Annotated in this window: 52 protein-coding genes and 1 tRNA gene (2 of these 53 only partly in view); 37 read left to right on the plus strand and 16 right to left on the minus strand. The window is 61.4% G+C overall.

Going from position 1 to position 55986, the window contains the following annotated elements; translation table 11 throughout:
* The 4 genes in view from pgaA to pgaD are tightly spaced (at most 12 nt apart) and all read left to right on the plus strand, a layout consistent with a single transcriptional unit that may run on beyond the window.
* Nucleotides 1-982, plus strand: partial view of a poly-beta-1,6 N-acetyl-D-glucosamine export porin PgaA gene (pgaA, locus tag IHQ43_RS00965; RefSeq protein ID WP_192563062.1) — the end only. Its footprint begins 1499 nt before the window's first position; 982 of the gene's 2481 nt are visible here — the last part of the coding sequence; its start codon lies off the left edge, out of view; it ends in the stop codon at nucleotides 980-982.
* Between the two features lie 12 nt (nucleotides 983-994).
* Nucleotides 995-2992 carry a poly-beta-1,6-N-acetyl-D-glucosamine N-deacetylase PgaB gene (gene pgaB, locus IHQ43_RS00970; protein WP_192563063.1) on the plus strand — a complete coding sequence of 666 codons (1998 nt, stop codon included), beginning with the start codon at nucleotides 995-997 and terminating at the stop codon, nucleotides 2990-2992.
* A 1-nt stretch (nucleotide 2993) separates the two neighbouring features.
* Nucleotides 2994-4349: a poly-beta-1,6-N-acetyl-D-glucosamine synthase gene (gene pgaC, locus IHQ43_RS00975; protein ID WP_192563064.1), complete on the plus strand. Its 1356-nt coding sequence runs from the start codon at nucleotides 2994-2996 to the stop codon at nucleotides 4347-4349.
* Nucleotides 4346-4879 (plus strand): poly-beta-1,6-N-acetyl-D-glucosamine biosynthesis protein PgaD, encoded by a 534-nt coding sequence (pgaD, locus tag IHQ43_RS00980; RefSeq protein ID WP_192563065.1) that lies wholly within the window; start codon nucleotides 4346-4348, stop codon nucleotides 4877-4879. The genes pgaC and pgaD overlap by 4 nt, the downstream gene beginning before the upstream one ends.
* Here pgaD and IHQ43_RS00985 read toward each other — a convergent pair.
* On the minus strand, nucleotides 4872-6401 hold the full coding sequence (locus IHQ43_RS00985) for an FAD-dependent oxidoreductase (RefSeq protein ID WP_192563066.1): 1530 nt from the start codon (nucleotides 6399-6401) through the stop codon (nucleotides 4872-4874). The genes pgaD and IHQ43_RS00985 overlap by 8 nt on opposite strands.
* Before the next feature lie 139 nt (nucleotides 6402-6540).
* On the opposite strand from IHQ43_RS00985, the gene IHQ43_RS00990 reads away from it, so the two are divergent.
* The 5 genes from IHQ43_RS00990 to IHQ43_RS01010 all read left to right on the plus strand — a co-directional run bounded on the left by IHQ43_RS00990 (nucleotide 6541) and on the right by IHQ43_RS01010 (nucleotide 10380).
* Nucleotides 6541-7101, plus strand: coding sequence for a YbhB/YbcL family Raf kinase inhibitor-like protein (locus tag IHQ43_RS00990; protein WP_192563067.1), 561 nt, complete (start codon nucleotides 6541-6543; stop codon nucleotides 7099-7101).
* Nucleotides 7102-7188: 87 nt separating this feature from the next.
* Nucleotides 7189-8880 carry a vWA domain-containing protein gene (locus IHQ43_RS00995; RefSeq protein ID WP_192563068.1) on the plus strand — a complete coding sequence of 564 codons (1692 nt, stop codon included), beginning with the start codon at nucleotides 7189-7191 and terminating at the stop codon, nucleotides 8878-8880.
* Nucleotides 8881-8909: 29 nt separating this feature from the next.
* On the plus strand, nucleotides 8910-9491 hold the full coding sequence (locus IHQ43_RS01000; RefSeq protein ID WP_244142275.1) for an RNA polymerase sigma factor: 582 nt from the start codon (nucleotides 8910-8912) through the stop codon (nucleotides 9489-9491).
* A complete protein-coding gene (locus IHQ43_RS01005; RefSeq protein ID WP_192563070.1) occupies nucleotides 9488-10090 on the plus strand; it encodes a hypothetical protein in 603 nt (200 codons plus the stop codon). The genes IHQ43_RS01000 and IHQ43_RS01005 overlap by 4 nt, the downstream gene beginning before the upstream one ends.
* A gap of 20 nt (nucleotides 10091-10110) precedes the next feature.
* Nucleotides 10111-10380 (plus strand): hypothetical protein, encoded by a 270-nt coding sequence (locus IHQ43_RS01010; RefSeq protein WP_244142237.1) that lies wholly within the window; start codon nucleotides 10111-10113, stop codon nucleotides 10378-10380.
* A gap of 67 nt (nucleotides 10381-10447) precedes the next feature.
* On the opposite strand, the gene IHQ43_RS01015 is transcribed toward IHQ43_RS01010, so the two are convergent.
* Nucleotides 10448-10524, minus strand: a tRNA-Arg gene (locus IHQ43_RS01015).
* A gap of 443 nt (nucleotides 10525-10967) precedes the next feature.
* On the opposite strand from IHQ43_RS01015, the gene gabD reads away from it, so the two are divergent.
* The 3 genes from gabD (at nucleotide 10968) to IHQ43_RS01030 (ending at nucleotide 15227) form a co-directional block, all read left to right on the plus strand.
* Nucleotides 10968-12410, plus strand: a complete 1443-nt coding sequence (gene gabD / locus IHQ43_RS01020; protein WP_127796572.1) for an NADP-dependent succinate-semialdehyde dehydrogenase — start codon at nucleotides 10968-10970, stop codon at nucleotides 12408-12410.
* A gap of 186 nt (nucleotides 12411-12596) precedes the next feature.
* The gene (gene gabT / locus IHQ43_RS01025; RefSeq protein ID WP_007957613.1) at nucleotides 12597-13874 is read left to right on the plus strand and encodes a 4-aminobutyrate--2-oxoglutarate transaminase; all 1278 of its coding nucleotides are present in this window, start codon (nucleotides 12597-12599) and stop codon (nucleotides 13872-13874) included.
* A gap of 141 nt (nucleotides 13875-14015) precedes the next feature.
* Nucleotides 14016-15227 carry a response regulator gene (locus IHQ43_RS01030; protein WP_192563071.1) on the plus strand — a complete coding sequence of 404 codons (1212 nt, stop codon included), beginning with the start codon at nucleotides 14016-14018 and terminating at the stop codon, nucleotides 15225-15227.
* Between the two features lie 138 nt (nucleotides 15228-15365).
* On the opposite strand, the gene IHQ43_RS01035 is transcribed toward IHQ43_RS01030, so the two are convergent.
* Nucleotides 15366-16355: a GGDEF domain-containing protein gene (locus IHQ43_RS01035; protein ID WP_192563072.1), complete on the minus strand. Its 990-nt coding sequence runs from the start codon at nucleotides 16353-16355 to the stop codon at nucleotides 15366-15368.
* 145 nt (nucleotides 16356-16500) lie between these two features.
* Nucleotides 16501-17685, minus strand: a complete 1185-nt coding sequence (desA, locus tag IHQ43_RS01040; RefSeq protein WP_192563073.1) for a delta-9 fatty acid desaturase DesA — start codon at nucleotides 17683-17685, stop codon at nucleotides 16501-16503.
* 146 nt (nucleotides 17686-17831) lie between these two features.
* Between desA and dibA the strand changes: the two genes are divergently transcribed.
* The 6 genes from dibA (at nucleotide 17832) to IHQ43_RS01070 (ending at nucleotide 24147) form a co-directional block, all read left to right on the plus strand.
* Nucleotides 17832-19751 carry a phosphodiesterase DibA gene (gene dibA, locus IHQ43_RS01045; protein ID WP_192563074.1) on the plus strand — a complete coding sequence of 640 codons (1920 nt, stop codon included), beginning with the start codon at nucleotides 17832-17834 and terminating at the stop codon, nucleotides 19749-19751.
* Between the two features lie 190 nt (nucleotides 19752-19941).
* A complete protein-coding gene (gene oscA, locus IHQ43_RS01050; protein WP_039772974.1) occupies nucleotides 19942-20124 on the plus strand; it encodes a sulfur starvation response protein OscA in 183 nt (60 codons plus the stop codon).
* 139 nt (nucleotides 20125-20263) lie between these two features.
* Nucleotides 20264-21277: a sulfate ABC transporter substrate-binding protein gene (locus IHQ43_RS01055; RefSeq protein WP_179693054.1), complete on the plus strand. Its 1014-nt coding sequence runs from the start codon at nucleotides 20264-20266 to the stop codon at nucleotides 21275-21277.
* Nucleotides 21278-21449: 172 nt separating this feature from the next.
* Nucleotides 21450-22268 (plus strand): sulfate ABC transporter permease subunit CysT, encoded by an 819-nt coding sequence (cysT, locus tag IHQ43_RS01060; protein WP_085712655.1) that lies wholly within the window; start codon nucleotides 21450-21452, stop codon nucleotides 22266-22268.
* Between the two features lie 13 nt (nucleotides 22269-22281).
* Nucleotides 22282-23154 carry a sulfate ABC transporter permease subunit CysW gene (cysW, locus tag IHQ43_RS01065; protein ID WP_007952817.1) on the plus strand — a complete coding sequence of 291 codons (873 nt, stop codon included), beginning with the start codon at nucleotides 22282-22284 and terminating at the stop codon, nucleotides 23152-23154.
* A 3-nt stretch (nucleotides 23155-23157) separates the two neighbouring features.
* Nucleotides 23158-24147: a sulfate/molybdate ABC transporter ATP-binding protein gene (locus IHQ43_RS01070; RefSeq protein ID WP_064382696.1), complete on the plus strand. Its 990-nt coding sequence runs from the start codon at nucleotides 23158-23160 to the stop codon at nucleotides 24145-24147.
* Nucleotides 24148-24270: 123 nt separating this feature from the next.
* On the opposite strand, the gene IHQ43_RS01075 is transcribed toward IHQ43_RS01070, so the two are convergent.
* Complete coding sequence (locus IHQ43_RS01075; RefSeq protein ID WP_192563075.1) at nucleotides 24271-24795, minus strand: Mpo1 family 2-hydroxy fatty acid dioxygenase; 525 nt, start codon at nucleotides 24793-24795, stop codon at nucleotides 24271-24273.
* A gap of 85 nt (nucleotides 24796-24880) precedes the next feature.
* Here IHQ43_RS01075 and IHQ43_RS01080 point away from each other — a divergent pair, with 85 nt between their 5' ends.
* Nucleotides 24881-25564, plus strand: a complete 684-nt coding sequence (locus IHQ43_RS01080; protein WP_192563076.1) for a Crp/Fnr family transcriptional regulator — start codon at nucleotides 24881-24883, stop codon at nucleotides 25562-25564.
* A gap of 123 nt (nucleotides 25565-25687) precedes the next feature.
* Here IHQ43_RS01080 and uraH read toward each other — a convergent pair whose 3' ends face one another.
* A complete protein-coding gene (uraH, locus tag IHQ43_RS01085; RefSeq protein WP_192563077.1) occupies nucleotides 25688-26098 on the minus strand; it encodes a hydroxyisourate hydrolase in 411 nt (136 codons plus the stop codon).
* Between the two features lie 16 nt (nucleotides 26099-26114).
* Nucleotides 26115-26597, minus strand: coding sequence for a GlcG/HbpS family heme-binding protein (locus IHQ43_RS01090; protein ID WP_192563078.1), 483 nt, complete (start codon nucleotides 26595-26597; stop codon nucleotides 26115-26117).
* 136 nt (nucleotides 26598-26733) lie between these two features.
* On the opposite strand from IHQ43_RS01090, the gene IHQ43_RS01095 reads away from it, so the two are divergent.
* Both IHQ43_RS01095 and IHQ43_RS01100 read left to right on the plus strand, forming a co-directional pair.
* Nucleotides 26734-27414 carry a heavy metal response regulator transcription factor gene (locus IHQ43_RS01095; RefSeq protein ID WP_007952810.1) on the plus strand — a complete coding sequence of 227 codons (681 nt, stop codon included), beginning with the start codon at nucleotides 26734-26736 and terminating at the stop codon, nucleotides 27412-27414.
* Entirely contained in the window at nucleotides 27404-28789 is a 1386-nt protein-coding gene (locus IHQ43_RS01100; protein ID WP_192563079.1) for a heavy metal sensor histidine kinase, read from the plus strand. The genes IHQ43_RS01095 and IHQ43_RS01100 overlap by 11 nt, the downstream gene beginning before the upstream one ends.
* Before the next feature lie 131 nt (nucleotides 28790-28920).
* Here IHQ43_RS01100 and IHQ43_RS01105 read toward each other — a convergent pair whose 3' ends face one another.
* Nucleotides 28921-29925, minus strand: a complete 1005-nt coding sequence (locus IHQ43_RS01105; RefSeq protein WP_192563080.1) for an AraC family transcriptional regulator — start codon at nucleotides 29923-29925, stop codon at nucleotides 28921-28923.
* 100 nt (nucleotides 29926-30025) lie between these two features.
* Here IHQ43_RS01105 and IHQ43_RS01110 point away from each other — a divergent pair, with 100 nt between their 5' ends.
* A complete protein-coding gene (locus IHQ43_RS01110) occupies nucleotides 30026-31099 on the plus strand; it encodes a fatty acid desaturase (protein WP_192563081.1) in 1074 nt (357 codons plus the stop codon).
* Nucleotides 31100-31229: 130 nt separating this feature from the next.
* Here IHQ43_RS01110 and IHQ43_RS01115 read toward each other — a convergent pair whose 3' ends face one another.
* Genes IHQ43_RS01115 through IHQ43_RS01125 form a run of 3 tightly spaced genes read right to left on the minus strand, consistent with a single transcriptional unit; the run spans nucleotide 31230 to nucleotide 35265 of the window.
* Complete coding sequence (locus IHQ43_RS01115; protein WP_192563082.1) at nucleotides 31230-32840, minus strand: arylsulfatase; 1611 nt, start codon at nucleotides 32838-32840, stop codon at nucleotides 31230-31232.
* A gap of 14 nt (nucleotides 32841-32854) precedes the next feature.
* Complete coding sequence (locus IHQ43_RS01120; protein ID WP_192563083.1) at nucleotides 32855-33670, minus strand: ABC transporter ATP-binding protein; 816 nt, start codon at nucleotides 33668-33670, stop codon at nucleotides 32855-32857.
* Nucleotides 33667-35265, minus strand: coding sequence for an ABC transporter permease (locus tag IHQ43_RS01125; protein ID WP_192563084.1), 1599 nt, complete (start codon nucleotides 35263-35265; stop codon nucleotides 33667-33669). Before IHQ43_RS01125 ends, IHQ43_RS01120 begins: the two co-directional genes overlap by 4 nt.
* Nucleotides 35266-35568: 303 nt before the next feature.
* On the opposite strand from IHQ43_RS01125, the gene IHQ43_RS01130 reads away from it, so the two are divergent.
* Nucleotides 35569-36582, plus strand: coding sequence for an ABC transporter substrate-binding protein (locus IHQ43_RS01130; RefSeq protein ID WP_192563085.1), 1014 nt, complete (start codon nucleotides 35569-35571; stop codon nucleotides 36580-36582).
* Nucleotides 36583-36621: 39 nt separating this feature from the next.
* On the opposite strand, the gene IHQ43_RS01135 is transcribed toward IHQ43_RS01130, so the two are convergent.
* A complete protein-coding gene (locus IHQ43_RS01135) occupies nucleotides 36622-37542 on the minus strand; it encodes a LysR family transcriptional regulator (protein ID WP_041475105.1) in 921 nt (306 codons plus the stop codon).
* Nucleotides 37543-37722: 180 nt separating this feature from the next.
* Here IHQ43_RS01135 and IHQ43_RS01140 point away from each other — a divergent pair, with 180 nt between their 5' ends.
* The gene (locus tag IHQ43_RS01140) at nucleotides 37723-38643 is read left to right on the plus strand and encodes a TauD/TfdA dioxygenase family protein (protein ID WP_192563086.1); all 921 of its coding nucleotides are present in this window, start codon (nucleotides 37723-37725) and stop codon (nucleotides 38641-38643) included.
* Nucleotides 38644-38730: 87 nt separating this feature from the next.
* On the opposite strand, the gene IHQ43_RS01145 is transcribed toward IHQ43_RS01140, so the two are convergent.
* Nucleotides 38731-40341 carry an alkaline phosphatase family protein gene (locus IHQ43_RS01145; RefSeq protein WP_192563087.1) on the minus strand — a complete coding sequence of 537 codons (1611 nt, stop codon included), beginning with the start codon at nucleotides 40339-40341 and terminating at the stop codon, nucleotides 38731-38733.
* A 216-nt stretch (nucleotides 40342-40557) separates the two neighbouring features.
* On the minus strand, nucleotides 40558-41502 hold the full coding sequence (locus IHQ43_RS01150; RefSeq protein ID WP_192563088.1) for a LysR family transcriptional regulator: 945 nt from the start codon (nucleotides 41500-41502) through the stop codon (nucleotides 40558-40560).
* Between the two features lie 165 nt (nucleotides 41503-41667).
* On the opposite strand from IHQ43_RS01150, the gene IHQ43_RS01155 reads away from it, so the two are divergent.
* On the plus strand, nucleotides 41668-44028 hold the full coding sequence (locus tag IHQ43_RS01155) for a TonB-dependent receptor (RefSeq protein ID WP_192563089.1): 2361 nt from the start codon (nucleotides 41668-41670) through the stop codon (nucleotides 44026-44028).
* Between the two features lie 16 nt (nucleotides 44029-44044).
* Here the strand turns inward: IHQ43_RS01155 and IHQ43_RS01160 are convergent, their stop codons facing one another.
* A complete protein-coding gene (locus IHQ43_RS01160) occupies nucleotides 44045-44410 on the minus strand; it encodes a hypothetical protein (RefSeq protein ID WP_192563090.1) in 366 nt (121 codons plus the stop codon).
* A gap of 397 nt (nucleotides 44411-44807) precedes the next feature.
* On the opposite strand from IHQ43_RS01160, the gene IHQ43_RS01165 reads away from it, so the two are divergent.
* From IHQ43_RS01165 to IHQ43_RS01215, 11 genes are all read left to right on the plus strand, one after another.
* A complete protein-coding gene (locus IHQ43_RS01165) occupies nucleotides 44808-45134 on the plus strand; it encodes a hypothetical protein (RefSeq protein ID WP_008081769.1) in 327 nt (108 codons plus the stop codon).
* Nucleotides 45135-45514: 380 nt separating this feature from the next.
* The gene (locus IHQ43_RS01170) at nucleotides 45515-46327 is read left to right on the plus strand and encodes an energy transducer TonB (protein ID WP_192563091.1); all 813 of its coding nucleotides are present in this window, start codon (nucleotides 45515-45517) and stop codon (nucleotides 46325-46327) included.
* Between the two features lie 86 nt (nucleotides 46328-46413).
* On the plus strand, nucleotides 46414-47139 hold the full coding sequence (locus IHQ43_RS01175; protein ID WP_085608585.1) for a MotA/TolQ/ExbB proton channel family protein: 726 nt from the start codon (nucleotides 46414-46416) through the stop codon (nucleotides 47137-47139).
* Nucleotide 47140: 1 nt separating this feature from the next.
* The gene (locus tag IHQ43_RS01180; protein WP_003220570.1) at nucleotides 47141-47542 is read left to right on the plus strand and encodes an ExbD/TolR family protein; all 402 of its coding nucleotides are present in this window, start codon (nucleotides 47141-47143) and stop codon (nucleotides 47540-47542) included.
* Between the two features lie 169 nt (nucleotides 47543-47711).
* On the plus strand, nucleotides 47712-48293 hold the full coding sequence (locus IHQ43_RS01185; protein WP_192563092.1) for an alpha/beta hydrolase: 582 nt from the start codon (nucleotides 47712-47714) through the stop codon (nucleotides 48291-48293).
* A 56-nt stretch (nucleotides 48294-48349) separates the two neighbouring features.
* Nucleotides 48350-49282 (plus strand): sigma 54-interacting transcriptional regulator, encoded by a 933-nt coding sequence (locus IHQ43_RS01190; RefSeq protein WP_192563093.1) that lies wholly within the window; start codon nucleotides 48350-48352, stop codon nucleotides 49280-49282.
* A gap of 164 nt (nucleotides 49283-49446) precedes the next feature.
* A complete protein-coding gene (locus IHQ43_RS01195; protein WP_011331930.1) occupies nucleotides 49447-50244 on the plus strand; it encodes a MetQ/NlpA family ABC transporter substrate-binding protein in 798 nt (265 codons plus the stop codon).
* Between the two features lie 597 nt (nucleotides 50245-50841).
* Nucleotides 50842-51507 carry an amino acid ABC transporter permease gene (locus IHQ43_RS01200; RefSeq protein WP_007918712.1) on the plus strand — a complete coding sequence of 222 codons (666 nt, stop codon included), beginning with the start codon at nucleotides 50842-50844 and terminating at the stop codon, nucleotides 51505-51507.
* On the plus strand, nucleotides 51488-52147 hold the full coding sequence (locus IHQ43_RS01205; protein WP_192563094.1) for an amino acid ABC transporter permease: 660 nt from the start codon (nucleotides 51488-51490) through the stop codon (nucleotides 52145-52147). The genes IHQ43_RS01200 and IHQ43_RS01205 overlap by 20 nt, the downstream gene beginning before the upstream one ends.
* Nucleotides 52144-52941, plus strand: coding sequence for an amino acid ABC transporter ATP-binding protein (locus IHQ43_RS01210; protein WP_192563095.1), 798 nt, complete (start codon nucleotides 52144-52146; stop codon nucleotides 52939-52941). The genes IHQ43_RS01205 and IHQ43_RS01210 overlap by 4 nt, the downstream gene beginning before the upstream one ends.
* Complete coding sequence (locus IHQ43_RS01215) at nucleotides 52938-53816, plus strand: transporter substrate-binding domain-containing protein (protein ID WP_192563096.1); 879 nt, start codon at nucleotides 52938-52940, stop codon at nucleotides 53814-53816. The genes IHQ43_RS01210 and IHQ43_RS01215 overlap by 4 nt, the downstream gene beginning before the upstream one ends.
* Nucleotides 53817-53960: 144 nt before the next feature.
* Here the strand turns inward: IHQ43_RS01215 and IHQ43_RS01220 are convergent, their stop codons facing one another.
* Entirely contained in the window at nucleotides 53961-55121 is a 1161-nt protein-coding gene (locus tag IHQ43_RS01220; protein WP_192563097.1) for an AAA family ATPase, read from the minus strand.
* A 218-nt stretch (nucleotides 55122-55339) separates the two neighbouring features.
* On the opposite strand from IHQ43_RS01220, the gene IHQ43_RS01225 reads away from it, so the two are divergent.
* Nucleotides 55340-55986, plus strand: the 5' portion of a protein-coding gene (locus IHQ43_RS01225) for an efflux RND transporter periplasmic adaptor subunit (protein ID WP_192563098.1). Its footprint extends 457 nt past the window's final position; the window shows 647 of its 1104 coding nt (coding positions 1-647); it begins with the start codon at nucleotides 55340-55342; its stop codon lies beyond the right edge, outside the window.

Consider the following 55986-nt stretch of genomic DNA (forward strand, 5'->3'; position numbering starts at 1 on the left):
GGATGCGCTGACCGACGACGTGGTGGCGCGTTTCCCCGACAACCGTCAGGTCCAGCGTCTGGCCCGTGAGCGCGAAGTGCACGACATGTCCGAGCTGCGCGTCGAAGCCTACGGCGGCAAGGCCAACGGCGGCAACGGTGGCGATGCCGGCGCGGTCACCGGCAGCCGGGATTTCGGCATCCAGACCACCCTCTACAGCCCACCGATCGATGAAGACTGGCGAGTGTTCGCCGGGGCCGGATACGCCACTGGCGACTTCGCCGAAGGCACCGGCCACCACCGCTTCCAGCGCGTCGGTCTGGAGCGTCGCACCCGCGACATGACGCTTGAAGCCGAAGTGTCGAACCATTCCTATGGTTTCGGCGACAAGCAGGGCGCGCGCCTGGCGATTGCCCGCGACATCGACGATCACTGGCAATACGGCGGCAGCCTTGAATACCTGTCGGCCGAGACCCCGCTGCGGGCATTGAACAGCGACATCAAGGCCAACGGCGGCAGCGGTTTCATCCGCTGGCGTGCCAACGAGAGCCGCGAGTGGCGGCTGGCGGTCAGCCCGTCGCACTTCAGCGATGGCAACAACCGTGTGGAAGCCTTGCTGACCGGAAAAGAGGGTGTCTACAGCGCGCCGAACCTGCAAGTCGATGCGGGCCTGGAAGTGGGCACCAGCCACAACTCCAAGTCCGATGACGTGCCGTACTTCAACCCGAAGTCGGACTTCAGCGTCATGCCGTTGCTGAACGTCAATCACGTGCTGTACCACCGCTACGAAACGGTCTGGAGCCAGCAGTTCCAGGCCGGCGCGGGGACCTACAGCCAGCGTGATCACGGCACCGGCGGCATGGCATTGCTCGGTTACGGCCAGCGCTACGCCTGGAACGACGTGTTCGAGGTGGGCGGTTTGTTCAGCGTGATCAACCGGCCCTACGACGGTGACCGGGAAACCGATCTGCGTCTGCTCGTCGACCTCACTTTCCGCTTCTAGAAGAGTTTGAAGATGCCTTTGATTTCGCGTTTCATCCTTCTGCTGGGAGTGCTGCTGGTCAGCGCCTGCGCCCAGCAAGCCCCGGCCTTCGTGCCGCCGTCCGAGCGACCGCTGGCAGCCAATGAAAAGCCCTGGCCAAAAAACCACGTGCTGGGCATTGCCTATCACGACATCGAAGACCGTGACCCCGATCAGGCGGTGGTGGCGGTGCGCACCGAGCGCCTGCTCGAACAGCTCGCCTGGCTGCGGGAGAACAACTACAAACCGGTGACGGTCGACCAGATCATGGCCGCGCGCAAAGGCGGGCCGGAACTGCCGCCCAAGGCAATCCTGCTCAGCTTCGACGACGGTTACGCAAGCTTCTACACCCGTGTGTTGCCGGTGTTGCGCGCCTACAACTGGCATGCGCTGCTGGCGCCGGTCGGCACCTGGATCGATACACCGCTGAACCAACCGGTGGACTTTGCCGGCACGCCGCGTCCGCGCTCGGACTTCCTGACCTGGGCTCAGGTGCGGGAAATCTCCCAATCGGGCCTGGTGGAAATCGCCGCCCACACCGACGCCAGTCACAAAGGCATCCTCGCCAACCCGCAAGGCAACATGCAGCCGGCGGCCGCGACCCGACGCTACGATCCGGTGAGCAAACGCTACGAATCCGAAGCCGATTTCCAGGCGCGGATCCGCGCTGACGTGCAGGCCATTTCGGAAAAAATCCGCAAGAACACCGGTAAAAAACCGCGCATCTGGGTCTGGCCTTACGGGACGGCGGACGGCACGTCGCTGACCGTGGTCAGCGAAGAAGGCTATGAAATGGCCCTGACCCTCGATGACGGACTCGATGCCCTCGACAACCTGATGAGCGGGCCGCGTTTCCTGGTCGCCTCCGACCCTGACGGCGAGCACTTCGCCAACAGCGTGGTCGGTGTGCAATCGGACTTCACCATGCGCGTGGTCCACGTGGATCTGGACAACGTCTACGACCCGGATCCCGCGCAGCAGGAAATCAACCTCGGCAAACTGATCCAGCGCATGGCCGACATGGGCGCCAATACCGTGTTCCTGCAGGCCTTCGCCGATCCGAAGGGCGATGGCCTGGTGCATTCGCTGTACTTCCCAAACCGTCATCTGCCGATGCGCGCCGACCTGTTCGACCGCGTCGCCTGGCAACTGCGTACCCGGGCTCACGTGAAGGTCTTTGCGTGGATGCCGGTGCTGAGTTTCGAACTGGATTCGAAGCTGCCACGGGTGACGCGCTGGGATCCGAAGACCGGCACGACCGCTGTCGACCCGGATCAGTACAAGCGCCTGTCGCCGTTCGATCCCGAGGTGCGGCGGATCATCGGCGAGATCTACGAAGACGTGGCACGCCTGACTTCGGTCGACGGCATTCTCTATCACGACGACGCGGTGCTTTCGGACTTCGAAGACGCCGGCCCTCAGGCGCTGAAGGCCTATGCCGCCAACGGCCTGCCGAGCTCGATTGCCGCTCTGCGTGACGACCCGGCGGCGATGCAGCGCTGGACGCGCTTCAAGAGCCGTTACCTGATCGACTTCACCAACGAACTGACCGCCAAGGTGCGCGCGATTCGTGGCCCGCAAGTGCTCACCGCACGCAACATCTTCGCCGAGCCGGTGCTCAATCCGCACAGCGAAGCGTGGTTCGCGCAGAACCTCGACGACTTCCTCGTGAGCTACGACTGGACGGCGCCGATGGCCATGCCGCTCATGGAAAAACAGACCCAGGCGCAATCCGGCCCGTGGCTCGAAGAGCTGGTGGCGAAGATCAAACAGCGCCCCGGTGCGCTGGATCGCACGGTGTTCGAACTGCAGGCCCGGGACTGGACGAAAAAGGAACAGGCCGACATCGACGGCGCACAACTGGCCGACTGGATGAACCGGCTCAAGCGCCAGGGCGCCACCAGTTTCGGCTACTACCCGGACAACTTCCTCGAGAACCTGCCGGACCTGAAAACCGTTCGGCCCGCACTCTCCAACAAATGGAACCCATGACATGCTGGATAGACTGCTGGCCCTGCTTGTTCTGGCGATCGTCCTCGGTGTCCCGCTAGGGCTGATTTTTCTGGTCACCGGGCAATTCCTGATGGACTTCGTGTTCTTCTACCCGCTGTTCATGTCCGGGTTGTGGATTTCCGGTGGCCTGTATTTCTGGCTGCACTGGGAGCGGCACTGGCCCTGGAAGGACGACACCCTGCCGCCACCGCTGGAAGGCGAACCGCTGATTTCGATCCTGATCCCTTGCTACAACGAGGGCGACAACGCCGCCGACACCATCCATGCCGCGCTGGCCCAGCATTACCCGAACATCGAAGTCATCGCGATCAACGACGGCTCCAAGGACAATACGGCCGAAGTGCTCGACCGGCTGGCCAAGGAAGACCCGCGCCTGCGCGTGCTGCACCTGGCGGAAAACCAGGGCAAGGCCGTGGCCCTGCGCATGGGCGCCATCGCTGCGCGCAGCGAATATCTGGTGTGCATCGACGGTGATGCGCTGCTGGCGCCGAACACCGCCGCTTATCTCGTGGCGCCGATGCTCGACAACGCGCGACTGGGTGCGGTGACCGGCAACCCACGGATCCGCACGCGTTCGACGCTGGTCGGGCGGGTTCAGGTCGGCGAGTTCTCGTCGATCATCGGGCTGATCAAGCGCACCCAGCGGGTGTTCGGGCGGATCTTCACCGTGTCCGGTGTGATCGTCGCGTTCCGTCGCACCGCGCTGAACCGGGTCGGCTACTGGAGCCCGGACATGATCACCGAAGACATCGATATCAGCTGGAAGCTGCAACTGGACCACTGGAGCATCTTCTACGAGCCCCGTGCCCTGTGCTGGATCCTGATGCCGGAAACCCTGCGCGGTCTGTGGAAACAGCGCCTGCGCTGGGCCCAGGGCGGCGCCGAAGTGCTGTTCAAGAACATTCGCGGGATCTGGCAGTACCGTCATCGATATCTGTGGCCGCTGTTGTTCGAATACTGCCTGTCGACCGGTTGGGCGTTTACGTTCCTGCTGTCGGTGATCTTCTGGGGCGTCGGCAAGTTCGTGGTCATGCCTGAGGCGATTGCCGTCGATCACCTGATGCCGCCGGCGTTTACCGGGCTGCTGCTGGCGTTTGTCTGTCTGGTGCAGTTCGCGGTCAGCATCATCATTGACCGTCGTTATGAGCCGGGCCTGGGCAAGACCATGTTCTGGGTGGTGTGGTACCCGATCGCGTTCTGGTTCGTCAGCCTGCTGACCACGCTGGTCAGTTTCCCCAAAGTATTGTTCGGCCAACACCAGAAGCGTGCGCGCTGGGTCAGTCCCGACCGGGGTATCAAGCCGATCGGGGACGATGAAGAGGAGGTTATCAAATGAAAATCATCCGGACCCGCCAACGGCCGTTTCTGGTGGTGGTCGATGCGTTCTTCACGGTGCTGGCCTGGATCGGCCTGCTGTATTTGCTGGTGCGCGGCCTGTGGCCGCTGATTGAAACCCACGAAGGCGGGCCGCGCATCGACAACTCGGCGTTCGAAGCCCTCGGCACCTTGCAGATTTACCTTTGGGTGGCGCTGGTCAACGCTGTGATTCTGATCGGCTGGGCGCGCTATCAACAGCGCAAGAGCCGAAGCTTCGCCCAGCGCCGCCTGCCGTCCCCGGTGGTCGACGATGAGGGGCTGAGCCGCAGCTTCAAACTGAACGATGACCGCTTTCAGAAGTTGCGCGGGCCGGGCGTGATGACCATCCACAACGATCAGGACGGTGACGTCAGCCATGTGGTGCCACATCTTTGGCCAGTCCACCCGGAAGAGCTGCCGCCGCCGCTGGCGCCACTGGAGCATCCTCGGGTGATTTTTCTGCACGCCGAGGACGACGATAACCGCGAGCCATTGAACCGGATCACCTGACGGCGCGAATCAGTCGCCAGGCTTCATCCATCGGCAGCGGTTGCTTCATGCGTTCGGCCAGCAGCGCCATCGCTCGCTCCTCTTCGCAGGCGACCGCTGCCACCACGACGCCCTTGCTCCCGAACAGTCCGATAAACGGCGGTTGTTCGGGTTCGCCGATAAATTCGACCGCATCCCACGCCTCGGCGTGGCCGAGATAGTCGTAGTTGCGGCCGAAATGCCAGGTCCAGAAATACGGCACGTCGAGGTAGTGCTCGTCGCCACCGAGCAGGTTCGCGGCGGCGATCCGCGCGTGCTGCTGGGCCAGACGCCAGTGTTCGATTCGCTGTGGTTTGCCGTTCAACGGGAAGGTGGCGATATCGCCAATGGCCCACAGGTCGTCAGCCACGCGCAGACTGGCATCGACCAACAGGGATTGATCGTCCTCGCGCGGCAAGTCGCCGAAGGCTTCGGTGGCCGGGTGCACGCCGATTCCCGCCAATACCAGATCCGCCGACAGGCGCAGGCCATTGTCGAGCAACACCGCCTCGACCTTGCCGTCCCCGGTGATCTCCCTGGCTTGGTGATCGGTGATGAATTTCACGCCGTTTTCTTCATGCAGCGCGCGGATCGCCTTGCCGACGGCTTCACCGAATTGCGCCGCGAAGGGAGTCGCGTGGCGCGCCAGCACCGTCACCTCGAGCCCGTGCTGGCGCAGGGCCGAGGCGCATTCGAGCGCGATGAAGCTGTCACCGATGATCACCGCGCGCTGGCCGGGTTGGGCGGCGCTCATGATGGATTGCGCCTGGGCTTTGCAGCGCAGGACAAATACCTGAGGCAGGTCGGCGCCGGGCAGTTTCAGCGCGTTGGGCGTTGCGCCGGTGGCCAGCACCGCCGCGCTGTAATGCAGTGTGCGGCCATCGCTCAGGTGAAGGGTTTTGGTATCGGCATCGAGCCCGGTGACTTCGCCTGAAACCCGGTTGATGTGCTGTTCGCGGTAAAAATCGTCATCGCGCAGGGACGGGGTTTCCGGCGCCGGCATTTCCCCGGACAGCACGAATTTGCTCAACACCGTGCGGTCGTAGCCGGCGTCCGGCTCACGGTCGATCAGCACGATCCGCCCGCCGAAGCCTTTTTCCCGCAGGGCGGCGGCGCAGGCGGTTCCCCCGGCACCGGCGCCGACGATGACAAAGGTGCGCGGATCGTCCTGCGGCGGGATGTGCGGATCCGGCAGCGGCTGGTCATCGACCCACACCTCGTCGCCGCGCAGTTCCAGCGGATAGCGCTTGAGACTGTCCAGCGCCGGAGGCTCGCACAACGCGCCATCTTCGGCGCGAAAGGCTGCCTTGTGCCACGGGCAGATCAGTCGGCCATGGCACAACGCGCCTTCCGCCAGCGGCGCGCCGGCGTGCGGGCATTCCCCCTGAAAGGCGCGCAACTGGCCGGCGGCGCGCAGCAGGACAATCTTGCAGTCGCCGATCTGCACCTCCAGCCCACGGTCTTCAGGCACATCGGCGAAACGGGCGACACGGTGCAGGGTCATGGTCGTGCTCCTCACAGGCATTTCTCTTACGAGTTTGGGCTGCATTGCGAGGTTCAGCCATTTCCCACTGCCACGGCACGAACGGTACGGCTATAGTTTGCAGGCCGACGAAGGCCCAACTGCACAAGGTGCTCCCGGAATGACCCGATTGACCTCTCTCAACCCTTGGCTGGCGGCCGTTGCCATCGCCCTTTGCGTGCAGTTTCCGGCGCAGGCCCAGGAGCGTTTCACCCTCAGCATTCCCGGTGTGTCGGATAACCGTCTGTTCACCTCGGCGGCGGCCAGCGATGCGGCCGGTTGCGGCGGCAAGAACCAGTCGCCGGCCCTGAGCTGGAACGCCGGCCCGAGCGCAACCCTGAGCTACGCCATCGTCATGCACGACCCGGATGGCCAGAAAGGCGCAGGTGTCGATCACTGGATTCACTACGGCATCAAGGCCACGACCCGGCAGATTCCGGCCGGTGTCGGCGCCAAATCGGCCCTTGAAGGCGTCGGTGGCACCAACAGCAAAGGCACCACCAGCTACATCGGCCCATGCCCACCGGTTGGCGACAGCGCGCACCATTACATCATTCAGATCTACGCACTGGATCTGGCTCCGGACGCCTTGCCCGCCGGCCTGACCCGCGCCCAGTTGATGGAAAAAATCAAAGGCCACGTGCTGCGCAACAGCAGTGCGGTGCGGCGTTATCACCGCTGAAAAAAATTTCGGCGAGGTTAACCCGAACTAAAAGGGCTGCCCGTCTCAGGGGATGAATGGATCAATTCTTCCCCGAGGTCAGCCCCCATGTCCCTTCCTTCCACGCTTCTGCGCCCCCTAGCTGCCAGTATGTTGCTGGTGGTTGCCGGTTGCGGTGTTTCCTCCACTCCGGAAACCACCGTCGCGCCACCTCCGGCACAGACCGAACTGAAATCCTCCGTGCAGCCTGAAGCGGTCATGGCCGATAGCGCGATGGTCAAGCGCAGTGCATTGCCGGCACCGATCGCCCGTTTTGCACCGATGCCGGCCGGTGAAAGTTATCCACAAGGCTATCGCGACGAACAGCGCGAGCAGTACGCGAACCTGGCCGACAACCCGATCCACAGCGTCGCCGAAACCCCGGTCTCGACCTTCAGTGCCGACGTCGACACCGGCGCCTACGCCAATGTGCGGCTACTGCTCAATCAGGGTCGACTGCCGCCGGAAGGCGCGGTGCGGCTGGAAGAGATGGTCAATTACTTTCCCTACGACTACGCGCTGCCGAGCGATGGTTCGCCCTTCGGCGTGACTACCGAACTGGCCGCTTCACCGTGGAACCCGCACACCCGCTTGCTGCGTATCGGCATCAAGGCCTCCGACCGCGAGGTGGCGGAACTGGCCCCAGCGAACCTGGTGTTTCTGGTGGATGTCTCCGGCTCAATGGACCGCCCCGAAGGCTTGCCACGGGTCAAAAGCACCCTGAAGTTGCTCGTCGATCAATTGCGCGAACAGGATCGGGTATCGCTGGTGGTATATGCCGGCGAATCCAGAGTGGTTCTGGAGCCGACTTCCGGACGGGAAAAGGCGAAAATTCGCACTGCCATCGAGCAATTGACTGCCGGCGGCTCGACCGCTGGCGCTTCAGGCATCGAGTTGGCTTATCAGATGGCGCAGCAGGCGTTCATGCCCAAAGGCATCAACCGCATCCTGTTGGCCACCGACGGCGACTTCAACGTCGGCATCAGCGACTTCGACAGTCTGAAACAAATGGCTGTGGATAAACGCAAGACCGGGATTTCCCTGACCACTCTGGGTTTCGGTGTGGATAACTACAATGAACACCTGATGGAACAACTGGCGGATGCCGGTGACGGTAACTATGCCTACATCGACAACCTGCGCGAAGCGCGCAAGGTGTTGGTGGATCAACTCGGTTCGACCCTCGCCGTGGTGGCGAAAAACGTCAAATTACAGGTCGAGTTCAACCCGGCGCAGGTCAGCGAATACCGGCTGCTCGGCTACGAAAACCGCGCACTGAAGCCTGAGGATTTCAGCAATGACAAGGTCGATGCCGGTGAAATCGGTGCAGGCCATACGGTGACGGCGCTGTATGAAATTGTCCCGACAGGCGAGAAGGGCTGGCTGGAACCGCTGCGTTACGGAAAAACCGATGCAGTGGTTTCCGAGAAGAAAGGAGAATTGGCAATGTTGCGCGTGCGATATCAAACGCCTGAGGGTGGGAAAAGTCTGCTGATCGAGCGGCCGATTGCCAGTCAGGTGGCGCCGGCCAGTGAAGACCTGCGTTTTGCCGCCGCCGTCGCTGCGTTTTCCCAGCAACTCAAGGACGGTCGCTACACCGGCGATTTCAGCCTCAAGGACACTGAAGCCCTGGCCCGAGGTGCCCGTGGCGATGACCGTTTCGGCCTGCGCAACGAGTTCGTGCAACTGGTGGAGCTGGCGCAGAGCCTGCGTACGTCCACTGCCTCAAACGCAACGTCCACTGAGCGACGGATTGAATAGTGAGCCGCCTCAAAGGCTTCATCACACAGCTGTTTGCTTCCGCCGACAGCCTTGAGGCCAGCAGCGACGAATCGCTGCTGGCCCGTTATCGCGAGGGTGACGGCAAGGCGTTCGAGATCCTGTACGCCCGTCATCGCCAGAGTCTTTACCGGTTTCTGCTCGGTTTGAGCGGCAAACCGGAACTGGCCGACGAGGTGTTTCAGGAGACCTGGCTGAGCCTGATCCGCAGTGCGAGTCAGCCACAAGGCCGGGCGACCTTTCGTACGTGGTTGTTCCAGATTGCCCGCAATCGCCTGATCGATCACTGGCGCAAACACGGGGCCCGGCAACCGCTGCACGACAGTTACGACGAGCAAACCCACGCCGTCAGCGACGATGCCTCCGATCCCGAACAACTGCTCAATCTAAGCCGCGACAGCCAGCGCCTGGAAAGCGCCCTGCAAGCCTTGCCCGCCGACCAGCGCGAAGTGTTCCTGCTGCGCGCCCACGGCGACCTCGACCTGGCGCAAATCGCCAGCCTCACCGAAACACCGCTGGAAACCGTCAAGAGCCGCTTGCGCTACGCCCAGCAAAAACTGCGTCGGCTGCTGGCCGAGGAGGTACTGACATGACGGACGCCCGCCCGACACCCGAAGAGCAAGTGCTCAAGCACGTGCGCGAACAGCACAACGCCGAACCGCCGGCGCATCTCGACGCGCTGATCCTCGACGCCGCCCGCCGTGAAACCCCGGCACCGCGGCAAAGTCTGTGGCAACGCTGGCTCAAGGCCTGCCAGCAACCGCGCTACCAGGTGGCTTTTGCCAGTCTGGTCGGCGTCGCGCTGATGCTGTCGCTGGTGCATCGCGCGCCGGAACCCGTGGCTCAATACGATTTTGCCCCCGCTGCCAAACCGGCTGCGCCTGTGGTCCGCCAGGAGGCCCGATCGCTGTCGGCGCCCGCCGGCGCGCTTTCCGCGCCTGCACCCGCGCCGATGGCGGAAATGGCTGCGCCGATGCAGAGCGAGTCGATCAGCGCCGACACAGCGGACGAAGCCAGGGTCAGCAAGCGCGCCGCCGCCCCGGTCAACGGTCTCGACGAGCAACTGCGCGAAGTCCTGCGCTTGCGCGAGTCCGGCCAGTCGCAAGCGGCCGACAGCCTGTTCAACAACCTGCACAAGCGCTACCCGAACGTGAATCTCGACCTGCGACTGGAAAAAATCCGCAAGAACTGACCGTATCAGCCATCCGCCATTTGGCATTGACCCGCAAAAACGCGCACTATCGGGTCATTGCCGATGCGCTGGAGGATGCCGTGGCCCAAAAAATCGACCGCATCGCCCAAATGCTCAACTGCCCGGTGAAGGGTGAGGAACTGCGGCGAGCAGTGACGGAGAGTCGCAAGGAGTTTCTTCTGGCCAAACAGGCCGAAGAGGATCTGGAGGAAGACGTTCTCGATGATGACTGGATCGAGGACGAAGAAGACGATGATGAATACGACGAGTTTGACTGGACGACGGAGTGAGTCGCCAGCCAGCAAACACAAAAAAGCCCCGGACCATCACAGTCCGGGGCTTTCTCGTTTAAATCAATGGCGCACCAGGCGGGATTCGAACCCACGACCCCTGCCTTCGGAGGGCAGTACTCTATCCAGCTGAGCTACTGGTGCAGCGGGCGACATCATACCTAGGTCGGCTCGGGGCGTCCATGCCGCGTTTTGGCGTGGATTGTCAGTGCGCGTGTCGGTTGAAAAGCACTGCATTCCTTAAAGCTGTAACGTCCTGCAAAAGGCTCGCTTGGCGCTTTGGAGTGGCTGTTCTATGGTTTCCCTGCGATCGGGGCTGTTGGTACGTTGATCTGAAATGTTCAGCAAAAGCGGCGTTTTTGTTCTTTTTTTCGAACGCCCTATTGTCCTTCAACCCCTTTGAACCTAGGATTCGTTTGAGATTTCAAACGCTCCTGTTCCAGGTGCTGAGCCGCACGCGTTTTGAGTCGTGCGCTATTTATGTGCCAGCCCGGTAAATGATTTCCCTGACGGCAGCCTTGCGAGGCGCCTTTCTACAATCATAATTTTGCTCCGCGCCTTGCGCGGTGCTGTTAAGGAAAGCCGACATGCAGCTTAAAGACACCCAGTTGTTCCGCCAGCAAGCCTTCATCGATGGCGCATGGGTCGACGCGGACAACGGTCAGACGATCAAGGTCAACAACCCGGCCACCGGCGAGATTCTGGGCACCGTGCCGAAGATGGGCGCTGCCGAAACCCGCCGCGCCATCGAAGCCGCCGACAAGGCGCTGCCGGCCTGGCGTGCACTGACCGCCAAGGAGCGTGCAGGCAAACTGCGTCGCTGGTTCGAACTGATGATCGAGAACCAGGACGACCTCGCTCGCCTGATGACCCTCGAGCAGGGCAAACCACTGGCCGAAGCCAAGGGCGAAATCGTTTACGCCGCTTCGTTCATCGAGTGGTTCGCCGAAGAAGCCAAGCGCATCTACGGTGACGTGATTCCGGGCCACCAGCCGGACAAGCGCCTGATCGTGATCAAACAGCCGATCGGCGTGACCGCTGCCATCACCCCGTGGAACTTCCCGGCGGCGATGATCACCCGTAAAGCGGGTCCGGCCCTGGCCGCCGGGTGCACCATGGTGCTCAAGCCTGCTTCGCAAACTCCGTTCTCCGCATTCGCTTTGGCCGAACTGGCCCAGCGCGCCGGCATCCCTAAAGGCGTGTTCAGCGTGGTGTCCGGCAGCGCCGGCGACATCGGCAGCGAGCTGACCAGCAACCCGATCGTGCGCAAACTGTCCTTCACCGGCTCGACCGAAATCGGTCGTCAGCTGATGTCGGAATGCGCCAAGGACATCAAGAAAGTTTCCCTGGAACTGGGCGGCAACGCGCCGTTCATCGTGTTCGACGACGCGGACCTGGATAAGGCCGTCGAAGGCGCGATCATTTCCAAGTACCGCAACAACGGCCAGACCTGCGTCTGCGCCAACCGTCTGTACATTCAGGATTCGGTCTACGACGCGTTCGCCGAGAAGCTGAAAGTGGCAGTCGCCAAGCTGAAGATCGGCAACGGTCTGGAAGACGGCACCACCACTGGCCCGCTGATCGACGAGAAAGCCGTGGCCAAGGTGCAAGAGCATATCGCTGACGCGGTGAGCAAAGGCGCGACCGTTCTGGCCGGCGGCAAGCCGATGGAAGGCAACTTCTTTGAGCCGACCATCCTGACCAACGTGCCGAAAGACGCGGCGGTGGCCAAGGAAGAAACCTTCGGTCCGCTGGCGCCGCTGTTCCGCTTCAAAGACGAAGCCGACGTGATCGCGATGTCGAACGACACCGAGTTCGGTCTGGCCTCGTACTTCTACGCTCGCGACCTGGGCCGTGTGTTCCGTGTGGCGGAAGCCCTGGAGTACGGCATGGTCGGCGTCAACACCGGGCTGATCTCCAACGAAGTCGCCCCGTTCGGCGGCATCAAGGCCTCGGGCCTGGGCCGTGAAGGCTCCAAGTACGGCATCGAAGATTACCTGGAAATCAAATACCTCTGCCTGGGCATCTAAGCCTCGGTAGAAGATCGCTGTAAACGCAAAGGGCACGAGAGCGCTGTCCCTTTGCGTCGTTTCAAACCGGAATTTTCTCTGCGGCCGGGAACGCCGTGGCAGTCGATCATCGCATGCTGCCACCGCCGATTCCTCCCGCTTTATCCTTGAACCACGCCGCCCGATGAGCGGCGAATGAGGACTGTAATGAGCAAGACTAACGCTGAACTGATGGCCCGTCGTACCGCAGCTGTTCCACGTGGTGTTGGCCAGATTCACCCGATCTTCGCCGAGTCCGCGAAGAACGCGACCGTGACCGACGTTGAAGGTCGCGAGTTCATCGACTTCGCTGGCGGTATCGCTGTACTGAACACCGGCCACGTGCACCCGAAAATCATCGCCGCCGTGACCGAGCAGTTGAACAAGCTGACTCACACCTGCTTCCAGGTTCTGGCTTACGAGCCGTACGTTGAGCTGTGCGAGAAAATCAACGCTCGCGTACCGGGCGACTTCGCCAAGAAAACCCTGCTGGTGACCACCGGTTCCGAAGCCGTTGAAAACGCCGTGAAAATCGCCCGTGCCGCCACTGGCCGCGCTGGCGTGATCGCCTTCACCGGTGCTTACCACGGTCGCACCATGATGACCCTGGGCCTGACCGGTAAAGTCGTGCCTTACTCGGCCGGCATGGGCCTGATGCCAGGCGGCATCTTCCGCGCGTTGTATCCGAACGAACTGCACGGCGTGAGCATCGACGACTCGATCGCTTCCATCGAACGCATCTTCAAGAACGACGCCGAGCCGAAAGACATCGCCGCGATCATCATCGAGCCTGTGCAGGGTGAAGGTGGTTTCTACGTCGCACCGAAAGAATTCATGAAGCGTCTGCGCGCCCTGTGCGACCAGCACGGCATCCTGCTGATCGCTGACGAAGTGCAGACCGGCGCTGGCCGTACCGGCACGTTCTTCGCCATGGAACAGATGGGCGTTGCTGCCGACCTGACCACTTTCGCCAAATCCATCGCTGGCGGCTTCCCGCTGGCCGGTGTGTGCGGCAAGGCCGAATACATGGACGCCATCGCTCCAGGCGGCCTCGGCGGAACCTACGCCGGTAGCCCGATCGCATGCGCCGCGGCCCTGGCCGTGATGGAAGTGTTCGAAGAAGAAAAACTGCTGGACCGCTGCAAGGCTGTCGGCGAGCGTCTGGTCACTGGCCTGAAGGCTATCCAGGCCAAGTACCCGGTGATCGGTGAAGTCCGTGCCCTGGGCGCGATGATCGCAGTCGAGCTGTTCGAAAACGGCGACAGCCACAAGCCAAACCCGACTGCAGTCGCTGCTGTCGTGGCCAAGGCGCGTGACAAGGGTCTGATCCTGCTGTCCTGCGGCACCTACGGCAACGTTCTGCGCGTCCTGGTACCGCTGACCTCGCCGGACGAGCAACTGGACAAGGGCCTGGCGATCATCGAAGAGTGCTTCTCGGAGCTGTAATCCGTAGCACCGTGTGATCGGATCGACAAAAAACCCGCTTCGGCGGGTTTTTTCATGCCCGGAAAAACACTTGCGCGGTTTTCAGGTTGTACCGAAACGCCAGCATTGGCTAAGGTTCAAGCATTGCAAGGGAGGGCGAGCATGACGGCCGTCGAATTACCCGCTGTACCCCGAGTGTTGATTGCCGAGGCCGATCCGTGGTCGCGTGACCTGCTCAAACAAGTATTGCTGAACGTGCGCTGCGATGCGCGGCTGGACCTGTGCGCCGATGGTCAGCAGGCAATGACGCTGCTCAGCGAAGTCCCCTATGACCTGGCGATCGTCGACTGGGAGTTGCCCGGCGTCGATGGCTTGAGCGTGTTGCGCAGTGTCCGCCAGCGCAAACGCAATCCGCCGCTGCCGTTCATTCTGATGAGCAGCCGCAACGACAGCGCCAGCGTGCGCGAAGCCCTGCCGCTGGCACCGACGGCCTATCTAACCAAACCCCTGAACATGGAAAGCCTGACCGAGCGCTTACAGGGATTGCTGCTGAATGCCGGCGAAGAAGTGTTCTGTGAAGTACCGGCGCTGGCGCCGGGCATGACCCTCTCGGTATTCCTCGAACGTCGCCGCGAGCAGGCCGATGGCGCACCGCTGATGACCGACGTGCAAGTGGCGGTCAAACGCAGCCTCAACCCCAACGGGCTGGATCTGAAGCTGCTGGAAGAGGAAATCCGCACCGATCCGCAGATCACCGCCGTGTTGATTGCGGCGTCCAACAGCGCCGCCCAGCACCATGGCGCGCCAGTGCAGACCCTGGCGCAGGCGTTGCATCGCCTGGGCACCGGGCAAAGCATGAACCTGATTCTCGGTCTGGCACTCAAGCGCAGCGCCCGACTCAGCGACCCGTGCCTGGCGGATTACGCCGAGCGCTATTGGGGCCTGTCCCTGCACACCGCCGAATATGCGCGCACCCTGGCGCGCCTGCTCGATCTGGATCAGGAGCGCTGCTACTGCGCCGGGATGCTCCATCGCCTCGGCGATCTGGCGTTGCTGCGTTGTCTGCAGGAGTGGAAGCAGGCCGGCGGCGAGCTGGATGAAATGGAAGAAGTCGGCGATGCGCTGGCGGAATTCGGTGCGGCGTACGGCTCGGCGCTACGCACCCGGTGGCGCCTGCCGCTGGAGTTGCGCGAGCTGATTGCCTCGGTCTACCAGCTCGGTGGCGGGGTTTACTCCCGCGAGGCGCTGGTGATGAGCATGGCGGCGCAGATGGCGCGGCTGACCGAGCATGAAGGCGTCGAGGAACTGGCGAAGAGCCGCACGGCGCGGTTGCTCAAGATCGGATTGCCGGAGCTGATGCGGATGCGCAAATAACCGCGCGCACTACGAATCCCTGTGGGAGCGAGCTTGCTCGCGAAAGCGGTATGCCAGTCAGCGCTATGTTGACTGGCAAGACGCCTTCGCGAGCAAGCTCGCTCCCACAGTAGTCTTGTGTTGGGTTGAGGTCGGGAGTCAGGCGGAAATGATCCGGTTCTTGCCCTGCCGTTTTGCCTCGTACATCGCCGCGTCCGCGCGGGCGAACAGGGTGTCGAGGCTTTCGTCTTCCGGGGTGAGGCTGGTCAGGCCCTGGCTGACGGTGATGCCGAACGTCTGATCGGCGTGATTGAAGCTCAGCCGCTGGATTTCCCGTTGCAGCCGTTCGGCCACCTGCATCGCCATGTCCGGCGCACAGCCCGGAAAAACCGCAGCAAATTCCTCACCGCCAATCCGCCCGAACAGGTCTCCCCGGCGCAACGAGGCACGACCGCATTCGGCGATCCGTTGCAACACGTTGTCGCCTTCCGGGTGGCCGTAGGTGTCGTTGATCACCTTGAAGTCATCGATGTCCAGCAACAGGAACGCCAGTGGCGCCCCTTGCAGGCGGGCGTCTTCGAACTCGCGGTGGGCGCATTCGAAGAAGTGCCGGCGATTGCTGCTCTGGGTCAGCACATCGGTGGTGGCCAGGCGTTGCAGCTCGGTCTCCATCTGCTTCTTGTCGGTGATGTCTTCGGCGATACCGACGATGATCACCGGTTGCCCCGGTTCGTCCTGACGGTTGATGAAGCACTTGTCGCTGATCCAGCGCACCTGGCCGTCAGCGGCGATGATCCGGTATTCGCGGTCTTCCACGGCGCCTTTGTGCAGCACTTCGGCGAGGCTGCGTTCGGCGTATTCCAGATCGTCCGGGTAGATGCTGTCGCGCCACTGGTTGTAGTCCGCCAGCAAGAGGCCGGCCGAGCGGCCGAAGATCCGTTCATAAGCCGGGCTGACGTACAGCACCTCACGGGTTTCCCAGTTGAAGGCCCAAAGCACGGCGTTGACGCTGACCAGCAGCGAGCTGAACAGCTGCTCGCGTTCGCTCAGTCGGGCGACTTCGCCCTGGGCGTGCATCAATGCCATCAGGGTTTGCGCGGCTTCGGGCCACTGGGGAGGGGATGAGTCTTTTTGATTGTTGTTGACCATCGACACGAATCTCAAAAGGCGTGCCGGGAAGTCGACAACGGCCACGGGAAAACCCGCCGGGGGTGGCGAAGTGTCTTTGAGATAGGGGAACGGGGGTGAAGTTCCGAAGGGTGCGCCCTGGAATGGGGCGCACCGATCAACGGCATCAGGCGGCGGCAGGGCGCAGCGAGTAGGTTTTCAACTGGTCGGCGAATTCACGCAGGGACTGGATGCCACTGGCCTCGGCCTCGTGTACCCATTCCTTGATGGCGGCGAGCATGTCATGACCATTTGCGCTGGTCTTGACCCAGATCTGCTGCAGGGCCAGGCGTTTCTCGTAGATTACCTTCAGCGCCTGGCTGTGCTCGAGCATGTTCTGGATGCGCGCGTGGTGGCGATCTTCCAGCAGGCTGGTTTCCCGCGAAAGCAGGCGTTTGGCCCGGTGGAACTGGTGACGTACCGAATGATCGACCTTCGCCAGTTCCTGCTTGACCAGCGGCCCGATCACCAGCTTGCGGTACTGGGCCATGATCTGGAAGCGGTTGTTGAGGATCGCCATGGCGGTGTCCATGTCCAGGCTGCCCTTGCCTTCGACGCGGTGGGCAATCGGCGCGACCCGCTGGACCTTGGCCAGACGCAGGAAGCTGAAGACCTGGATCCAGGCCCAGCCCAGGTCAAACTCCCACTTCTTGACCGACAGCTTGGCCGAGTTGGGGTAGGTGTGATGGTTGTTGTGCAGTTCTTCGCCGCCGATCAGGATGCCCCATGGCACCAGATTGGTCGCCGCGTCGCGGCATTCGAAGTTGCGGTAGCCGACGGCATGGCCGAGACCGTTGACCACGCCGGCCGCCCAGACCGGAATCCACATCATCTGGATCGCCCAGATGGTGATGCCGATGGTGCCGAACAGCAGCAGGTCGACCACTGCCATGATCGCCACGCCCAGCAGCCGGTAGCGGCTGTAGAGGTTGCGCTCGATCCAGTCTTCGGGGCAGTTCTTGCCATAGATGCGCAGGGTTTCCGGGTTCTGCGCTTCTTCGCGATACAGCTCGGCGCCTTTGCGCAGGACGGTGGACAGACCCTTGACGACCGGACTGTGCGGATCATCTTCGGTTTCGCATTTGGCATGGTGTTTGCGGTGGATGGCGGTCCACTCGCGGGTGTTCTGCGCCGTGGTCAGCCACAGCCAGAAACGGAAGAAATGCTTAAGGCCGGCATTCAGCTCCAGAGAGCGATGGGCCGAGTAGCGGTGCAAGTAGACCGTGACGGCAACGATCGTCACGTGGGTCATCACCAGGGTGACGGCAACCAGTGACCAGGCCGACAAGCCAAGAAAACCTTCGTACCACATAGGCTATAGGGCCCTCGATAAAGAAAAAACAGCCGTTGCATTATCACCAAGCACACAGATAAAACCAGTCGCCCTTTCAGATAAGAGATGGCTGGATGTTTCTTGACCTATAATCCCGACATTTTTGTAGGGACATGGACGGCCGAATGTCTGCCACTTACCGCGATGCCTTGCGTGCAGCGCTGCTTTACCTGGTCCTTGCCGTTGTCTGGCTGCAAGGTACTGGTTATTTATTGAACAGTTTCTTCGATAACTCTGACGAACTGTTGCGCTGGCAACTGATCAACGGCTACGTGTTTGTTGCGCTCAGCGCCGGGTTGATCTTCCTGGCCCGGGCGCGGCTGTTCGAATGCCTGGGCATCGGTGCCCGCCTGCGTGAACGCCAGGCGGATCGCGAACGCCTGCGTCAGGCCGCTGCGGTATTCGATTGCACCCGTGAAGGCGTGCTGGTCACGGATCGGCAGGGGCTGATCGTGCACGTCAATCGTGCCTTCATGGAAATCACCGGTTATCAGCGCGAGGAAGTCATTGGCCAGCAGCCCAGCCTGTTCAAGTCCGGACACCATCCGCCGGGTTTTTATCAGGCGATGTTCGCCACGTTGCAGGCGCAGGACGAGTGGAGCGGTGAAATCTGGAATCGCCGCAAAAGCGGCGAGATCTACCCGCAGTGGCAGACGATCCGGGTGATCCGCGATGAGGACGGTCGGCTCAGCCACTACGTCGCGGTGTTTTCCGACATCAGCGCAATCAAGGATTCCGAGCACGAGCTCAAGCACCTGGCCCACCACGATCCGCTGACCGACCTGCCCAACCGCCTGCTGTTCAGCGACCGCGCCGAACAGGCGCTGGCATCGGCGCAGACCCACAAGCGCGGTTGTGCGCTGCTGATGATCGATCTGGACCATTTCAAACTGATCAACGACAGCCTCGGCCACAACATCGGTGACCGTTTGCTCAAGGCGGTCGCCGCGCGTTTGCAGGCGTTGTTCGGGCCGGGCATCACCCTGGCGCGGCTGGGCGGCGACGAGTTCGCGGTCCTGCTGGAAAGTTGTCCACAGCCGGCGCAGGCGGCGGCGCTGGCTCAGCGCATTCTCGATGCGCTCAAGGAGCCGTTCTGCCTCGATGGTCATGAACTGTTCATCAACGCCAGCCTCGGCATCAGCCTGTTTCCCAGCGATGCACTGAGCGCCGAACAACTGCTGCGCAACGCCGATGCGGCGCTGTTCAAGGCCAAGAGCAGCGGCCGCAATGGCTACGCGCTGTACACCGAAGAACTCACCGCCCATGCCCAGCAACGGGTCGAGATCGCCTTCGAATTGCGTCGCGCGCTGGAGCAGCAGGAGCTGCGGGTCTACTACCAACCGGTGCACGACCTGAAAACCAGCCGTCTGATCGGCGTCGAAGCGCTGGTGCGCTGGGAGCATCCGCAGCGGGGCCTGGTGTCGCCGGCGGAGTTCATCCCGATTGCCGAGCGCACCGGGCTGATCTCGGAAATCGACGCCTGGGTCATGCAGCAGGCCTGCCGGCAGATGTGCCAATGGCAGCAGGCCGGGGTGGTGTTGTCGTTCGTCGCGGTGAACGTGTCGTCACGCTTGTTCGCCCGTCGCGAGTTGTACGAGCAGGTTGCGCAGGTGCTGCACGAGACCGGCCTGGATCCGGCCTATCTGGAACTGGAAGTTACCGAAAGCGCGGTGATGGACGATCCGGAAGTCGCGCTGGAGCAGATGCATCGTCTGCGCGAGCTGGGCATTCGTCTGGCCATCGATGACTTCGGCACCGGTTATTCGTCGTTGCTGCGACTCAAGCGCCTGCCGGTGCAGAAGCTCAAGATCGATCAGGGATTCGTCGCCGGCCTGCCGTGGGACGAGGACGATGCGGCGATTGTCCGGGTGATCATCGCCCTGGCCCGCAGCATGGGCATGCAGGTGCACGCCGAGGGCATCGAGCAGGCGGAACAGGCGGCGTTCCTGCTGGGCCAGGCCTGTGATCTGGGGCAGGGCTACTGGTTTGGGCGGCCGGTCCCGGACGCGCAAATCGACTGGAATCGGGCGCCCTTGATTGGTTGAGGGCGGCGTATGGCGGGTTAGCCGACGGGCAAATTCGCCGCAAACCCTTGCTGCATCACATAATGTTTTCCAGTTATATAAACATTCTTAAATAGTCTTTTTAAGAATATCCAAAGCTCTCTTATATTGCTCCCACGCCGAACGCAGTGCCGCCCACTGCCAGGCATATCCCATACAAAGGAGCAGCACCATGAGCGCATCCCTGCGTAGCGTTGACGGTCAGGACGAAAGCACCATCTTGCGCGAAATCCAGAGCGCCCTGCGCGACCTGCGTTTCGGCGCGGTGGAAATCACTGTGCATAACGCCCAGGTGGTCCAGATCGAACGCAAAGAGAAATTCCGCTTGCAGCAACCGGGCAACAAACCGAGCTGAACCCAAAAAGATTCCAGCCTGCGCCCGCTCTTGCCGGGGATCAATGCAAGAGTGGGCGCAGGCGGTGATCTTTACAGGCAACCCGATTTTCGAAATCCATAAGAAAAAGCCACCACCAAGAATTCCAGGAGCTTTCACCATGTCGTCGATTCGCCGTTACGCTTTGGCCGCCCTGGCCAGTGCTGTGTTTGCCGGTTCCGCGGTTGCCAAGGATTACGAACTGCTCAACGTGTCGTATGACCCGACGCGTGAGCTGTATCAGGATTACAACGCCGAATTCGTGAAGTACTGGCAGGCAGAGCATGCCGGCGACACCGTGAAAATCCAGCAATCCCACGGCGGTTCGGGCAAGCAGGGCCGTGCGGTGATCGACGGTCTGCGCGCTGACGTGGTGACCCTGGCCCTGGCCGGTGACATCGACGAAATCGCCAAGCTCGGCAAGACCCTGCCGGCCGACTGGCAGAAGCGTCTGCCGGAAGCCAGCACGCCGTACACCTCGACCATCGTGTTCCTGGTGCGCAAGGGCAACCCGAAAGGCATCAAGGATTGGGGCGATCTGGTCAAGAACGACGTCTCGGTCATTACCCCGAACCCGAAAACCTCCGGCGGTGCGCGCTGGAACTTCCTCGCGGCATGGGCCTACGGCCTGAAAGCCAACGGCGGCAACGAAGCCAAAGCCAAGGAATACGTACAGACTCTGTTCAAGCACGTTCCGGTCCTGGACACCGGCGCCCGTGGCTCGACCATCACCTTCGTCAACAACGGTCAGGGTGACGTGCTGCTGGCCTGGGAAAACGAAGCCTTCCTGGCGCTGAAAGAAGACGGCGGCAAGGACAAGTTCGACATCGTCGTGCCTTCGCTGTCGATCCTCGCCGAACCACCGGTGGCCGTGGTCGACAAGAACGCCGAGAAGAAGGGCAACGAGCAGATCGCCGAAGCCTACCTCAAGCACTTGTACAGCCCGGCCGGTCAGGAAATCGCCGCGAAGAACTTCTACCGTCCGCGTGACAAGGACGTAGCGGCCAAGTACGCCCAGCAGTTCCCGAAACTGGAACTGGTGACCATCGACAAGGACTTCGGCGGCTGGAAAACCGCACAGCCGAAATTCTTCAACGACGGTGGCGTGTTCGACCAGATCTATCAGGCGCAGTAATCTGAAATAAGCTGCAACCGAGCTTTAGTGCCGGACACCCCATGTGGGAGCGAGCTTGCTCGCGAAGGCGGTGTGTCAGACAACGTAAGTGTTGAATGATGCTCCCTCTTCGCGAGCAAGCTCGCTCCCACATTAGTGCGTTCAGCGGAACGTTTTTTAACCAAGGACTTTTATGTCGCGTCGTATCTCCCCCGTCATACCCGGCTTCGGGCTGACGCTGGGCTACACCTTGGTGTACCTCAGCCTGATTGTGCTTATCCCGCTGGCGGCGATGTTCATCCACGCCTCACAGCTCACCTGGGATCAGTTCTGGACGATCATCTCCGCGCCCCGCGTGCTCGCCGCATTGAAGTTGAGCTTCGGCACCGCGCTGTGCGCCGCGATCATCAACGGCATCATCGGCACGTTGCTGGCCTGGGTGCTGGTGCGTTACACGTTCCCGGGGCGCAAGGTGATCGACGCGATGATCGATCTGCCGTTCGCCTTGCCGACCGCGGTCGCCGGTATTGCCCTGACGGCGCTGTACACCCCGACCGGGCTGGTCGGGCAGTTCGCCGCCGACCTCGGTTTCAAGATCGCCTACACCCCGCTCGGGATCACGCTGGCGCTGACCTTCGTGACCCTGCCGTTCGTGGTGCGCACGGTGCAGCCGGTGCTGGCGGACATTCCTCGTGAAGTTGAAGAAGCTGCGGCGTGCCTCGGTGCCAAACCGTTGCAGGTGTTCCGCCATATCCTGTTGCCGGCGCTGTTGCCGGCCTGGCTGACCGGTTTTGCCCTGGCGTTCGCCCGTGGCGTCGGCGAGTACGGCTCGGTGATTTTCATCGCCGGCAACATGCCGATGAAAACCGAGATCCTGCCGCTGCTGATCATGGTCAAGCTCGACCAATACGACTACACCGGCGCCACTTCCATCGGCGTGCTGATGCTGGTGGTTTCCTTCGTCCTGTTGCTGCTGATCAACTTGCTGCAGCGGCGCATCGAAACCCCATAAGGAGGCGCGAACCATGTCCCAATCGTCTATTGCGGCCGCTTCCTCGGCCAACGCCGCCCGCCGTGGCAGTGCCACTTCGCGGCGGATCCTGATCGGCCTCGGCTGGCTGATTTTCTTCCTGTTTCTGGTGCTGCCGCTGTTCATCGTGGTGTCGCAGGGATTAAAGAACGGTCTCGGCGCATTCTTCACCGCGATCTTTGAACCGGATGCCCTGTCGGCGCTGAAACTCACTGTGATCGCGGTGCTGATTTCGGTGCCGCTGAACCTGGTGTTCGGCGTCAGCGCCGCGTGGTGCGTGAGCAAATACTCGTTCCGTGGCAAGAGTATGCTGGTGACGCTGATCGACCTGCCATTCTCGGTGTCGCCGGTGATCGCGGGTCTGGTCTACGTGTTGATGTTCGGCGCCCAGGGCCTGTTCGGGCCGTGGCTGCAGGATCACGACATCCAGATCGTCTTCGCCCTGCCGGGCATCGTGCTGGCGACGATCTTCGTCACCGTGCCGTTCGTGGCCCGTGAGCTGATCCCGCTGATGCAGGAACAAGGCACTCAGGAAGAGGAAGCTGCGCGCCTGCTCGGCGCCAACGGCTGGCAGATGTTCTGGCACGTGACCGTCCCCAACATCAAATGGGGCCTGATCTATGGCGTGGTGCTGTGTACCGCGCGGGCCATGGGTGAGTTCGGTGCGGTGTCGGTGGTCTCCGGGCACATTCGCGGGGTGACCAACACCTTGCCGCTGCACGTCGAGATCCTCTACAACGAATACAACCACGTGGCCGCGTTCGCCGTGGCGAGCCTGCTGCTGATCCTGGCGCTCTTCATCCTGCTGCTCAAGCAGTGGAGCGAAAACCGTATCAACCGCCTGCGCGCCAGCGCCGCGGAGGAATAATTCATGTCGATCGAAGTGCGTAACGTCAGCAAGAATTTCAATGCGTTCAAGGCGCTGGACAACATCAGCCTGGACATCCACAGCGGTGAGCTGGTGGCATTGCTCGGCCCGTCTGGCTGCGGCAAGACCACCCTGCTGCGCATCATTGCCGGTCTGGAAACCCCGGATAACGGCAACATCGTGTTCCACGGCGAAGACGTGTCCGGCCACGACGTGCGGGATCGCAATGTCGGGTTCGTGTTCCAGCACTACGCCCTGTTTCGCCACATGACCGTGTTCGACAACGTCGCGTTCGGCCTGCGCATGAAACCGAAAAACCAACGCCCGACTGAAAGCCAGATCGCGACCAAGGTTCATGAGTTGCTGAACATGGTGCAACTGGACTGGCTGTCGGATCGTTATCCGGAGCAGTTGTCCGGTGGTCAGCGTCAGCGTATCGCCCTGGCTCGCGCCCTGGCGGTAGAGCCGAAAGTGCTGCTGCTCGACGAGCCGTTCGGCGCCCTCGACGCCAAGGTGCGTAAAGAACTGCGCCGCTGGCTGGCGCGCCTGCACGAAGACATCAACCTGACCTCGGTGTTCGTGACCCACGACCAGGAAGAGGCGATGGAAGTGGCCGACCGCATCGTGGTGATGAACAAAGGTGTGATCGAGCAGATTGGCTCACCGGGCGACGTTTACGAAAACCCGGCCAGCGATTTCGTCTATCACTTCCTCGGCGACTCGAACCGTCTGCATCTGGGCGATGACAACCACGTGCTGTTCCGCCCGCACGAAGTGTCGCTGTCGCGGCATGAGCTGGAGGATCACCACGCCGCTGAAGTCCGCGATATCCGGCCACTGGGTGCGACCACGCGGGTGACGTTGAAGGTTGAAGGCCAGACTGATCTGATCGAGGCGGAAGTGGTGAAAGACCACGACAGCCTGACCGGGTTGGCGAAGGGTGAGACGTTGTTCTTCAAGCCGAAGGTCTGGCAGAAAGTCGCCAACGTTTGATCTCGCTCGTTCCCACGCTCTGCGTGGGAACGCCGCTATGGACGCTCCGCGTCCACTGTGACGCGGAGCGTCACGGTATGCATTCCCACGCAGAGCGTGGGAACGAGCGAGCCGGGCTGTGGTTCAGACAGCCGCGCGATTCGGATTGACCCGCACCACACCCGCCCGCGCCTCGATCTGTTCTTTCAGCTCATGGCGCATCCCGAGCATGAACGCCAGTTCGGCCACCACAAACAGCGGCCCGACAATCAGTCCGCTCAAGTCATCGACGAACGCCGGTTTGCGCCCTTCATAGTGGTGCCCGACAAACTGGATCACCCAGCCGATCACGAACATCGCCAGACCGCTACTGAGCCAGACCATGGTGCTCTGCTGCGCCAATACATGTCCGGCCCAGACCGATAGCCCCATCAACACGCTCATCAAAACCCCCAGCTTCAGTTCCAGGCGCAGGTAAAACCACGCCGAAGCGAGGGCCGCGATCACCGCCGGGGAAATCCACAATCCGCCCACCGGCCATTCCGGCCGCGACAACAGCACGGCCACCGCCACCACAATCAGCGGAATCCCGATAAAGTGGCTGGCGATGTTGCGCGGGTCACGGTGGTAAGCGGCGTATTGACTCAAATGATCGACGAGGCTTTTCATTGTTGTTCCTCCTGTAGGGTGATCGAATCATGCCCTGGGTTCACGGCTCGCTCTGTCAGGCAGGCGACAATCTTTAGGAGAACGCATGGATAAGGTCTGGCGCGAACGCCTGCTGACCGGGCAATGGTTCAGTCATCTGCCTTCGTCCTTTCAGGATAGTCTGCTGGCGGCGGCCCGGGAGCGGCGGCTGGCGGCGGGGCAGCAACTGTTCCAGCGCGGCGATGCGCCGTGCGGGCTGTACGCGGTGCTCGACGGCGCGGTACGCATCGGCGCGGTCAGCGAGCAGGGCAAGGAAGCGTTGCTGAGCCTGGTGGAGGCGCCACACTGGTTCGGCGAAATCTGCCTGTTCGATGGCCAGCCCCGCACCCACGATGCTTACGCGGTCGGGCCTTGCACCTTGTTGAACATTCCCCAGGCCACGCTGCTGAAACTGCTCGACGAGCACCCCGTCTACTGGCGGCATCTGGCTTTGCTGATGAGCCACAAACTGCGCCTGACGTTCATCAACCTCGAACAGCTGAGCCTGCTGCCGGCCCCGGCCCGTCTGGCTCATCGTCTGCTGATGATCGCCGAAGGCTACGGCGAGCTCGATCCGCCACGCCGCGTGCTGCAACTGCCCCAGGAACAGTTGGCGTCGATGCTGTCGCTGTCGCGGCAGACCACCAACCAGATCCTCAAGGAGTTGCAGGGGCAGGGGATTATCGGTTTGAGTTATGGCGAGATCGAAATCCTCGACGCCGCGCGGTTGCGCGCGCTCGCCACACTTTAGTTTTCACCACTATCCCTGTGGGAGCGGGCTTGCCCGCGATTGGGGTCTGTCTGTTGTCCTCTACGTCGATTGACACGACGCCATCGCGGGCAAGCCCGCTCCCACAGGGGAATTGTATGTGGCTTACGAGCCGCGATAGGTCGAGAAGCCATACGGGCTGAGCAGCAATGGAATGTGATAGTGCTGATCCGTCTGCTGCACTTTAAAGATCACCGGGATCTCCGGGAAAAACGTCTCGTGTTTGGCCTTCTCGAAGTACTCGCCGGTCTTGAATACCACCCGATATTCACCTGCCTCGAACGGCTTGTTCGCCGGGAACAGCTCGGCGATCCGTCCCTGTTCATTGGTAGTGCCCTGCGCCAGCGGCAGCCAGTCCTGGCCGACATGACGTTCCAGCGTCACGTTGATGCCCGGAGACGGCAGGCCGTTTTCCAGATTGAGTACATGCACGCTCAGCGGGTTGCCGGCGGCCAGCGCCAGGCTCGAAAAAGCGCTCAGGCCGAGCGCGGCGAAAGTCATGCGCAGTGAGGTCATGATGATGCTCCTGGGTTCAAGTACGGTTGATGGACAGGCCGACGATTTCGGCAGCCTTGATTGCGCAGTTTTCGTCCTGCTCACCGCCACCGGAACCGGCAACGCCCATGGCGCCAACCAGCTCCTTGCCGGCGAACAACGGGATGCCGCCGCCGAGCAAAAGCAGCTCGTCGAGGGTGTTGAGGTTGGCGGTTTCCGGGTTGCTGCGGGCGCGCTCGGCGAACAACCGGGTCGGGGTTTTCGTCGACAGCGCGGTGTAGGCCTTGCGTTGGCTGGCGGCGGTGTTGTGGGGGCCGATACCGTCGCCGCGCAAGGTCACCAACAGGTTGCCGCCACGGTCGAGCACCGACACCGTGCCGGTGCAGTTTTTCAGTGCTGTGTCGGCCAGCAGCCGTGCGGTTTTCAGATCGAGATCGGCGTGAAGGGGCAGCTCAGGTGTGGCGAATGCGGCAGTGCCGAAGCTGATTGCCAGGCTGGCGATCCAGTATTTAGCGGTCATTGGCAGGCTCCAGAAGCGAAGGCCGCCACCTTATCCGCCGGTCCCCGTCGAAACCTCGTCAACCGGATTACAAGTTTGTAATGGGCAACGCGGCCGAAGGGGCCTAGCCTGTGCCTCTGATCAATCGAGGTGTGCCATGCGTTTGCTGGTCGTAGAAGATGAAGCCAAAACCGCGAATTTCCTCGCCAAAGGGCTGGGCGAGTCGGGTTTTGCCGTGGATGTGGCACTGAATGGCCTCGACGGGCGCTACTTCATCGAGCAGCAGGCATATGACCTGATCATCCTCGACGTGATGCTGCCGGGCCTCAACGGCTGGCAATTGCTGCAGCTGATCCGTCAGCGTGGCGCCACGCCGGTGCTATTCCTGACAGCGAAGGACGCTATCGAAGACCGCGTGCGTGGCCTCGAACTGGGGGCCGACGACTATTTGCTCAAGCCATTCGCCTTCGCCGAACTGCTGGCGCGGGTGCGCACGTTGTTGCGGCGTGGGCCGATGCGCGAAGCCGAGTCGTACAGCATCGCCGATCTGGAAATCGACGTGCTGCGCCGCCGGGTCAGCCGTGGAGGTCAGCGCATCGCCCTGACCAACAAGGAATTCGCCCTGCTGCATTTGCTCGCCAGCCGACAGGGTGAAGTGCTGTCGCGCACGCTGATCGCTTCGCAGGTGTGGAACCTGAATTTCGACAGCGACACCAACATGGTCGAAGTCGCGGTGCGTCGGCTGCGTTCGAAAGTCGACGATCCGTACATGCCCAAACTGATCCACACCGTGCGCGGGGTCGGCTATCAACTCGAAGCACCCGACGATGCGCGCTAGATCCATTGCCTGGCGCCTGGCCCTGGCGTTCGCGGCAGTCTGCGCGTTGGTGCTCAGCGCGATTGGCGTGTTCCTGTATCGCTCGCTGGCCTCGGAAATCGCCTGGCGCGACGACATGGCGTTGCTCGGTCGTCTGGAACAGGTGCGCGCGCTGCTCGCCGACAGCGACAGCCTCGACGCCTTGCAGGCCCGGCCACGGCTGTACCAGAACATGCTCGGCAACCTCGACAGTCTGCTGCTGGTGCAACGCGCGGACGGCTCGAGTGTGATCACGATCAACCCTCGCCAACGCGCACTGCCAACCGTGCAGGCCATCCCCCGGGAGCAACCTCCACAACGCCGTGATGTGCTGACCTGGCAGGCGGCGGACGGTGTCGAGCTAGCCCTGTTGTCAGGTCAGGCCCAAGGGCCGAACGGTGAAGCGCTGACCGTGATCGCCGGCAAGGTGCTGAGCGAGCGCGAGCAGATGCTCGGCAGCTATCGCCTGCGCTTGTATCTGGCCGTCGGCCTTGGTGCCGTACTCGCATTCACGCTGGGCCTGGTGCTGTTGCGCCGAGGCTTGCGGCCTCTGCGCAAGCTCAGTGAAGCGCTGCGCGGCATCGACTTGCGCAGCCTTGACCAACGCGTTCCCACCGTCGGCACGCCAGCGGAATTGCTGGAGCCGGTGCACGCGCTGAACGGCATGCTGGTGCGGCTGGACGACGGTTTCCAGCGTCTCTCACAGTTTTCCGCCGACCTCGCCCACGAAATCCGCACGCCCCTGCACACCTTGCTCGCCAGCAACGGCCAGGCACTGAATTACCCGCGCAGCAGCACCGAGTATCAGGAAGTGCTGGCGTCGAACATGGAAGAGTTCGAACGGCTCAAGCGCATGGCCGAGAATCTGATGTTTCTCGCTCGCGCCGAGCAGGCCGAGCGAGCGCTCGATCTGCGCATGCTCAAGCTGCAGGAAATCGGCGATGAGTTGTGCGACTACTTCGAGGCCTTGGCCGATGATCGGGGAATCCGTCTCGAAAACACGTTCAGCGGAGAATTGCTGGCGGACCAGCAACTGCTGCAACGCGCCTTGGGCAATCTGCTGGCCAACGCGGTACGCCATGCCCATGCCGGCTCGGTCATCAGCCTGTGCCGGCGCGATGAACCGGGCCTGTGCTGGCTGCAGGTGCACAACCTCGGCCCGGTCATCGCAGATGAGCATCTGGGCAAACTGTTCGATCGCTTCTACCGCGTCGACCCGTCCCGCGCCGAACCGGGAGATTCCGGCGGCCTGGGACTGGCGATCGTGCAGTCGATCATGCAATTGCATGGGGGGCGGGTGCGGGTCAGCAGTGGTGCAACGGGTACGGTTTTTGAGCTTGGATTTGCAGCGATCTGAATGGCCTCTTCGCGGGCAAGCCCGCTCCCACAGTAGTCGAGATGTGACACGGATTTTTGTGCGCCCCAATCCTTGTGGGAGCGGGCTTGCCCGCGAAGAGGCTGGTCGATTCAGTACAAATTCCAGGCCCGTCAGCGCAACTGATCCCGAAACTGCCCCGGCGTCATCCCCGTCCAGCGCTTGAACGCGCGACTGAAGCTGCTGGTGTCGGCAAATCCCAACAGATAACTGACCTCGCTCAGCGAGCATTGCGGATCGCGCAGGTGCAGCAGGGCGAGGTTCTCGCGGCTTTCATTCAGCAAGGTGTCGAAACGACAACCCTCGTCCGCCAGATGCCGTTGCAGGCTGCGCAGGCTCAGGTGCAGGGCCTGGGCGATGCGTTCGGCGCTGGGTTCGCCTTCGGGCAGTTGTTCTTCGATGGCGTCGCGTACCTTGCGCTCCCAGGTCAGCGGCTTGAGCTGGGCGAGGGTGCGTTTGAGCACCGCTTCGTTGTGCTCGGCCAGTTCCGGGTTGGCGTCGTCGAGGTGGCTGTCGAAGTCGGTGAGGGCGAATTCGATGCGGTCTTCTTCGGCGGAAAAATGCACCGGCGAGCGGAACACCTTGTGCCATTGATGCGCATCGGCCGGTTCCGGGCGGCGCAGGTACACCGCCAATGGTGCGTAGTCGCGGCCCAGGCGATTGCGGCAGGTGCGCACGTATATCGCGGCGAAGGCGTCGATGGCTTCGAAGGCCGGGGCCGGGTTGTCGGCCGGAATTTTCAGGCGAAACCGATAGCGGTCATCCATGCGAGTCAGTTCCAGTTCCAGCGCGTCGCTGACCACCTGGTGATAACGCACGATCCGCTCGAACACTTCCCGCAGGCTGCCGCTGGCCACCAACGCATAGCCCAATGCGTGAAACGTCGTAGGGCTGACGAACCGCGACACCCGCAAACCGATCGCCGGATCACCGCTGACCTGCACCGCGATTTCCCACAGGCGGGTGGTCGCGGACAGCGGATAGCGTGCGTTCGGGTCGTCCATCAGTTGCGGATCGAGCCCGGCCTGCTGGCACAGGGCAGTGCTGTCCAGCCCCAGCGCGTCGAGTTGCTTGCGCAGGGCACGGGTCCAGCTGGCGAGAGAAGTCGGTTCCTTCATGCTGATTGGCGCTTCCGGTCAACAGGTTGGCGTTCTCGGCTACCGCGTTCGGAATCCGCGCGGGGCAGGATACGAACATCAATAACCAGAGGATGGAAGCATGGACCGTACTTCTGCAAGTCCCCAGCGACACAATGCTGCCCAGCGATCAGCGCATATTCGCGAAGTGGTGCTGGAGAAGGGCGTCGAGCTGCGCGAGCGCTACCCGATACTCAAGCATCAGGATGCCCTCGGTGCGGGGATTCTGGCCTTTGCCCTGGCCGGGATGATCGGTTCGGCGGCGCTCTATATCACCGGGCACATGGCGTGGTGGGTGTGTCTGTTGCTCAACGCGTTTTTCGCTTCGCTGACCCATGAGCTCGAACACGACCTGATTCACAGCATGTATTTCCGCAAACAGCGAATGCCGCACAACCTGATGATGGGCCTGGTGTGGCTGGCGCGGCCGAGCACGATCAACCCGTGGATCCGCCGTCATTTGCACCTCAATCATCACAAGGTGTCCGGCACCGAAACCGACATGGAAGAACGGGCGATCACCAATGGCGAACCGTGGGGTTTTGCGCGGTTGCTGATGGTCGGCGACAACGTGATGTCGGCGTTCATCCGCATGCTGCGGGCCAAGACCTGGGCGCATAAATTCAGCATCATCAAACGTACCTTGAAGGTCTACGCACCGCTGGCGCTGGTGCATTGGGGCGCGTGGTATGTGTTTCTCGGGTTCCACGCGGCCAATGGCATCGCTTACTTGATGGGCTCGCCGATTGAATGGTCGGCGACCACGTTGTCGGTGATGCAAGTGATCGATATTGCCGCCGTGGTGATCATCGGCCCGAACGTGTTGCGCACCTTCTGCCTGCACTTCATCAGTTCGAACATGCATTACTACGGGGATGTGGAGCCGGGCAATGTGCTTCAGCAATGCCAGGTGTTGAACCCGTGGTGGCTGTGGCCGTTGCAGGCGTTTTGCTTCAACTTTGGCAGCAGTCACGGGATTCATCATTTTGTGGTGAAGGAGCCGTTTTACATTCGCCAGTTGACGGTGCCGGTGGCGCATAAGGTGATGCGGGAGATGGGGGTTCGGTTCAACGATTTCGGGACGTTCGGAAGAGCGAACCGGTTTGTTCGCAAGAATGAATTGGTGCAGGAAGAGGTGTGCACTGTCCGGGCTTGATGCGTGAGCTTGATGGCCTCTTCGCTGGCAAGCCAGCTCCCACAGGTTTCTGTGTCATTCAAAGGATTTGTGAACGACATTGAACCTTGTGGGAGCTGGCTTGCCAGCGATAGCGGTGGTTCTGGCAGTATCAATCCGGCTGAAACGGCGAGGCACTCAAAATCACGCCAGTCTCTTCCACATACTTTTGCCAGTGCTCGATCAAGGTGTTGAGCTTGTCCGGCTGACTCGAAGCCAGGTCATGAATCTCCCCCGGATCACTCCCCAGGTCATAAAGCTGCCAGGTCGCCGGCCCCACCGGCCCGGGGATCCACACTGCCTTCCACTGCCCCTGCCGAATCGCCCGGCGCCCGAACAATTCCCAACCGGTGACGGTGTGTTCGTCATGCACCTGCGCCGTCTCGCCGGACAAGAAACCCAGCCACGATTTACCACGCAACGGCGCCACCGGTTTGCCGTGCCATTGCTTGCCCGGATGGCGCACGCCGGCCAGATCGAGGATGGTCGGCGTGATGTCCATCACCGTGCCGAAACCATGGCTGATCTGCCCCTTCAGCGGCAGCTGCGGATAGTGCAGCAGCGCCGGAACGCGAATCCCGCCCTCGGTGGTGAACGCCTTGAACAGGCGTGACGGCGCGGTCGCCACCTGCGCCCAGTTCGGCCCGTACCAGACGTAGGAGTTGGCTCGGCCGATGTTGTCGAGGCTGTTGTCGTAATGCTGGCTCAGGTAGGTCACCAGCTCCGGGCCGAATTTCGGGAAGGCTTCCAGCAGCGCGCCTTCGGCACCGTTGTCGGACATGAACAGGATGAAGGTGTTGTCGAGCTGGCCCTGCTGGCGCAAGTAGTCGACGACGCGACCGATGTTCCAGTCCATGCGCTCGACCATCGCCGCGTAGACCTCCATCGCCCGGGCGGAAATCTGTTTCTGTTCATCGCTCAGCGCTTCCCATTGCGCGGTCAGCTGGACCAGCGGATGCGGCTCGACATCCGGCTCGATCAGCCCCAGCGATTTGAGTTTTTCCAGACGCTCGAGGCGCAGCACTTCCGGCCCAGCGTCGTAGCGGCCACGGTATTTTTCGACGATGTCGGCGGGCGCCTGCAACGGCCAGTGCGGCGCGGAAAACGGCAGGTACGCGAAGAACGGCCGGCTCTGGTCACGCTCCTTGAGGTACTGCAACAGCTTGTCGCCGAAGGCGTCTGAGGAATAGAAATCCTTGGGCAATTCGTCGATGAACGTGTCGTCCTCGATGTACAGCGCCGGGGTGGATTTCAGCAGGCCGGGTGTGTGTTCATCGTAGGTCGGTTCGAATCCGTAGTGGTTCGCCGCGCCGGGCAGCAGCGAGAACGAGCGCTCGAAACCACGGGCGTGGGGCGCCAGTTCGGCGGTCAGGCCCAGGTGCCATTTGCCGCTCATCAACGTCTGGTAACCGGCCTCGCGCAGCAACTCCGGCAGCGCGACGACACGGTCGTTGAGGTAACCCTCGTAACCCGGTTTGCCGATCAGCTCCGGGGTCAGGGTTTCGGCCATGGTGCCGATGCCGGCGATGTGGTGATCGGTGCCGGTGAGCAGCATCGAGCGGGTCGGCGAGCAGGTCGGCGCAGTATGGAAGTCGGTAAGGCGCAGGCCGTTGTTGGCCAGGGCATCGAGGTTCGGCGTGGCGATTTCGCCGCCGAAGGCACCGATGTCGGAGAAGCCGAGGTCATCGGCCAGAATCACCAGAAAGTTGGGACGTTGCGGCATCAACAAGCTCCTGTTCAGCAGGCAATGAACGACAACGGCAGATCGCGGATCTGCACCGGTGCGCTCGGTTGGTAATGGTCGTCACTGGTCAGTTCGTGCAGCAGTTCTTCGCGCAACTGATGGAAGTCGAAACTGCTGCGCTGGCGCGGATGGGGCAGGGCGATGTCCACCACCTGTTTGATCCGGCCGGGGCGCGGTTCCATCACCACCACGCGGTTGGCGAGGAAAATCGCTTCCTCGACGTCGTGGGTGACCAGAATCGTGGTGATCTTTGCCCGCTCGCGAATCGCCAGCAGTTCGTCCTGCATCTGCTGGCGGGTCAGTGCGTCGAGGGCGCCGAAGGGTTCGTCGAGTAATAGAATTCGCGGGCTCGCCACCAGTCCACGAGCAATCGCCACGCGCTGGGCCATGCCGCCGGACAGTTGATGCGGGTAGGCACGGGTGAAGTCCCGCAGGCCCACCAACTCGATGAAGTCATTGATGCGTTGCTGCTTTTCAGCGGCGCTCAGCGGCTCGTTGACCAGGCCCAGGCCGATGTTGTCGGCCACCGTCAGCCACGGGAACAAACGGTGTTCCTGAAACACGATGCCGCGCTCGCCGCCAATGCCATTGACGGCTTTGCCATCGACGCTGATCTGCCCGCGAAACTGCGTGTCGAGGCCCACCAGCAAGCGCAGCAGGGTGGACTTGCCGCAGCCGCTGGAGCCGACGATGGCGACGAATTCGCCTTCGGCGATATCGAGGTTGAATTCGCGAATCGCCTCCAGTTCGAAACCGTCGACGTCAAAGGATTTGCCTACGTGGTTGAAGCTGACAATCGGTGCGTTCATGCGTGTCTCCAGCGGGTCGCGCGGATTTCCAGGCGTTGGCCAATGAGGTTGAGCAGGGCGCCGGTGAGGCCGACCAGCAGCATCCCGGCCATGATCAGGTCCATGCGCAGCAGTTGTTGGGCGCCGATCATCTGGCTGCCGATGCCGCCATTGGACGGCATGAAATATTCGGCGCCGATGGTGCCGAGCCAGGCGTAGATCAGGCTCAGGCGCAGGCCGGCGAAAATCCCCGGCGCGGCGCCCGGCAACACCAGTCGGCGCAGGCGTTGGGCGAGGCTCAGGCGCAGCACCTGCGCGGCCTCGTTGAGCTGCGGTGAGAGGTTGGCGACGCTGCGTTGAGTCGCGACAAACAATGGAAAGAAAGCGGCGAGGGCGACGAACACCCACTTCGCCAGTTCGCCCAGACCGAACCACGCGGTCAGCAGCGGCACCCAGGCGAAAATCGCGATCTGGCGCAGGGCGGCAAGAGTCGGGCCGAGCACGCGTTCGCTGGTGCGCGACAGACCCAGGAGCAGGCCCAAAACGAGGCCGAGGCCACCACCAATCAACAAGCCGCCGAGTGTGCGTCCCAGGCTCAGGGCCATGCCCGAGATCAACGTGCCGTCGAGCAATCCGTTTTTCGTCGCCTCAAGCACTACCCACGGGCTGACCAGAATGTTGGCATCGATCCATTGCTGATCGACCGCCAGTTGCCACAACGCAAACAGCGCCAGTGGCAGCAGCCACGGCTGCACGCGCTGCCAGCCTTCATAGCGTGGGCCGCGACGAATTTCCGCCGTGGCCGGGTGCGGCCAGCGCACCAGTTTTTTGTCCAGCAGGCCGATGCCGCGATCCATCGCCACGCCGATCAGACCGATCACCACGATGCACACGAACACGATATCGAGCATGAACAGCTGCCGGGCCCAGACCATCAGGTAACCGATGCCTTCGCTGGAGGCCAGCAGCTCGACGGCAAGCAGCGAAGTCCAGCCAGCGGCCAGCGCCAGACGCACGCCCGCCATGAACGCCGGGAGGGCGGCAGGCAGCACCAGTCGGCGGATCAACAGGTGTGGCGGCAAACGTAAAACAGCGGCGGCTTCACGCAGTTTCGGTTGCGCATCGCGCACGCCGACCAGCGTGTGCAGGGTGACCGGCACCACGATGGCCTTGACCAGCACCACCAGTTTCAGCACTTCGCCGATGCCGAAAAACACCATGAACAACGGAATCCACGCCAGCGTCGGCACCTGGGCCAAGCCGGCGAAAGTCGGGAAGATCAGGCGTTCGAGACGACGGCTGAAGCCAAGTGCCGCACCGAGTACGGCACCGGCTGAAACGCCCGCCAGCAGGCCCCAGAACAACCGTTGCAGGCTGATCCACAAGTGACTCCACAACTCGCCCTGGGATAGCTCGATCGCGCTGTTCCACACCAGTGACGGCGCCGGCAGGATCTGTTCGCTCATCCATTGATTGCGCGCCGCCAGCCACCACAGGGCGAACAGTCCGAGCGGTAATATCCAGGGTAAAACGCGGTGGCTCAGGCTTGGCCAGGTGCGCCGGCTTTTCAACGGCGGTGCGGCCAGTGGCAGACTGAGCAGGGATTCACGGGCCATGGTGACCTCCGTTGTCGGGTTGGATCGAGTCAGAGGAATTAGCTAAAAACCAATAGTTATAAGTGAGTTGGAAAATAATCATTTTGGAGATAAGCAGCGCCATTTAAGGCCTCCAGCCCTTCGCGCATCCAATGCATTCGAAGAATATTTTCGATGCTCTCCATGCATACGGCCCTGCATGTCCCGACTTTGCTGACTTAGCGTGAAAAGCTATAAAAATGTGCTTTTTAAGTATTTAAGCGCTGATGCGGATTGCGCCTACTTTCGGCTCCTCAATGCCCGTCGTGATCAGGAGCCGCACCCATGAACCTTCCCTTCAAACGTGTCATCAGTCTGTTTGCCGCGCCGGCACTGGCGGGTCTGCTGGCGTTCAGCGTCCACGCCGACGAGCTCAAGGAAATCCGGATTGCCGTGCCTGATCTGAGCGCCGGCACCCAGCACAGTGGCGGCGGAATCGTGGACGTATTGCGCGATCAGCAGATCTTCGAAAAGGCCTTCGCCGATCAGGGCATCAAGATTCAGTGGAGCTTTTTCAAGGGCGCTGGACCTGTGATCAACGAGGCGTTCGCCAACGGCCAGGTGGACCTGGCCTATCTGGGGGATCTGGCGGCCATCATCGGCAAGTCCAACGGTCTGGATACGCGCCTGCTCAGCGCCAGCGCCCGGGGTGTGAAGCAATACCTGGGTGTGGTGCCGGGTTCGGGGATCAAGACGCTGCAGGATCTCAAAGGCAAGCGCGTGGCGATCTTCCGGGGCACCGCGACCCAGTTGTCGTTCGATGCGGCGCTGGCCAGCGTGGGCCTGAGCGAGAAGGACGTGAAAGTGATCAACCTCGATTTCAACGCAGCGGTTGCCGCGTTGGCGGCGAAGCAGATCGATGCGTCGTGGGGCAGCTCCGGTCTGACTGCCTTGCAGGCCAAGGGCCTGGCCGAACTGCCCCTGAACACCAAAGACCTCGGCGGCGCCGGCAGCGTGCAGTCGGTACTGGTGGGCACCGGCAACTTTGTCGACGGGCATCCGGAAGTCGTCGCGAAGCTGCTCAAGGCGCAGCAACAAGCAGTGCAGTGGCTGACGCAGGACAGCAACAAGGACGCCTACGTGCAACTGGTCTCGGGGCTGGCGAGCTATCCGCCGGTCATCCTCACCCGGGATCTGAAGGATCAGAACCTGAGTGAAGTGTTCCCGTCGACACTGGATCCGCTGTTCCTCGAAAACCTGCAGGGCAAGGTGGATCTGGCGGCGCAGCAGAAGCTGATTCGCAAGCCGTTCAAGGTGAACGAGTGGGTGGCGCCCGAGCTGGCGGCTGCGAAGCTCTGAGTCATGCGGTCATTCCCGCGCAGAGCGTGGGAATGACCCTCAAACCGCGACGCTGATGGCCTGTTTATCCACCGCCACCAGCGTCTCGATCATCGCCCGCGCCGCCGGTGACAGCCGGAATCCCGTGCGGCTGACGATCCCGCACCGTGCATTCATGCTCTCCAGGTTCTGCGGCAGATTGCGCCAGTGCAGCAGCGCCAGCGAGCCCTGGGCGATGTCTTCGACAAACGCTTCCTCGGTGCCCACGCCAATCGCGTTGGATTGCAGCACCACTTTCACCAGTGCCGGAAAATGCTCGGTCTCGATGGTTGGGGAAAAATCGATCCGGCCGCTGAGGTTCGCCAGCAGTTTGCGAATGCCCGGCGGGATCAGCGTGGTCGCCAGCGGGTAGTCGAACATGTCGTTGGTCGACAGGCTTTCCTTGGCTAGCAGCGGATGCCCCGGCCGGCAGAAAAATACTCCGCGCTTGGGCGTCAGCGGCTGGGTCTGGAAGTTTGGGTCGGACTCGAAATGGCGGATGTCGGCGATGAAGAATTCGATCTCTTCGCGGCTCAGGGCGCGGCTGAGTTTTTCCCAGTTATCCACCTGAAAGCAGGTGCGCACTTTCGGGTGCGCATTGATGAATTGCGCCACCGCGTCCGGCACCAGTTTCACCGCCGGCGCCGGGCCACAACCGAAGTGCAGTTCGCCAGCGTCGAGCTTGGTCATTTGCGTCACTTCGGCGCTGAGCAATGCCGCGCCCTGTACCAGCGTCAGGGCGTGTTGCAGCACCACCTGGCCTTCGGGTGTGGGGCGCAGATCCTTGTTGCCGCGATCCACCAGCACGCAGCCGAACTCCTGCTCCAGCCCTTGAATGCTGCGGCTGAACGCCGGTTGAGTGATGCCCATGGCGTCGGCCGCGCGGACAAAACTGCGGTGTTCGTTGAGGGCGATGAAGTAGCGCAACTGGCGAAGATCCATATGCTTTTCCGGCATCCTAAAAATAGCTCGAAGGCATTTGCGACGAGGTTGCTTGAGGTTTTAAATGCAAGCTCTTATTCCGTCAACGAAGCATGCGAATATCTATTAGATGTAAATGGAATATAGATAGAGCGTTGTTTCGCTGCCGTCCAACCGCAAGCAGTCGATGAGGGTCTACCCATGAGCAATGCCGCACTCGCTGTAAAACCCGCTGTCCACGCGCTGGACATTCATCCGGTGGCCGGCCGTATCGGCGCCGAAATCCGTGGCGTGCACCTGTCCGGTGAGCTGGATGCCGCGACGGTTGAAGCCATTCAACAGGCGCTGATCCAGTACAAGGTCGTGTTCTTCCGCGAGCAGACCCAGCTCGACGATCAACGTCAGGAAGCCTTCGCGCATCTGCTCGGCGAGCCGGTGGCGCACCCGACCGTGCCGTCCCGCGAGGGCACCCGTTACCTGCTGGAGCTGGACGGCGCCGAAGGGCAGCGCGCCAACTCCTGGCACACCGACGTGACCTTCGTCGATGCCTACCCGAAAGCGTCCATCCTGCGCTCGGTGGTGGCTCCGGCGTTCGGCGGCGACACCCTCTGGGCGAACACCGCGACGGCGTACAACGAACTGCCGACCGAATTGCGTGAGCTGGCAGACAAACTGGTGGCCGTGCACAGCAACGAGTACGACTACGCCGCCGTGAAGCCGGACGTTTCGGCCGAGAAGCTTGAGCGCTATCGGAAGATCTTCACCTCGACCGTTTACGAGACCGAGCATCCGGTGGTTCGCGTACACCCGATCAGCGGCGAAAAGAGCTTGTTGCTCGGGCATTTCGTCAAGCGCATCAAGGGTTATTCCCAGGCTGATTCAGCGCACTTGTTTGGCTTGTTGCAAAGTCATGTGATCCGCCAGGAGAACGTCGTGCGCTGGCGCTGGAAGGCCGGGGATGTGGCGATCTGGGATAACCGTTCGACGCAGCATTATGCGATTGATGATTACGGCACTCAGGATCGGGTGGTGCGTCGGGTGACGCTGAAAGGGGAGGTGCCGGTCGGGGCTTCGGGGCAGCGTAGTCAGACCGTCAAAGGCGCTGAAATCGTTGGCGTCTGATCGGGCCTCATCGCGAGCAAGCTCGCTCCCACAAGTTTGCGGTGCACGCAAATTCTGTGGGAGCTGGCTTGCCAGCGATGCCTTTAATTACCAGACACCGATCTGAACGAGCTTCTCGGTCTCCGGCTCCCCATAGCGAAACCGCTGCCCACGCAAATCGATCTCCTGATGACTGATGGTCGTGCGCCGCTTCAACCCGCGCACCCACTCGAACAGATACCCCGCATGTTCCTCACGCACCGCTGCATACGCCGGATCTGCGCCCAGATCCTGCAGCTCCCGCGGATCATCCAACAGATCAAACAGCTGCGGCCTGAAGCCGTCGTACGCCAGGTATTTCCAGCGCTCGCTGCGCACCATGGTCATGCGGCAGCGGTCGATCGGCTGGCCCAGTCGCTCCCGCGCCGGGGCCTGAAAGGCGTAGTCGTATTCGCTGATCGCATAGCGGCGCCAGTCAGGGTTTTCACCGTGCAGCAGTGGAATCCACGAGCGGCCTTCCAGTCGATGCTCCGCGCCCGTCACGCCCAGCGCTTCGAGAAAGGTCGGCACGCCGTCAATGGTTTCCGCCAGGCGTTCATCGACCGTGCCCCGCGTGATATCCGCCGCCGCACGCGGGTCGCGCACGATCAATGGCACGCCCACCGCTTGCTCCAGCAAAAACTCCTTCTCACCCAGCCAGTGATCGCCCAGAAAGTCGCCGTGATCGCTGGTGAACACGATCAGCGTGTCCTCCCAGCGACCGTTGCTTTGCAGGAAATCGAACAGCCGCCCCAACTGATCATCAACCTGTTTGACCAGGCCCATGTACGTCGGGATCACGTTCAGTCGTACCGGATCTTTGGAGAAATTCAGGCTTTCCTCATGCTGGCAAAAGGCCTGATAGACGGGGTGGTCGCTTGGAGAGGCATTACGTACCGGCTCGAGAATCGATTTCGTACTGTACAAAGTGTGGTACGGCGCCGGTACGATGTAGGGCCAGTGGGGTTTGATATAGGACAGGTGTAAAAACCACGGTTTTTCACCTTGCTCACTGATGAAGTCGATGGCTCGATTTGTAGTGTAGACAGTCTCTGAATGTTGCTCGGGAATTCGCGCTGGCAAATGGGCATTGCGCATTTTCCAGCCGCTGAGGATTTCGCCGTGGTCACCTTCAGCCGCGTTGGCCCAGTCGTGCCAGGGGTTACGCCCTTCGAAACCTTGCTCGCGCAGGTAATGGGTGTAGGGCGCGGATTCGCGTTTGTCATCGAACAGCGGGTCGTCGGGGAAGATGCCGTCGTGACGGACGTACGGCTCGAAGCCGACTTCGTTGAGCACTTCGGCCTGGGCGCTTTCGGGGTTGATCGCCAGCCGCTGCAAGGCATCGACGTTGGCCGTGGCGTGGGTCTTGCCGACCAGCGCAGTACGAATGCCGTGGGGGCGCAGGTAATCGCCGATGGTCAGTTCTTCCAGCGGCAGCGGCACGGCGTTCCACGCCACTTGATGGCTGCTGACATAGCGTCCGGTGTAGGCCGACATCCGCGACGGCCCGCAGATCGTGCCCTGGGTGTAGGCGCGGCTGAAGCGCACGCCGGCGGCGGCCAGGCGATCGATGTTCGGGGTGTGCAGGTGCGGGTGGCCGTAGCAGGACAGGTAATCGCGGCGCAGCTGATCGCACATGATGTACAGCACGTTGCGCACGGGGTTTTGCGGGTTGGACATGGGGGGCACCAGTCAGAAAGACAGGCGAGGTTTTTCGCTTTCGGCGAGGGTGTTCGGCAAGTGCATTCGGGGAATGCTTGCCATGCATGAAATGCATCGGCGCCTGCACAGGCCTCTTCGCGAGCAAGCTCGCTCCCACAGTGGTTTGTTGGCGGATAGAGAATTTGTGATCGACATCGATCCTGTGGGAGCGAGCTTGCTCACGAAGAGGTCAAGTCAGACGGCGAGGTTCGCCAGTGAACACACCTCTTCTTCCACCGCATCGATCGCCTTGATCTGCTCGATCATCGCCTCGGCCAACGGCGACAGCCGATACCCGGCGCGGCTGACGATTCCGTAACGGGTGTAAAGCTCCTCCAGATCATCCGCCAACCCTTCGACCTTCAAGCACACCAACTCACCCCGTGCCTGATGCAGTGCATCCGAATAGGCACCGACGATGCCGATCGCGTCGGAGCGCAGCACCACGCCGAGCAGGCTCGCACTGTTTTCGCACTCCACGTTCGGGACGAAATCCGGCCGGCCACTGAGGTCGACGATGACCTTGCGCAGGTTCGGCGGGCGAATGCTGACGGCCAGTGGATAACTCATCAATTGCTCGGCGGTGACCCGATCCAATGCGGACAGCGGATGCCCGGAGCGGCAGCAGAAATGCCATTTGCGCGGTCGCAACCGGTGGGTCAAATAATCCGGATCTGCCTCGAAGTGCCGAGTGTCGGCGACGAAGAATTCGAACTCCTCGCTCAGCAGTCGCTTGCTCAGGCTTTGCCAGTCATCGACCTGGTAATGCACCCGCGCTTTCGGGTAGCGACCGATGAAGCTGCCAATCGCTCGCGGGATCAAACCTGCAGCCGGCGCCGGGCCACAACCGAAGCGTAATTCCCCCGCCTCCAGGCCGTTGAACTGGCTGATCTCGTTGGCCATCTGCTGCGCACCGCTGACCAGTCGCCGCGCGTGTTCAAGCAGCACCTGGCCCTGTTTGGTCGGCGGCAATTCCTTGCGCCCGCGATCCACCAACTGGCAACCGACGCTGTGTTCCAGCGCCTGAATGCTGCGGCTGAACGCCGACTGCGACAGGTTCACCGCCTGCGCGCCGGCGACGAAGCTGCGTTGTTCGGCGAGGGCGATGAAGTGTCTGAGCTGGCGCAAGTCGATATGCATTTTTCACATAAAAAATATCCGGGAAATGCATTGGATATGCATTAGGTCGACTCCTTATAAAGGCAATCTCTTATGCAGTAAATCTTTGTAAAAACATAAATAAATAACTTAAAAGAATATGCGGCATGGAAGATGTCTGCGTGTTTTTTGACCAGGAGCAGCCCCATGAGTCCGTTGAACCTCGCTTCACCGCCGCCGCCACGACGGCTCAAACGTCTGCCTCTGGCCCTGTTGCTGGCGGGGAGTGCCAGCTGGACCCACGGCTACGCCACTGAAACGCAAACCCCTGAGCCGGCCTCGACAGGCAAGACCGCAACCGCCACTTCGCAACTGGAAACCGTGACCGTCACCACTCGCCGTCGCGAAGAAAGTTCTCAGGATGTCCCGACGCCGATGAGTGTGGTCAGCGGCCAGACTCTGGAGACGCAGCGGGTCTATCGGATTCAGGATCTGCAGCAACTGGTGCCCAGCGTCAACGTCGCCTACATGCATGCGCGCCAGTCCAGCGTGTCGATCCGGGGCCTGGGCAACAACCCGGCCAGCGATGGCCTGGAAGGCAGCGTCGGCCTGTACATCGACAACGTTTATCTGGGGCGCCCGGGGATGGCGGTGTTCGACCTGATGGACATCGAGCAACTGGAAGTCCTGCGCGGGCCGCAGGGGACGTTGTTCGGCAAGAACACCACCGCCGGGGTGATCAACATCAGCACCCGCGCGCCGAGTTTCACCCCGGAGCGCAGCATCGAAACCTCGGTCGGCGAGGACGGTTACTTCCAGACCAAGGGCACGCTTTCGGGGCCGCTCAACGATCAACTGGCCGGGCGCATTTCCGCCTATCGCACCCGCAGCGATGGCGACATCAAAAACGAATTCAACGGCCATGACCTGAACGGCGGATCCCGCGACGGCTTCCGTGCGCAGTTGCTGTTCAAGCCCAACGAAAACTTCAATCTGCGCTGGATCGGTGATTACAACGAAGAGGATTCCAGCGCCGGCACCCGCGTGTTGTACAACACCGGGCCGACCATCAATGGCGTCAATCTCTACTCGGCCCGTGCTGCCGCTGCCGGCGCGACGCTGGTCAACGGCTCGCACCGCAAGGTCAATCTGGACAATGACCAGCACGTCACCGTGCATCAGGGCGGCACGTCGGTGGAGGCCAACTGGACCCTGCCGAGCGACTTCACCCTGACCTCGGTCAGCTCCTACCGCTTCTGGAATTTCACCCCGCGCAACGATGATGGCCTCAACGTGCCGGCGACCTACAACGCCGGGGTGTCGGTGGAGGACAAACAGTATTCCCAGGAATTTCGCCTCGCATCGCCCAAAGGCGAGTTCTTCGATTACGTCCTCGGTGCCTACTATTTCGGTTCGGATCTGGACAACAAATCCTTCGCCTATTACGGCCCGCAGGCAGATATCTGGAACGGCACACCACGGGGCGCGCTGGCCAACGTCAACAGCGTCGGCCGTGGCCATATCAAGACCGACAGTTTCGCGTTGTTCGCTCAAGGCACCTGGCACCTGACCCCGCGTCTGGATTTCACCGCCGGGGTGCGTGGCACCTATGAAGAAAAGAACGCCTGGGTCAATCGTGATGCGCCGGTCGGTGGCGCCGCTGTCACGGGTGCTGCAGCCACCGCGCGACGCGGCCGGACTGGCGCCTACGATTCCGGTGATCTGAATCAATACAGCTCCAGCCCGTCCGGATTGCTCAACCTGAGTTATCGCTTCACCGATGATCTGCTCGGCTACGCCACGCTGTCTCACGGCGAGAAATCCGGTGGGGTCAACCTTGTGGTCGGCTCGGCCCCGACCGCTGGGGCCGACTCGCTGCTGATCGGCACCGAGCGCGCCAACAACGCCGAACTCGGCTTCAAGAGCACGCTGTGGGATCGGCGTTTGCAGCTCAACGCCAACGTGTTCTGGACTCAGGTCAACGCGTACCAGACCAACGCCTACGACGACGTCAACCGTGTGCAATACCTGACCAACGCCGGTTCAGTGCGCTCGCGCGGGGTGGAATTCGAAAGCACCTTGATTCCGCTCCGCGGCCTGACGCTGAACTTCAACGGCTCGTACAACGACGTCAGCTATCTCTCCTACAAGGACGCGCCGTGCCCGCCCGAAGTCAGCCAGGCGCCGGGTGCCCCTGCCTCTTGCGACCTGAGCGGCCATCAGGTTGTAGGCGCCTCGAAATGGATCGGCAACGCCAACGGCAAATACGAATGGAATCTGGCCAACGGTCTGCAGCCTTACGTCACCGGCAGCTACGCGTTCCGCTCCAAAGCGGTGGGCACAGTCGAAGATTCCGACTACGGCCAGATCCCGAGTTACGCGGTGGTCAATCTCTCCACCGGCCTGCGCGGCGATTTCAATCAAGGTCAATGGGACGTCTCGCTGTGGTTGAAAAACGCCTTCGACAAAACCTATTACACGACCCTGTGGACCGGCGGCAACGGCGGCTATGAAGGCCTGCTCGGTACGCCGCGTACCCTCGGTGTCACCGGTCGCTACGACTTCTGAGGCCTTGCGCGGGACGTCACTGTACTGTCAGGCAAAGCTCGCTTTTGCACTTGGCGCTTTGTCCTTCGGAGATTACGAACAGGATTTTCGAATCCTTTCCGGTGGGCGTCAGGGTTACGACACCTTTCGAGTAATCCGAAGTCCAGGAATCTTTGGGTTGCACGAGATTTTTTGTTCCTCCCTGGAAGACATTGATCGGGGCGGCGGTTTTGTTATGAACCGATACCGAAAGGGCAAGCTGTGACCCCGAGCGGGGCGCGATCTCTTGAACAGGTACGACGTTGAGCTGGTCGTTGGTCTGCGCCGTGGTATCGGCCTGTACGACCTGCATGCAGGCCGGAACCATCAGAAGTAGAGAGCTGATCAGGCGTATGGCATTCATGGCGAATCTCCTTGAACAGATAGATAAACCCGGTACATCGGTTTTATTTATGAGACAAGGGCGAGGACCTGTCACCTGTCAAACTTGACAGGTATAGCGTTTTTACATGTAGTCCCCGATGGTTTGGTCATCGCGATCAACGTGCAAACAGGCCTGATGCAGTATTGGATATGCCATGAGCGGGGAGTAGATGAGCAACCGCTGTTAGATTAAATGCTATCAATGTTTGTCAGGTTCGAAATAAGTCATGAGCGATTTTATCAGTGCATATAGCAATTTCGTTGAAGAGTCGCGTGGACAATAAATGAATGTCCAACCATCCTGAGTGTCGTGAGTTTCCAGGAGGGAACTTGCTCTCATCGGAAGAAACTTATCCAACGATAAAGGAAATCTCGTTATGTCGAGCATTAATGGCAACTATGTAAACGCTAACGCTGGCGCCAAACTGACGATTACCGATGGCAACGACTCCAACGGCACCTTCAGCGGAAAGTTCAGCCAGAACGGCGTGAACTACGACATCGCGTACGGTCACTACCACTTCCAGAACAGCACCGGGCAGCCTACGATCATTACTTTCGCGGCTCTGAATGAAGGCACTGGCTATCAGTCCTGGACGCTGTTCTCGCCGGATCACAACTACTCGAAAGTTCGTGCGGTGGGTTCTCGCACCAACTTTGACGGTGATGTAGTCGGTCTGGCCGGGGAGTTTGTGAAGCAATAAGAAGTTTCGTAGATCGAAGGCCGATGCATTAAACATGCATCGGCCTTTTTGTTTGTATTTTAGAAAACTCGTCAATTATCACCTTGGTATTAGTTGTCACTGAATCCCGGGTCATCGATAACCCGATGCCTTGGATGAATACTTTTTATGCCGGGAAAGCATGTTGATTTCGACGAATCGCTGGACGCCTTGCGGGCCGTGGCTTTGGCGGAAATGACCGCTTCATATATTCCATAAACGTCTATTCATAACATGAAAAATTACTTTCGGAGATAAGCCTCCAGCCCCAATGATTGACCCATCGATCACGCCGTGGGGGATTCAACAAGCGGCGAATCGGCTACGCGAAAAAACGCAAAGAGACCGCAGGGAGTAAATCAATGGGCAATGTCCAGACCGCCGCCAGTGCACAGGAGGTGCTGTGGCGCCAGGCGCCGAGCGGCGAGTTGGTCGATCTCGGCCGGCCCCATCGTGTGCCGTTGGGGCAGCTGCGTTTGCAGCGCGCGCCCAAGGGCATTCTGAGCCGCCGCGAAACGATTCTGCTCGGTGTTCTGGCGCTGGTGGTGCATGGCGCGGTGATCTACTGGATCAACCAGCATCCGACACCGGCGCTGCCGATCGTGCCGCCGGAAATTCCACCGATGACCATCGAGTTTTCGCGCCCGGCACCCCCGGCGCCGCCTGTGGTTGTACCGCCGCCACCGGCACCTGTGGTCGAGCCACCGCCGCCAGTGGAAGACGAACTGGCAACCAAGCCACCACCGAAACCGAAGCCGACTCCCAAACCGAAACCGGTCGCCAAACCCGTACCGAAACCGGCGCCAAAAGTGGTCGAGCAACCACCGGCTCCGCCACAACCGGCCGCCCCGGTCGCCGCGCCAGCGCCACCTGCACCACCGGCACCTGCTCCGGTGACGCCGGCCTCGGCCAACGCGGCGTACCTGAAGAACCCGGCGCCTGAGTATCCATCGCTGGCCCAGCGTCGCGGTTGGGAAGGCACGGTGTTGCTGCGGGTACACGTACTGGCCAGCGGCAAACCGGGCGAGATCCAGATTCAGAAAAGCAGTGGCCGGCAACAGCTCGACGACGCGGCGCTGGACGCCGTGAAGCGCTGGAGCTTCGTGCCGGCCAAGCAGGGTGATGTCGCCCAGGACGGCTGGGTCAGCGTACCCATCGATTTCAAGATTCATTAATTGGTAATCAGCCGGCTTTATTCTCGCGGTGTGTCTGTAACCGTCATCGCGAGCAAGCTCGGCTCCCACACACGAGGGAACACATCATGACGTTACTGGCATCTCCACTGGAATCCATCGAAAGCGCGGTGATCTGGCTGCTGGTGGTCTTCTCCGTCGCCACTTGGGGCCTGGCATTGCTCAAGGCGCTGCAGTTCGGCCGGTTGAAGGCGCAGGACCGCAAATTTCACAAGCGCTTCTGGGCGGCGTCGAGTCTGGACTCCGCCGCCGAGTTGAGCGAAACCCAGCCCGGCGCGGCAGCGCGGGTGGCACAGGCCGGTTATGCGGCGATTCAGGTGGGCGAGGCGCCACAGGCCAATGACCTGAGCCAGGCGATCAACCATCAGGATCGTCTTGAGCGAGCCTTGCGCCAGCAGATCGTCCGCGAACGCCGTTCGCTGGAAACCGGTCTGGCGGTGGTCGCGAGTATTGGCAGCACCTCGCCGTTCATTGGTCTGTTCGGCACGGTGTGGGGAATCATGGAAGCGTTGAAAGGCATCAGCGCGGCAGGTTCGGCGAGCCTCGAAACGGTCGCGGGGCCCATCGGTGCAGCGCTGGTCGCCACCGGTGTGGGGATCGCGGTCGCGGTGCCGGCGGTGCTGGTTTACAACTACTTTTTGCGTCGTCTGAAACTGACGGCGGCGGACCTGGACGACTTTGCCCACGACTTCTACAGCCTGGCGCAAAAGAGCGCGTTCCGCGTGCTGATCCACCCGACCGCGCACAAGGCTGCGGCCCAGGGCAATGCAACAAAAGTGAAGGAGGCGTCCTGATATGGCCTTCTCCACGCAAGACAGCGACGAGGTGCTGAGCGAGATCAACGTGACGCCGCTGGTGGACGTGATGCTGGTGCTGCTGGTGGTGTTCATCGTCACCGCGCCGCTGCTGACCAACGCGATACCGATCAACCTGCCGAAGACCGAAGCGGTGGCGCCGGTCGAGCAGAAAGACCCGTTGGTGGTGAGCATCGACGGTGCGGGAAAACTGTTTATCAACAAGGACGAAATCCAGCCGGATCTGCTGGAGTTCAACCTCAAGTCAGCCAAGGCCAAGGACCCGGAAGTGCGCGTGCAATTGCAGGCCGACGACGGGGTGAATTACGGCGAAGTGGCGCGAGCCATGGCTTCGATTGAGCGGGCGGGCATCACCAAGCTGTCGGTGATCACTGCACGATAAGGGTTTCACGTTTTTCCGGGGCCGTCTCCTTGGCAGGGTGCGGCCCCTTTTTTTGCCCAATGCTTAATATTCCTTTAGGGTCTTAATAAATAGCTTCTTATTCCTTAACGAATATAAATCCCGTCCCTATACTCGTTCAGGAACAGACACGACGCAGGAGAGCTCCCCCATGCGCAACGAATCAATCCGTTATCTGATTGTGCCGGGCTGGCAAGGATCGCCAGAAGATCATTGGCAAACCCACTGGCAGAACAGCCTGCCCAACAGCGCGCGGGTGGAGCAGGCCGACTGGCTGACGCCGCGTCGTGAAGACTGGGTCGCGGCGCTGGCCGAGGCGATTGCCGCCGACAGCTCGCCGGTGATTCTCATCGCGCACAGTCTGGGCTGCATCACCGTGGCGCACTGGGCGGCCACCGCGCCACTGCAGCATTTGCGTCAGGTGCGCGGGGCGCTGCTGGTCGCACCGGCGGATGTCGAGCGTCCGGCGTGCGTGCCGGCACTGCGCAATTTCGCGCCGATCCCGACCGATCTGTTGCCGTTCCCGAGCCAGGTTGTCAGCTCCGATAACGACGCCGCCGTCAGTGCGCCGCGTGCGCTGGAACTGGCGCGCAACTGGGGTGCCGAGGCTGGGATTCTCGCGGGCGCAGGTCATATCAACGTGAAGTCCGGGCATCAACGCTGGGAGCAGGGATTCGCGTATCTGTATCGCCTGCAAAACCGCATGGAACACCACGCCCGGCGCCGTGCCTGACCACTTTTATTTTTTCAACGCCCCCGTCTCCCGGCGATTTGGGGCGGGAGTCTGCCATGAGTTTTGAAACCTTCGGCCAGCCGTTGCTGACCTTTCCCGATGCGGAAAAAAGTCCCCTGAGCATTCGTGCCAAGGCGCTGGTGTTCGTCGATCCACGCTCGCGCCAGTTGCGCGAAGAAATGGCCCAGCTCGCACCGCGCTCGATCTCGGTGTTGATTCGCGGCGAGACCGGCACCGGCAAGGAATTGCTCGCCCGTCATATTCACCGCGCCAGTGATCGCAGCGGCTTGTTTGTCTCGGTCAATTGCGGCGCGATCAGCCCGACCTACGCCGATGCCGAATTGTTCGGCTACGCCGCCGGCAGCTACAGCGGCTCGGCCAGCAGTCGCGCCGGCTGGTTCGGCTCGGCCAACGGCGGCACCTTGTACCTGGACGAGATCGGCGACCTGCCGCTGCCGATCCAGATCAAATTGCTTTCCGCCCTGGAGAACCACGAAGTCACCCGCGTCGGCGCTCATCAACCAAGCCCGGTGGACGTGCGCCTGGTCGCTGCGACCAGCATCGATCTGGCGCAAGCGGTGGCGGCGGGGAAATTCCACGAGCGGCTTTATCACTATCTCGGCGAGGGGCATCTGGAACTGCCGGCGTTGCGCGCGCGGGTCGGCGACATTCTGTCGTTGGCCGAGTACTTCCTCGGCATCTATAGCCAGCGCCTGGATCTGCCGGTGCCGCTGATCAGCGAAGCGGCGCAGCAGGTGCTGGAACAGCACAGCTGGCCGGGCAACACCCGGGAGCTGGAAAACGTCATTCATTTTGCGCTGCTGGTGAGCACCGGCGATGAAATCCTGCCGGAGCACCTGAACCTGCCCGAGGTGTCTGGGCCGCTGGTTCAGATCGAACGTCAGGTGGCGAGCATCAGCCTAAACGGCACCGTCGACGAACGTAAGGCATTGAAAGAATTGCTGTTGAGCCTGAGCGAGGCGTTGTAACCATTTTGTTCAACATGAACAAAATGGAATATGAAGCTGAATAAACGTTATTGTCCGGGAATAAAAAATCCCGGTATTGTCCGCTTCACGCCAGCAGTAGCACATCGCTGGCACACGTATTAATGCCGTCGTCGATGACGACCGATTTTCGATAAGGACACTGCATGAAAAAGGTTCTGTTGTTTACCGCATTGGCGGCTGCTCTGACTGCTTCCCTGGCCCAGGCCGGCGAGAAACTGGTTGTCGCGGCGACCCCGGTTCCGCACGCCGAGATCCTCGAGCTGATCAAACCGACCCTCGCCAAAGAAGGCGTGGATCTGGAAATCAAGGTCTTCACCGACTACGTACAGCCGAACGTGCAGGTTGGCGAGAAGCGTCTGGACGCCAACTACTTCCAGACCAAGCCTTACCTGGACAGCTTCAACGCCGGTAAATACAAGGACGACAAGGCCAAGTACCTGGTGACCGTGCAAGGCGTCCACGTTGAACCGTTCGGTGGCTACTCGAGCAAGTACAAGACCCTGGCCGAACTGCCGGACGGCGCCACCATCGCCATCCCGAACGAAGGCAGCAACAGCGGTCGTGCACTGATTCTGCTGCAGAAAGCCGGCCTGATCGAACTGAAAGATCCGAAGAACGCCCTGGCCACGCCAAAAGACATCGCCAAGAACCCGCACAACTTCAAGTTCAAGGAACTGGAGTCGGCCCTGCTGCCGCGTGTTCTGAAAGAAGTCGACCTGGACATGATCAACACCAACTACGCGCTGGAAGCCAAGTTGAACCCGACCAAGGACGCCCTGGTGATCGAAGGCGCGGATTCGCCTTACGTGAACTTCCTGGTCGCCCGTGAAGACAACAAGAACAGCGACGCCATCAAGAAACTGGCCGCTGCCCTGACCAGCCCTGAAGTCAAAGCGTTCATCGAGAAGAAGTACAACGGCGCGGTATTGCCGGCGTTCTGATCCGACGCAGCAACAACCCCCTTCAAGGTTGAAAAAACGCCGATGGCCAGTGATGGTCATCGGCGTTTTTGTGTGTGCCTCAGCGATGATCGTTCCCACGCTCTGCGTGGGAATGCCTCATCGGACGCTCTGCGTTCGGCTCTTGATGGGACGCGGAGCGTCCCGGTCTGCATTCCCACGCGGACGGTTCGACGCCTCGACGTGGGAGCGATCGAAGTGGGGGCTACGCAGCGCTGGTTTTCAACGCTCTGCGCAAGGCCACCAGCCATTTCACGAAATCCTGCGGGTCCGGTCGCTGCGGCACTTTTACGTCCATGTTCTCTTCCTTGTTATGGGGTTGGCCGGGGGAGTCTGGCCAAAAGCTGTTCGTCCTTGGAGGGCTTTTACGAAAAAAAGATCCGTCCTACAGCGAAAGGAAAAATAGCCTTCTTATTCTGTCGGAGCAAACCCGCAGGATAGTTTTTTGCGTGATATCAATATGCTTTAACGGTATTTAAATTCTTTTTCTTATGCCTTTAAAGTCGGTGCCTGCCGGACAGTTACCCGCTGTCCATGGACTGCACCACCGTCGCTTACCGAGCGGCGTCAGGATGTTTCATGACCTTCGATTACGCTTTTATCCTCAGCACCCTGCCGGCGTTTCTCAAGGCCGTGGGCGTGACGCTGCAGGTCGGTTTGATCGCCATCGGCACCTCGCTGCTGGTGGCATTGCTCAATGCGACGATTCTGGTGTTCCGCACGCCTTACCTGCAAAAACTGGTCGGGCTGTATGTGGAGCTGGCGCGCAACACGCCGCTGCTGATCCAGTTGTTCTTCGTCTATTTCGCGTTGCCGGCCCTTGGGATCAAGGTGTCCGGATTCACCGCCGCGATCATCACCATGACTTTCCTCGGCGGCGCCTACCTCACTGAAGTGCTGCGTGCCGGCGTCGATGCGGTGCCTCAGGCGCAGCTTGAATCGGGCCGCTCCATCGGCCTGTCCCATGGCCAGTTGCTGCGCTACGTGATCCTGCCGCAAGCGGGCATCCTCAGCCTGCCGTCGCTGTTCGCCAATTTCATTTTCCTGCTCAAGGAGACCACCGTGGTCTCGGCCGTGGCGGTGCCGGAAATTCTCTACACCACCAAGAGCTACATCGCGCTCTACTACAAAACCTACGAAATGCTCGCCGTGCTGACGCTGATCTGCGTGCTGTTGTTCTTGCCGCTGTCGCTGCTGTTGAGCCGTCTGGAAAGGAGGCTCCAGCATGGCCAGTTCGGGTCTTGAACTGCTCTGGGTGTCGTTGCCGCAATTGGCCAAAGGCGCCGGGCAAACCCTGTCGATCTCGTTCCTGAGCATCGCCATCAGCACCGTCGGCGGCGTGCTCTACGGCGTGCTGCGCACGCTCAATGTGAGGTGGCTGAACGCGCTGCTGCGAATCTATCTGGAGCTGTTCCGGGCAATCCCGGTGCTGGTCTGGTTGTACCTGCTGTTTTTCGGCCTGCCGATTTTCTTCGGCCTGAGCCTGCCGAGCTTCTGGTGCGCGGTGCTGGTGCTGTCGCTGTGGGGCGCCAGCGAGGTCGGCGAAGTGGCGCGTGGTGCGCTGCATTCGTTGCCGCGCGGGCAGCGTGAAGCGGGGCTGTCGATCGGTCTGAACGCGGTCCAGCTCTACGGCTACGTACTGCTGCCCCAGGCGCTGAAACGCATGACGCCACCGACCATCAACGTCTACACGCGGATCATCAAGACCAGTTCGCTGGCGGTGCTGATCGGCGTCGTCGATGTGATCAAGGTCGGTCAGCAAATCATCGAGCGCACCTACGAATCGATGCTGATCTATGGCGCGCTGTTCCTGTTTTTCTTTTTCATCTGCTACCCGCTGTCGGCCGCCTCGCGCGTGCTGGAGCGGCGCTGGACGCAAGCATGAGCGCATTGATCGAGTTTCAGGGTTTCAACAAATTCTTCGGCGAACAGCAGGTGCTCAAGGGCATCGACCTGCGAGTGAAATCCGGCGAAGTCATCGTCATCCTCGGCCCCAGCGGCTGCGGCAAAAGTACCCTGCTGCGTTGCCTGAACGGCCTGGAAACTGCCCACAGCGGCCATCTGAAATTCGCCGGTCGCGAATTGCTGGACAAGGCCACCGACTGGCGCGAAGTGCGTCAGCAGATCGGCATGGTGTTCCAGAGTTATCACCTGTTCCCGCACATGAGCGTGCTCGACAATTTGCTGCTCGGCCCGCTCAAGGTGCAGAAGCGTGAACGCCGCGAAGCACAGCAACAAGCCGAAGCGTTGCTTGAACGCGTGGGCCTGTCGGACAAGCGCGACGCCTTCCCGCGCCAGCTCTCCGGCGGCCAGCAGCAACGCATCGCCATCGTCCGCTCGTTGTGCATGAACCCGCGGGTCATGCTCTTCGACGAAGTCACCGCCGCCCTTGATCCGGAGATGGTCAAGGAGGTGCTGGAAGTGATTCAGGGCCTGGCCCGCGAAGGCATGACCCTGTTGATCGTCACCCACGAAATGGCCTTCGCCCGCGCGGTGGCCGACCGCATCGTGTTCATGGATGGCGGGCGCATCCTTGAACAGAACCCGCCCGAGCTTTTCTTTACGAACCCGCAAACCGCACGCGCGCAGCAGTTCCTGGAGAAGTTCTCCTACGTCGAAGCGCTGACTTCAACGACTTCGCCCACAACGACTCAAACCAAGGAACTGGAACTGCCATGAAAACTGCCAAAGCCCTATTCGCTTTACCGCTGATCAGCCTCGCGCTGCTGGCCGGCTGCAACAAGACCGAAGAACCGGCCAAGCCGAAGGTCGCCAGTGAAAGCACCGCGCCGGCCGGTTACCTGGACAAGATCAAGGCCCGCGACAAACTGATCGTCGGCGTGTTCACCGACAAGCCGCCGTTCGGTTTCGTCAACGAAGCGGGGCGTTACGTCGGCTTCGATACCGACATCGGCCGTCAATTCGCCAAGGATCTGCTGGGCGACGAAAACAAGGTCGAGTTCGTGGCCGTGGAACCGGCGAGCCGTATTCCGTTCCTGCAAAGCGACAAGGTCGACCTGATCCTCGCCAACATGACCGTGACTCCGGAGCGCAAGGAAGCGGTGGAATTCACCAACCCGAACCTCAAGGTCGCGGTGCAGGCGCTGGTGCCGCAGGGCAGCGAAGTGAAGAAACTGGATGACCTGGCGACCCGCACCACCATCGTCACCACCGGCACTACCGCCGATATCTGGCTGACCAAGAACCACCCGGACTGGAAACTGCTGAAGTTCGAGAAAAACTCCGAGTCCCTGCAAGCCCTGGCCAACGGCCGTGGCGATGCCTACGCGCAGGACAATCTGGTGCTGTTCAGCTGGGCCAAGCAGAACCCGGGCTACCGTGTGCTGGACGAAAAACTTGGCGCCGAAGCGCCGATTGCACCGGCGGTGAAGAAGGGCAACATCGAATTGCGCGATTGGGTGAACGTGGAGTTGGCCAAGCTGGGTGAAGAGAAATACCTGCTCAAGCTGTATGACCAATATGTGCGCAAAGAGCTGAGTGATGACACCAAGCCTGAGAGCGTGATTGTTGAAGGCGGGAAGTGGCAGGGTTAACTCCCTGACAGATGATCGTTCCCACGCTCCGCGTGGGAATGCAGCCCGTGACGCTCCGCGTCACTGGACGCGGAGCGTCCCCAGAGGCATTCCCACGCAGAGCGTGGGAACGATCAGATACGGTGTGGGAACGATCATGTGAGGCTAATCAGGCCAGTTCCACGCCGGCTCATCCAGAACCCTCTGCCCGACGATTCCCGTCTGGCCGAGGGTTTTTTCCAGCACGATGCAATTGCATTCCGGGTCTTCCTGCAACGCCGAAATCAATCGCCGGGCATGGGACACCACCCACACCTGACACTGCTCCGAAACCCGGATAATCAGACGCGCCAGCGCCGGCAGCAAATCCGGATGCAGGCTGGTTTCCGGTTCGTTCAGCACCATCAGCGATGGCGGGCGTGGCGTCAGCAGCGCGGCGACCAGCAGCAGATAGCGCAACGTGCCATCCGACAGTTCCGCCGCCGACAACGGCCGCAGCAATCCTTCCTGAAAAAACTCGATGGCAAAGCGTCCGCCCGCCAGCGGCGCGATGTTCAGACGTGCGCCGGGAAATGCATCGCTGATCGCCGCCTGCAGCGCCTCGGGATCGCCGATCTCGCGGATGGTCTGCAACGCGGCCGCCAGATCGCGCCCGTCGTGATGCAGCACCGGCGTGCGTGTGCCCAGTTGCGGCTGGCGCACCGGGGCGTCGGCGTCGCTGCGAAAGTGATCGTAGAAGCGCCAGCGGCGGATGAACTCACGCATCTGGAACACTTCCGGCGAGGTGCGCAGGCTGCCGACCTGATCGAACAGGCTGTCGAAGTTCGGCGTGTGCTGGGCCAGTACGTCCCAGCTGCGACCGTCGCGGGTACGGATCATCGGCCCGTCGCGATCCACCAGCAGACTGGCCGGACGATAAAGCGGCCCGGCCCAGATGCATTCCTTTTTGATTTCCGGGTCGAGGGAAAAGAACGAACGGCTCGGCTCCGGCAATCCCAGGGCAATCGAATAGCTGAAATCTTCCCCGGCAAAGCCCAGGCGCAGGCGTTTGACACCCTGGCGCACGGTGGACTGGATCGGTACTTCACCGTTGCGCATGCGTCGGCTGATGGTTTCCGGCCCGGCCCAGAAGGTCGAGTCGAGACCACCCTCCCGGGCCAGCGCATTGACTACGCCGCCCTGAGCGGTTTCCGCCAGCAGTCGCAGCGCCCGGTAAAGGTTGGACTTGCCGCTGCCGTTGGGGCCGGTGATCAGGTTCAGGCGGCCCAGCGGGATTACCAATTTATTGATCGAGCGGTAATTGGCCACCGCGAGGGTCTTGAGCATTGAATCCTCGTTGATCGTTCCCACGCTGTGCGTGGGAATGCATCTGCGTCAAAGGCAGACGCGGAGCGTCCATGGCGGCGTTACCACGCAGACGGTTCGACGCCTCGACGTGGGAACGATCGCAGGGAGTATAAGATTCGCGCACACAGACTCGGAACCCTGTTCTAAGCTCACAGTCGTATCGTCACTTGCACGTTCGTACACAGGAAGGAGTCTGCATGGCGAGTCCCGGATTGAAAACAGCGGTCATGCTGAGTCTGTTCGCTTTGTTGAGCGCGTGCGGCGAGAAAAAGGCCCCCGCCGAGTACCTGCCCAGGGTCTTCGTGCAGGAGGTGAACCCCGCCAATTACGCTGCCGCTGTGACCCTCACCGGCGATGTGCAGGCGCGTGTGCAGACCGAACTGTCGTTCCGGGTCGGCGGCAAGATCATCCAGCGCATGGTCGATGTCGGTGACCGCGTCTCGGCCAAACAAGTGCTGGCCAAACTCGATCCGAAGGATTTGCAGACCAGCGTCGATTCCGCCCAGGCCCAGGTGGTGGCCGAGCAGGCGCGGGTCAAACAGAGCGCCGCCGCGTTCGTCCGCCAGCAGAAACTGTTGCCCAAGGGCTACACCAGCCAGAGCGAATACGATTCCGCGCAGGCCGCACTGCGCAGCAGCCAGAGTGCCTTGAGCGCGGCCCAGGCGCAGTTGGCCAACGCCAAGGATCAATTGAGCTACACCTCGCTGATCGCCGATGCACCGGGCGTCATCACCGAACGTCAGGCCGAAGTCGGTCAGGTGGTTCAGGCCACGGCACCGATTTTCAGCCTGGCCCGGGACGGTGACCGCGACGCCGTGTTCAACGTTTACGAATCCCTGCTGGC

Source organism: Pseudomonas gozinkensis (assembly GCF_014863585.1).
Taxonomy (GTDB): domain Bacteria; phylum Pseudomonadota; class Gammaproteobacteria; order Pseudomonadales; family Pseudomonadaceae; genus Aquipseudomonas; species Aquipseudomonas gozinkensis.

Bases quoted from the DNA above. Each gene is read 5' to 3' on its own strand.
- IHQ43_RS00995 (WP_192563068.1), top strand. From the start codon at position 7,189: ATGTCCCTTCCTTCCACGCTTCTGCGCCCCCTAGCTGCCAGTATGTTG.
- IHQ43_RS01160 (WP_192563090.1), bottom strand. From the start codon at position 44,410: ATGAATGCCATACGCCTGATCAGCTCTCTACTTCTGATGGTTCCGGCC.
- IHQ43_RS01215 (WP_192563096.1), top strand. From the start codon at position 52,938: ATGAAAACTGCCAAAGCCCTATTCGCTTTACCGCTGATCAGCCTCGCG.
- IHQ43_RS01100 (WP_192563079.1), top strand. From the start codon at position 27,404: ATGCGCGCTAGATCCATTGCCTGGCGCCTGGCCCTGGCGTTCGCGGCA.
- IHQ43_RS01210 (WP_192563095.1), top strand. From the start codon at position 52,144: ATGAGCGCATTGATCGAGTTTCAGGGTTTCAACAAATTCTTCGGCGAA.
- gabT (WP_007957613.1), top strand. From the start codon at position 12,597: ATGAGCAAGACTAACGCTGAACTGATGGCCCGTCGTACCGCAGCTGTT.
- IHQ43_RS01035 (WP_192563072.1), bottom strand. From the start codon at position 16,355: ATGGTCAACAACAATCAAAAAGACTCATCCCCTCCCCAGTGGCCCGAA.
- IHQ43_RS01115 (WP_192563082.1), bottom strand. From the start codon at position 32,840: ATGCCGCAACGTCCCAACTTTCTGGTGATTCTGGCCGATGACCTCGGC.
- oscA (WP_039772974.1), top strand. From the start codon at position 19,942: ATGAGCGCATCCCTGCGTAGCGTTGACGGTCAGGACGAAAGCACCATC.
- uraH (WP_192563077.1), bottom strand. From the start codon at position 26,098: ATGACCTCACTGCGCATGACTTTCGCCGCGCTCGGCCTGAGCGCTTTT.
- desA (WP_192563073.1), bottom strand. From the start codon at position 17,685: ATGTGGTACGAAGGTTTTCTTGGCTTGTCGGCCTGGTCACTGGTTGCC.
- IHQ43_RS01150 (WP_192563088.1), bottom strand. From the start codon at position 41,502: ATGCATATCGACTTGCGCCAGCTCAGACACTTCATCGCCCTCGCCGAA.
- IHQ43_RS01175 (WP_085608585.1), top strand. From the start codon at position 46,414: ATGACGTTACTGGCATCTCCACTGGAATCCATCGAAAGCGCGGTGATC.
- pgaB (WP_192563063.1), top strand. From the start codon at position 995: ATGCCTTTGATTTCGCGTTTCATCCTTCTGCTGGGAGTGCTGCTGGTC.
- IHQ43_RS01030 (WP_192563071.1), top strand. From the start codon at position 14,016: ATGACGGCCGTCGAATTACCCGCTGTACCCCGAGTGTTGATTGCCGAG.
- IHQ43_RS01165 (WP_008081769.1), top strand. From the start codon at position 44,808: ATGTCGAGCATTAATGGCAACTATGTAAACGCTAACGCTGGCGCCAAA.
- IHQ43_RS01135 (WP_041475105.1), bottom strand. From the start codon at position 37,542: ATGGATCTTCGCCAGTTGCGCTACTTCATCGCCCTCAACGAACACCGC.
- pgaC (WP_192563064.1), top strand. From the start codon at position 2,994: ATGCTGGATAGACTGCTGGCCCTGCTTGTTCTGGCGATCGTCCTCGGT.
- cysW (WP_007952817.1), top strand. From the start codon at position 22,282: ATGTCCCAATCGTCTATTGCGGCCGCTTCCTCGGCCAACGCCGCCCGC.
- IHQ43_RS01075 (WP_192563075.1), bottom strand. From the start codon at position 24,795: ATGAAAAGCCTCGTCGATCATTTGAGTCAATACGCCGCTTACCACCGT.
- IHQ43_RS00985 (WP_192563066.1), bottom strand. From the start codon at position 6,401: ATGACCCTGCACCGTGTCGCCCGTTTCGCCGATGTGCCTGAAGACCGT.
- IHQ43_RS01070 (WP_064382696.1), top strand. From the start codon at position 23,158: ATGTCGATCGAAGTGCGTAACGTCAGCAAGAATTTCAATGCGTTCAAG.
- IHQ43_RS01110 (WP_192563081.1), top strand. From the start codon at position 30,026: ATGGACCGTACTTCTGCAAGTCCCCAGCGACACAATGCTGCCCAGCGA.
- IHQ43_RS01095 (WP_007952810.1), top strand. From the start codon at position 26,734: ATGCGTTTGCTGGTCGTAGAAGATGAAGCCAAAACCGCGAATTTCCTC.
- IHQ43_RS01200 (WP_007918712.1), top strand. From the start codon at position 50,842: ATGACCTTCGATTACGCTTTTATCCTCAGCACCCTGCCGGCGTTTCTC.
- IHQ43_RS01125 (WP_192563084.1), bottom strand. From the start codon at position 35,265: ATGGCCCGTGAATCCCTGCTCAGTCTGCCACTGGCCGCACCGCCGTTG.
- IHQ43_RS01195 (WP_011331930.1), top strand. From the start codon at position 49,447: ATGAAAAAGGTTCTGTTGTTTACCGCATTGGCGGCTGCTCTGACTGCT.
- IHQ43_RS01130 (WP_192563085.1), top strand. From the start codon at position 35,569: ATGAACCTTCCCTTCAAACGTGTCATCAGTCTGTTTGCCGCGCCGGCA.
- IHQ43_RS01140 (WP_192563086.1), top strand. From the start codon at position 37,723: ATGAGCAATGCCGCACTCGCTGTAAAACCCGCTGTCCACGCGCTGGAC.
- IHQ43_RS01220 (WP_192563097.1), bottom strand. From the start codon at position 55,121: ATGCTCAAGACCCTCGCGGTGGCCAATTACCGCTCGATCAATAAATTG.
- IHQ43_RS01055 (WP_179693054.1), top strand. From the start codon at position 20,264: ATGTCGTCGATTCGCCGTTACGCTTTGGCCGCCCTGGCCAGTGCTGTG.
- cysT (WP_085712655.1), top strand. From the start codon at position 21,450: ATGTCGCGTCGTATCTCCCCCGTCATACCCGGCTTCGGGCTGACGCTG.
- IHQ43_RS01005 (WP_192563070.1), top strand. From the start codon at position 9,488: ATGACGGACGCCCGCCCGACACCCGAAGAGCAAGTGCTCAAGCACGTG.
- IHQ43_RS01080 (WP_192563076.1), top strand. From the start codon at position 24,881: ATGGATAAGGTCTGGCGCGAACGCCTGCTGACCGGGCAATGGTTCAGT.
- dibA (WP_192563074.1), top strand. From the start codon at position 17,832: ATGTCTGCCACTTACCGCGATGCCTTGCGTGCAGCGCTGCTTTACCTG.
- gabD (WP_127796572.1), top strand. From the start codon at position 10,968: ATGCAGCTTAAAGACACCCAGTTGTTCCGCCAGCAAGCCTTCATCGAT.
- IHQ43_RS01105 (WP_192563080.1), bottom strand. From the start codon at position 29,925: ATGAAGGAACCGACTTCTCTCGCCAGCTGGACCCGTGCCCTGCGCAAG.
- IHQ43_RS01120 (WP_192563083.1), bottom strand. From the start codon at position 33,670: ATGAACGCACCGATTGTCAGCTTCAACCACGTAGGCAAATCCTTTGAC.
- IHQ43_RS01170 (WP_192563091.1), top strand. From the start codon at position 45,515: ATGGGCAATGTCCAGACCGCCGCCAGTGCACAGGAGGTGCTGTGGCGC.
- IHQ43_RS01190 (WP_192563093.1), top strand. From the start codon at position 48,350: ATGAGTTTTGAAACCTTCGGCCAGCCGTTGCTGACCTTTCCCGATGCG.
- IHQ43_RS01145 (WP_192563087.1), bottom strand. From the start codon at position 40,341: ATGTCCAACCCGCAAAACCCCGTGCGCAACGTGCTGTACATCATGTGC.
- IHQ43_RS01205 (WP_192563094.1), top strand. From the start codon at position 51,488: ATGGCCAGTTCGGGTCTTGAACTGCTCTGGGTGTCGTTGCCGCAATTG.
- IHQ43_RS01185 (WP_192563092.1), top strand. From the start codon at position 47,712: ATGCGCAACGAATCAATCCGTTATCTGATTGTGCCGGGCTGGCAAGGA.
- IHQ43_RS00990 (WP_192563067.1), top strand. From the start codon at position 6,541: ATGACCCGATTGACCTCTCTCAACCCTTGGCTGGCGGCCGTTGCCATC.
- IHQ43_RS01090 (WP_192563078.1), bottom strand. From the start codon at position 26,597: ATGACCGCTAAATACTGGATCGCCAGCCTGGCAATCAGCTTCGGCACT.
- IHQ43_RS01180 (WP_003220570.1), top strand. From the start codon at position 47,141: ATGGCCTTCTCCACGCAAGACAGCGACGAGGTGCTGAGCGAGATCAAC.
- IHQ43_RS01155 (WP_192563089.1), top strand. From the start codon at position 41,668: ATGAGTCCGTTGAACCTCGCTTCACCGCCGCCGCCACGACGGCTCAAA.
- pgaD (WP_192563065.1), top strand. From the start codon at position 4,346: ATGAAAATCATCCGGACCCGCCAACGGCCGTTTCTGGTGGTGGTCGAT.